General features: G+C 46.5%; 46 protein-coding genes, 4 pseudogenes and 1 CRISPR repeat array (1 of these 51 running past the window's edge). Of the genes and pseudogenes, 31 read left to right on the top strand and 19 right to left on the bottom strand.

Annotation, left to right across the window (positions count from 1 at the left end):
- From QUA57_RS11710 to QUA57_RS11700, 3 genes are all read right to left on the bottom strand, one after another.
- Nucleotides 1–184, bottom strand: partial view of a hypothetical protein gene (locus QUA57_RS11710; RefSeq protein WP_333060967.1) — the 5' end (the start) only. The gene continues 428 nt to the left of window position 1, outside the view; the window shows 184 of its 612 coding nt (coding positions 1–184); its start codon is at nucleotides 182–184; its stop codon lies off the left edge, out of view.
- Between the two features lie 408 nt (nucleotides 185–592).
- Nucleotides 593–904: an RNA-binding protein gene (locus tag QUA57_RS11705; protein ID WP_333040726.1), complete on the bottom strand. Its 312-nt coding sequence runs from the start codon at nucleotides 902–904 to the stop codon at nucleotides 593–595.
- Between the two features lie 147 nt (nucleotides 905–1051).
- A complete protein-coding gene (locus QUA57_RS11700) occupies nucleotides 1052–1240 on the bottom strand; it encodes a hypothetical protein (protein WP_333060966.1) in 189 nt (62 codons plus the stop codon).
- A 1079-nt stretch (nucleotides 1241–2319) separates the two neighbouring features.
- Here QUA57_RS11700 and QUA57_RS11695 point away from each other — a divergent pair.
- Genes QUA57_RS11695 through QUA57_RS11680 form a run of 5 tightly spaced genes read left to right on the top strand, consistent with a single transcriptional unit; the run spans nucleotide 2320 to nucleotide 5521 of the window.
- Entirely contained in the window at nucleotides 2320–3129 is an 810-nt protein-coding gene (locus tag QUA57_RS11695) for an SDR family NAD(P)-dependent oxidoreductase (protein WP_333060965.1), read from the top strand.
- A 36-nt stretch (nucleotides 3130–3165) separates the two neighbouring features.
- On the top strand, nucleotides 3166–3312 hold the full coding sequence (locus QUA57_RS11690) for a hypothetical protein (protein WP_333060963.1): 147 nt from the start codon (nucleotides 3166–3168) through the stop codon (nucleotides 3310–3312).
- Between the two features lie 36 nt (nucleotides 3313–3348).
- On the top strand, nucleotides 3349–4191 hold the full coding sequence (locus QUA57_RS11685; protein ID WP_333060961.1) for an MBL fold metallo-hydrolase: 843 nt from the start codon (nucleotides 3349–3351) through the stop codon (nucleotides 4189–4191).
- A 17-nt stretch (nucleotides 4192–4208) separates the two neighbouring features.
- The gene (locus tag QUA57_RS28680) at nucleotides 4209–4340 is read left to right on the top strand and encodes a hypothetical protein (RefSeq protein ID WP_445304470.1); all 132 of its coding nucleotides are present in this window, start codon (nucleotides 4209–4211) and stop codon (nucleotides 4338–4340) included.
- Nucleotides 4337–5521: an L-dopachrome tautomerase-related protein gene (locus QUA57_RS11680; RefSeq protein ID WP_333060960.1), complete on the top strand. Its 1185-nt coding sequence runs from the start codon at nucleotides 4337–4339 to the stop codon at nucleotides 5519–5521. The genes QUA57_RS28680 and QUA57_RS11680 overlap by 4 nt, the downstream gene beginning before the upstream one ends.
- Before the next feature lie 29 nt (nucleotides 5522–5550).
- Here QUA57_RS11680 and QUA57_RS11675 read toward each other — a convergent pair whose 3' ends face one another.
- Complete coding sequence (locus QUA57_RS11675; RefSeq protein WP_333060958.1) at nucleotides 5551–5682, bottom strand: hypothetical protein; 132 nt, start codon at nucleotides 5680–5682, stop codon at nucleotides 5551–5553.
- 8 nt (nucleotides 5683–5690) lie between these two features.
- Here QUA57_RS11675 and QUA57_RS28675 point away from each other — a divergent pair, with 8 nt between their 5' ends.
- From QUA57_RS28675 to QUA57_RS11665, 3 genes are all read left to right on the top strand, one after another.
- Nucleotides 5691–5918 carry an alpha/beta hydrolase fold domain-containing protein gene (locus QUA57_RS28675; protein ID WP_445304471.1) on the top strand — a complete coding sequence of 76 codons (228 nt, stop codon included), beginning with the start codon at nucleotides 5691–5693 and terminating at the stop codon, nucleotides 5916–5918.
- A complete protein-coding gene (locus QUA57_RS11670) occupies nucleotides 5848–6000 on the top strand; it encodes a hypothetical protein (protein ID WP_333060956.1) in 153 nt (50 codons plus the stop codon). Before QUA57_RS28675 ends, QUA57_RS11670 begins: the two co-directional genes overlap by 71 nt.
- Nucleotides 6001–6084: 84 nt before the next feature.
- Nucleotides 6085–7149 carry an aldo/keto reductase gene (locus QUA57_RS11665; RefSeq protein WP_333060953.1) on the top strand — a complete coding sequence of 355 codons (1065 nt, stop codon included), beginning with the start codon at nucleotides 6085–6087 and terminating at the stop codon, nucleotides 7147–7149.
- A 270-nt stretch (nucleotides 7150–7419) separates the two neighbouring features.
- On the opposite strand, the gene QUA57_RS11660 is transcribed toward QUA57_RS11665, so the two are convergent.
- Nucleotides 7420–9102: a tetratricopeptide repeat protein gene (locus tag QUA57_RS11660; RefSeq protein WP_333060950.1), complete on the bottom strand. Its 1683-nt coding sequence runs from the start codon at nucleotides 9100–9102 to the stop codon at nucleotides 7420–7422.
- A 289-nt stretch (nucleotides 9103–9391) separates the two neighbouring features.
- Here QUA57_RS11660 and QUA57_RS11655 point away from each other — a divergent pair, with 289 nt between their 5' ends.
- The gene (locus QUA57_RS11655) at nucleotides 9392–11119 is read left to right on the top strand and encodes a pseudouridine synthase (RefSeq protein ID WP_333060949.1); all 1728 of its coding nucleotides are present in this window, start codon (nucleotides 9392–9394) and stop codon (nucleotides 11117–11119) included.
- Nucleotides 11120–11587: 468 nt separating this feature from the next.
- Here QUA57_RS11655 and QUA57_RS11650 read toward each other — a convergent pair whose 3' ends face one another.
- Nucleotides 11588–14050, bottom strand: coding sequence for an ATP-dependent helicase (locus QUA57_RS11650; protein WP_333060948.1), 2463 nt, complete (start codon nucleotides 14048–14050; stop codon nucleotides 11588–11590).
- A 464-nt stretch (nucleotides 14051–14514) separates the two neighbouring features.
- Between QUA57_RS11650 and QUA57_RS11645 the strand changes: the two genes are divergently transcribed.
- The gene (locus tag QUA57_RS11645; protein WP_333060947.1) at nucleotides 14515–15522 is read left to right on the top strand and encodes a DUF4349 domain-containing protein; all 1008 of its coding nucleotides are present in this window, start codon (nucleotides 14515–14517) and stop codon (nucleotides 15520–15522) included.
- 106 nt (nucleotides 15523–15628) lie between these two features.
- Here QUA57_RS11645 and QUA57_RS11640 read toward each other — a convergent pair whose 3' ends face one another.
- Entirely contained in the window at nucleotides 15629–16723 is a 1095-nt protein-coding gene (locus QUA57_RS11640; RefSeq protein ID WP_333060946.1) for a RuBisCO accumulation factor 1, read from the bottom strand.
- A gap of 156 nt (nucleotides 16724–16879) precedes the next feature.
- Here QUA57_RS11640 and QUA57_RS11635 point away from each other — a divergent pair, with 156 nt between their 5' ends.
- From QUA57_RS11635 to epsE, 7 genes are all read left to right on the top strand, one after another.
- A complete protein-coding gene (locus QUA57_RS11635; protein ID WP_333060945.1) occupies nucleotides 16880–17824 on the top strand; it encodes a response regulator in 945 nt (314 codons plus the stop codon).
- Nucleotides 17825–18043: 219 nt separating this feature from the next.
- On the top strand, nucleotides 18044–18751 hold the full coding sequence (gene ubiE, locus QUA57_RS11630) for a bifunctional demethylmenaquinone methyltransferase/2-methoxy-6-polyprenyl-1,4-benzoquinol methylase UbiE (protein ID WP_333060944.1): 708 nt from the start codon (nucleotides 18044–18046) through the stop codon (nucleotides 18749–18751).
- Between the two features lie 85 nt (nucleotides 18752–18836).
- The gene (locus QUA57_RS11625) at nucleotides 18837–20069 is read left to right on the top strand and encodes a DUF445 family protein (RefSeq protein ID WP_333060942.1); all 1233 of its coding nucleotides are present in this window, start codon (nucleotides 18837–18839) and stop codon (nucleotides 20067–20069) included.
- A 169-nt stretch (nucleotides 20070–20238) separates the two neighbouring features.
- Nucleotides 20239–20547, top strand: coding sequence for a DUF3493 domain-containing protein (locus QUA57_RS11620; protein ID WP_333057719.1), 309 nt, complete (start codon nucleotides 20239–20241; stop codon nucleotides 20545–20547).
- A gap of 706 nt (nucleotides 20548–21253) precedes the next feature.
- Nucleotides 21254–21829 carry an alpha/beta hydrolase gene (locus QUA57_RS11615; protein WP_333060940.1) on the top strand — a complete coding sequence of 192 codons (576 nt, stop codon included), beginning with the start codon at nucleotides 21254–21256 and terminating at the stop codon, nucleotides 21827–21829.
- Nucleotides 21830–22450: 621 nt separating this feature from the next.
- The gene (locus QUA57_RS11610; RefSeq protein ID WP_333040944.1) at nucleotides 22451–23668 is read left to right on the top strand and encodes a DegT/DnrJ/EryC1/StrS family aminotransferase; all 1218 of its coding nucleotides are present in this window, start codon (nucleotides 22451–22453) and stop codon (nucleotides 23666–23668) included.
- Between the two features lie 388 nt (nucleotides 23669–24056).
- The gene (gene epsE / locus QUA57_RS11605; protein ID WP_333060939.1) at nucleotides 24057–25325 is read left to right on the top strand and encodes an exopolysaccharide biosynthesis GT4 family glycosyltransferase EpsE; all 1269 of its coding nucleotides are present in this window, start codon (nucleotides 24057–24059) and stop codon (nucleotides 25323–25325) included.
- 415 nt (nucleotides 25326–25740) lie between these two features.
- Here epsE and QUA57_RS11600 read toward each other — a convergent pair whose 3' ends face one another.
- Nucleotides 25741–25965 carry a hypothetical protein gene (locus tag QUA57_RS11600; RefSeq protein WP_333060937.1) on the bottom strand — a complete coding sequence of 75 codons (225 nt, stop codon included), beginning with the start codon at nucleotides 25963–25965 and terminating at the stop codon, nucleotides 25741–25743.
- Between the two features lie 235 nt (nucleotides 25966–26200).
- The gene (locus QUA57_RS11595; RefSeq protein WP_333060935.1) at nucleotides 26201–26947 is read right to left on the bottom strand and encodes a low-complexity tail membrane protein; all 747 of its coding nucleotides are present in this window, start codon (nucleotides 26945–26947) and stop codon (nucleotides 26201–26203) included.
- Between the two features lie 302 nt (nucleotides 26948–27249).
- On the opposite strand from QUA57_RS11595, the gene QUA57_RS11590 reads away from it, so the two are divergent.
- Nucleotides 27250–27378 (top strand): hypothetical protein, encoded by a 129-nt coding sequence (locus QUA57_RS11590; protein WP_333060934.1) that lies wholly within the window; start codon nucleotides 27250–27252, stop codon nucleotides 27376–27378.
- Here the strand turns inward: QUA57_RS11590 and infB are convergent.
- The 6 genes from infB to QUA57_RS11560 all read right to left on the bottom strand — a co-directional run bounded on the left by infB (nucleotide 27353) and on the right by QUA57_RS11560 (nucleotide 38285).
- Nucleotides 27353–30547, bottom strand: coding sequence for a translation initiation factor IF-2 (gene infB / locus QUA57_RS11585; protein ID WP_333060932.1), 3195 nt, complete (start codon nucleotides 30545–30547; stop codon nucleotides 27353–27355). The two genes, QUA57_RS11590 and infB, sit on opposite strands and share 26 nt — an antisense overlap.
- A gap of 382 nt (nucleotides 30548–30929) precedes the next feature.
- Nucleotides 30930–31244 (bottom strand): YlxR family protein, encoded by a 315-nt coding sequence (locus tag QUA57_RS11580; RefSeq protein WP_333060930.1) that lies wholly within the window; start codon nucleotides 31242–31244, stop codon nucleotides 30930–30932.
- Between the two features lie 94 nt (nucleotides 31245–31338).
- Nucleotides 31339–32628, bottom strand: a complete 1290-nt coding sequence (nusA, locus tag QUA57_RS11575; RefSeq protein WP_333060929.1) for a transcription termination factor NusA — start codon at nucleotides 32626–32628, stop codon at nucleotides 31339–31341.
- Nucleotides 32629–32891: 263 nt separating this feature from the next.
- Nucleotides 32892–33359 carry a ribosome maturation factor RimP gene (gene rimP / locus QUA57_RS11570; protein ID WP_333040953.1) on the bottom strand — a complete coding sequence of 156 codons (468 nt, stop codon included), beginning with the start codon at nucleotides 33357–33359 and terminating at the stop codon, nucleotides 32892–32894.
- Between the two features lie 712 nt (nucleotides 33360–34071).
- Nucleotides 34072–35463 carry a response regulator gene (locus QUA57_RS11565; protein ID WP_333060927.1) on the bottom strand — a complete coding sequence of 464 codons (1392 nt, stop codon included), beginning with the start codon at nucleotides 35461–35463 and terminating at the stop codon, nucleotides 34072–34074.
- Complete coding sequence (locus QUA57_RS11560) at nucleotides 35460–38285, bottom strand: ATP-binding protein (RefSeq protein ID WP_333060925.1); 2826 nt, start codon at nucleotides 38283–38285, stop codon at nucleotides 35460–35462. Before QUA57_RS11560 ends, QUA57_RS11565 begins: the two co-directional genes overlap by 4 nt.
- An 867-nt stretch (nucleotides 38286–39152) precedes the next feature.
- Here QUA57_RS11560 and QUA57_RS11555 point away from each other — a divergent pair.
- A pseudogene (locus tag QUA57_RS11555) lies at nucleotides 39153–39291 on the top strand (IS5/IS1182 family transposase); the annotation flags it as partial.
- Between the two features lie 16 nt (nucleotides 39292–39307).
- On the opposite strand, the gene QUA57_RS11550 reads toward QUA57_RS11555, so the two are convergent.
- The gene (locus QUA57_RS11550; protein ID WP_333060924.1) at nucleotides 39308–40759 is read right to left on the bottom strand and encodes a hypothetical protein; all 1452 of its coding nucleotides are present in this window, start codon (nucleotides 40757–40759) and stop codon (nucleotides 39308–39310) included.
- Between the two features lie 609 nt (nucleotides 40760–41368).
- Here QUA57_RS11550 and QUA57_RS11545 point away from each other — a divergent pair.
- Both QUA57_RS11545 and QUA57_RS11540 read left to right on the top strand, forming a co-directional pair.
- On the top strand, nucleotides 41369–42868 hold the full coding sequence (locus tag QUA57_RS11545) for a GUN4 domain-containing protein (RefSeq protein WP_333060923.1): 1500 nt from the start codon (nucleotides 41369–41371) through the stop codon (nucleotides 42866–42868).
- A 316-nt stretch (nucleotides 42869–43184) separates the two neighbouring features.
- Entirely contained in the window at nucleotides 43185–43448 is a 264-nt protein-coding gene (locus tag QUA57_RS11540) for a hypothetical protein (protein ID WP_333040959.1), read from the top strand.
- 128 nt (nucleotides 43449–43576) lie between these two features.
- Here QUA57_RS11540 and QUA57_RS11535 read toward each other — a convergent pair whose 3' ends face one another.
- Nucleotides 43577–44104 carry a P-loop NTPase family protein gene (locus QUA57_RS11535; RefSeq protein ID WP_333060921.1) on the bottom strand — a complete coding sequence of 176 codons (528 nt, stop codon included), beginning with the start codon at nucleotides 44102–44104 and terminating at the stop codon, nucleotides 43577–43579.
- 356 nt (nucleotides 44105–44460) lie between these two features.
- On the opposite strand from QUA57_RS11535, the gene QUA57_RS11530 reads away from it, so the two are divergent.
- From QUA57_RS11530 to QUA57_RS11490, 9 genes and pseudogenes are all read left to right on the top strand, one after another.
- Entirely contained in the window at nucleotides 44461–45027 is a 567-nt protein-coding gene (locus QUA57_RS11530) for a nucleoside monophosphate kinase (RefSeq protein WP_333060993.1), read from the top strand.
- 123 nt (nucleotides 45028–45150) lie between these two features.
- Nucleotides 45151–45864, top strand: coding sequence for a ribonuclease PH (gene rph, locus QUA57_RS11525; protein ID WP_333060920.1), 714 nt, complete (start codon nucleotides 45151–45153; stop codon nucleotides 45862–45864).
- Between the two features lie 412 nt (nucleotides 45865–46276).
- Nucleotides 46277–46846, top strand: a pseudogene (gene cas6, locus QUA57_RS11520) (type I-MYXAN CRISPR-associated protein Cas6/Cmx6); the annotation flags it as partial.
- The gene (locus QUA57_RS11515) at nucleotides 46843–47997 is read left to right on the top strand and encodes an HD domain-containing protein (protein ID WP_333251107.1); all 1155 of its coding nucleotides are present in this window, start codon (nucleotides 46843–46845) and stop codon (nucleotides 47995–47997) included. The pseudogene cas6 and the gene QUA57_RS11515, both read left to right, overlap by 4 nt.
- Complete coding sequence (gene cas3, locus QUA57_RS11510; protein WP_333060918.1) at nucleotides 47915–49327, top strand: CRISPR-associated helicase Cas3'; 1413 nt, start codon at nucleotides 47915–47917, stop codon at nucleotides 49325–49327. The genes QUA57_RS11515 and cas3 overlap by 83 nt, the downstream gene beginning before the upstream one ends.
- The gene (gene cas8a1 / locus QUA57_RS11505) at nucleotides 49308–50987 is read left to right on the top strand and encodes a type I-MYXAN CRISPR-associated Cas8a1/Cmx1 (protein WP_333060917.1); all 1680 of its coding nucleotides are present in this window, start codon (nucleotides 49308–49310) and stop codon (nucleotides 50985–50987) included. Before cas3 ends, cas8a1 begins: the two co-directional genes overlap by 20 nt.
- Nucleotides 50988–51108: 121 nt before the next feature.
- The gene (locus tag QUA57_RS11500) at nucleotides 51109–51978 is read left to right on the top strand and encodes a type I-B CRISPR-associated protein Cas7/Cst2/DevR (protein WP_333060916.1); all 870 of its coding nucleotides are present in this window, start codon (nucleotides 51109–51111) and stop codon (nucleotides 51976–51978) included.
- On the top strand, nucleotides 51975–52619 hold the full coding sequence (cas5, locus tag QUA57_RS11495; RefSeq protein WP_333060915.1) for a type I-MYXAN CRISPR-associated protein Cas5/Cmx5/DevS: 645 nt from the start codon (nucleotides 51975–51977) through the stop codon (nucleotides 52617–52619). Before QUA57_RS11500 ends, cas5 begins: the two co-directional genes overlap by 4 nt.
- A 250-nt stretch (nucleotides 52620–52869) precedes the next feature.
- Nucleotides 52870–53404: direct repeats of the CRISPR family, unit length 36 nt; unit sequence CTGAAATAACCTTTGATGCCGTTAGGCGTTGATCAC.
- A 90-nt stretch (nucleotides 53405–53494) separates the two neighbouring features.
- Nucleotides 53495–53812 (top strand): annotated as a pseudogene (locus tag QUA57_RS11490) (ISAzo13-like element transposase-related protein).
- A gap of 210 nt (nucleotides 53813–54022) precedes the next feature.
- Here QUA57_RS11490 and QUA57_RS11485 read toward each other — a convergent pair.
- Nucleotides 54023–54348, bottom strand: a pseudogene (locus tag QUA57_RS11485) (element excision factor XisH family protein).
- A gap of 293 nt (nucleotides 54349–54641) precedes the next feature.
- On the opposite strand from QUA57_RS11485, the gene QUA57_RS11480 reads away from it, so the two are divergent.
- Entirely contained in the window at nucleotides 54642–56342 is a 1701-nt protein-coding gene (locus tag QUA57_RS11480; RefSeq protein ID WP_333040974.1) for an ABC-F family ATP-binding cassette domain-containing protein, read from the top strand.
- A gap of 77 nt (nucleotides 56343–56419) precedes the next feature.
- Here the strand turns inward: QUA57_RS11480 and QUA57_RS11475 are convergent, their stop codons facing one another.
- Nucleotides 56420–57337 (bottom strand): fructosamine kinase family protein, encoded by a 918-nt coding sequence (locus tag QUA57_RS11475; protein ID WP_333060913.1) that lies wholly within the window; start codon nucleotides 57335–57337, stop codon nucleotides 56420–56422.
- Nucleotides 57338–57671: the final 334 nt, after the last annotated feature.

Genomic DNA, 57671 nt, shown 5'->3' with positions numbered 1-57671 from the left:
CGGCAGCCTTAAAATTTTGATAAGCAGTGAACTTCTGAACTCCCTCAGATTTGAGAAAGCGGTCAATCACGGGGTTGCCTGTAGCAGGAGTTTCAGTCAAATTGAGACGCCGCCCATGCAAGCAGGCTTGGCGCTCTTCTTCGAGGATTTTAATGAGTTCCGCCGTGCTGTAGACCTTGGACATCTTTATTGAGGCAAAATCAAGATATTGGCTGATATTCGGCTGGTTTTCTCGACTAATCTTCGGTAAAGATAGTTTGGCTGTTCTGGGCAATATTCAGTTTTGCCGTTATTCTAACTTTTCTTGCTGCTTAATTCTAGTTGGATAGTTTACAGGAGTCGAGCCGCGAAATCCCGACAGCCTCTTAAAAAAGCAGTTAAGAGGGTACTGAATCACGAACGAGACTGGGAACTGCACCGCCGACGTACCTCGCGGGATTTTTCGCCAAAAACAAAGCCCCCTCGAAGGAGGGGGCAAAACTGATTTAGAGGTTTGGGAGTTTTATTTGATGGGTCGACCGAACCACCAGAAAAACAAGCAGCATTCGCACCTGCCGTCAACTACCACAACTCAAATTTTCAGTCTCAAAGTTTAGTAGCGTCCGCGTGAAGAGCGATCTTTGTCGCCCCAGCCGCCGCCACCCGATGAGCGTTTGTTGTCTTCGCGAGGTTTGGCTTTGTTGACTTTCAAGTCGCGGCCCATCCATTCAGCACCGTCTAGAGCTGCGATGGCTGCTGCTTCTTCTGCCTCGCTTGCCATTTCCACAAAAGCAAAACCCCGCATCCTGCCTGTTTCCCGGTCCACTGGCACTTGGACGCGGCTTACAGTACCGTACTCGGCAAATACTTCGTTGAGGTCGTCTGATGTTACCTCATATGAAAGATTACCCACGTAAATCGACATAAAATCTCCAGAATCATTAGGGTGCAGAGACTTAGATTCGGAGAGACGCTTGTAAATAAACACCAACAAACTACGCAACCGAATTTAATTCTTGGAAAACCACTATAACATGAAGCCACCAGAATCAGCAATTGGCTGTCATAATTTTCAATTTTCTGTGCCGTCGGGCAATCGCCAACAGAAAGTATTCGTGATAACTGACATCTTACACTCTTGGCGTCCTCCACTTGGTTTCTTGCTGCGCGATCGACCTGATATCTGAGATTTTTCATCGCTGTTACCAGGTTGATTGGGTCTGATTGAGAACAGTGCCTGAGATTCAGTTATAACTGACATCAGGCACTGTTCTCCCTGGGCAAGCCTCCTGCCCGTTCCACCAGAGATAAATGTTTTTAGCCCAGGATTAATCTTCGGAGTCAATCTCCCATCTCCCATCTCCCGTCTCTTATCGCATCCGATTTAGCGCCAGAGAATGGCGGTTCCCAAATAATTATCAAAAGAGTTATTAGCCATATCTACGCGCATTTTATACATATAGACATCAAATTTCACCCGATATAGAGGGACTTTGCCAGAATGGCCCTCTTGAATTGTTGCTATTCCTCCATAAGGAGGAAAATCAGTTGTAATTTTTATTCAAAATAGATTCACTTTGAGCTTATGAAAAATCTCATTGGCGACTCTCAATACATTGTAAAAATGTAAAAAATGATTGCACTTACCCGGTAAAAAAATTAAGTGTTGATATTAGGGAACAGAATTGCTCACGGCTTCAAAACAAAACTGACTTTCAAAGAAACAAGAGAGGTGATTATCTGGTCTTTATCCTACAAACTATATCTATCTTCTGTATTTGTGAGCTACTTAATTTTGTGCCGTCGCTAGTTTTTCAACGAACTGCTAATCTTTGAGCGGTTCCTCTGCCAAATTTATATTCTAATTATTGGTGAGGTGGTGATAATATTTAACCACCCTTAAATATTATTAATTTTCTCATCTTTTAGAATGGCTAAATTCTATGAATTTTTCTAAAAAAACTAAGAGAAAAAAATTAAACAAAAAACACAAAAAATTAGCGGCTTTAGCTATAACGTTGCATCATTCAGTAATGATGTAATCATTATTTTTAATATAAGGTTTCCCTTTTATTCGTTTTTAAACGCTTTCAGTAGTTTCTCTATTGGCTCTTTCTCTGAGATGATTCTCTGCTGTCATTTTGACACTAATTACATAAAGTTTGTTTTCGATTATCCCGTATTTCAATGCCTAACAGCTTATGTCCTGGGAAAGATGCGATCGCACTCCTACCTCCCTAGCATTGTAAAAGTTGAAAGCCCACAGTTCACAAAGATTGTCTGGTACAGAGAGAAGCAAGCCTAGACAAACGAGCGTGAAGCAGTTACAGAGGATTTTAAATGGTTATAAACAGTTCATTGACCCGGCCCTTGGCTGTCGTGACGGGTGCCTCTAACGGTATCGGTTACGAACTCGCCAAACAGTTCGCTCAAAACGGGTTCGATCTCCTAGTCACCGCCACCGGAGCGAGCATCAATGAAGCGGCTCAAGCCTTTGAGGGGCTCGGTGCCAAAGTCGAGACATTGCAGGCAGACCTCGCTACCTACGACGGTGTTGAGACGCTCTACAACCAGATAAAAGCGACTAATCGGCCAGTGGATGCGATCGCAATTAATGCCGGTGTCGGCGTCGGGGGCGACTTTGCCCGCGAGACAGATTTGAAGGACGAACTAAATCTGATTAACCTCAACGTTGTCTCGTCTGTGCATTTGGCTAAACGGGTAGTTAAGGATATGGTCGATCGCGGCCAGGGACGGATTCTATTCACTTCCTCAATTGCCGCCCTAATGCCGGGGCCATTCGAGGCAGTCTACGCGGCATCTAAAGCATTTATACACTCGTTCTCAGAAGGGCTGCGTAACGAGTTAAAGGACACAGGCGTCACCGTTACCGCGCTGATGCCAGGGCCGACGGATACCAACTTCTTCCATCGGGCGGGAATGGACGACACGAAGGCGGGCGCAGACAAGAAAGACGACGCGGCCGAAGTTGCCAAGCAGGGCTTCGAGGCGCTGATGGCGGGTAAGGACGACATTATCGCCGGTTCACTCAAGACAAAGGTTCTGGCCAGCGCGAGCAAGGTTTTGCCTGATACCATTAATGCCGAAATGCACCGCCAGCTTACTGAACCGGGTTCTGCTAACAAATAATTCGCGCCCGTCTGACTATTCTTATGTGCAGATTTAATGAAAGTAAACATCGCAGATAATGGCAAGATTGCAGCCGATAAAAGTGTGTTTACTTCTCCCAGTAGTGACGATTTAACGAAGTTTTCTCAGGCGTTCATCGATGCCATTATGCAGCATTGGTCTTGGATGGAAACTGAGGAATAAATGGTTCTCGCCTAAGTAATTTAGTACAGCACATTTATGCAAATTCATCATCTCAATTGTGGCTGTATGTGTCCCATTGGAGGGGCGCTTTTCGATGGGTTCAGTCGGGGTTTGACGGCTAACCTTGTCTGCCACTGTCTGCTCGTTGAAACGAATCAGGGACTGGTTCTGATCGATACCGGCTTCGGGCTGCGGGATATCCACTCGCCTTACTCTCGGCTCAGCCCGTTTTTCGTCCACTTTAATAATATCCAGTTCGATCGCAAGTACACGGCAATCCATCAAATTGAACAGCTCGGATTTTCACCAAGCGATGTGCGCCATATTGTGCTAACCCACCTCGATTTCGATCATGCCGGTGGTCTAGAGGATTTCCCTGAAGCCACGGTACACGTCATGCAGGCTGAAATCGATGCCGCACAGGATCGGCACGGTTTCATCACAAAAAGGCGCTATCGTCCGGGGCAGTGGGATGAAGTCAAACGCTGGAAATACTATTCGGCGGGTGGCGAACCTTGGTTCGGTTTTGAAGCAGTCCGCGACCTCGACGGGTTGCCGCCGGAAATTTTGCTAATCCCCTTGGTGGGGCACACGCGCGGTCATGCTGGCATTGCCATTGATACACCCGATGGCTGGCTCATGCACGCAGGCGATGCCTATTTCTACCGACACGAGATGGATGCCGCTAACCGACGCTGCACGCCCGGTCTGCGCGCCTACCAATGGATGATGGAGGTCGATCGCAAGACTCGGTTGCTCAATCAAGACCGACTACACGCATTATCGGTGCAGCATAGTAAAGATGTGCGCGTGTTTTGCAGTCACGATGCTATTGAGTTAAAAGCCTTCGCTGGCGGGTCTAGGAACTCTCAAAACTAGAAATTTCATCATTATTTTTGGTAACAGATTCTGATGGTTCGATCATCGACGATCGGCGTGTCCGAGGCTTTTTTGTCCGCGACACTCGTCCGATCTTCTTCTACAAAATCTCATGCCAATGGCATCAGTATAAAGAAGGTATTCTATGAAGATGCTTAAACTCCTACTATTTCTTGCAGCCGTCGGTTTTCTCGGCTCTGCTGTTTATGCCCAGTCTCAACCCGCCCAGATCGATCGAACAACGCTGCCCACAGAACAAACGGTTGGCGATATTGAACCCGTTGCGGTCTTCAACGGTCCGATGCCTACAGGTGTTACTGTTTCCCAAAGCGGACGCATCTTTGTGAACTTTCCTAAATGGGGCGATCGCGTAGAGTACACTGTTGCTGAAGTCAGGAATGGTCAGACTGTGGCGTATCCTAATCCTGAAATTAATCGCCCGAACCCAAGCGACCCATCAAAGTCCCTGATTTCGGTTCAAAGTGTGGTGGTTGACCCGCGCGATCGCTTGTGGATTTTAGATACTGCCAGCATCAACTTTGCCCCACCACAGCCCGGTGGAGCAAAATTGGTCGGAGTGGATCTGGGGCAAAACCAGGTTTTTAAAACCATTGTCTTTCCCCCAAATGTGGCATTGCCAACAACTTACCTGAACGATGTTCGCTTTGATTTGCGGCGAGGTAAGGCTGGAATGGCATTCATTACCGACTCGTCGGACAAGGGACCAAATGGAATTATTGTGGTTGACTTGGACTCCGGCAGAAGTTGGCGGCGGTTGAACGATCATCCTTCCACGAAAGCTGTCCCCAATTTTCTACCCAGTGTGGAAGGGATGCCCATTATGAATCGTGAACCGGGTCAACCGCCCAGTCCGATCAAAATTGGTTCCGACGGGATTGCAATTAGTGCGGATGGAGAGCGACTATTCTACACTCCACTTGCATCACGACGACTCTACAGCGTGGCTGTCGATGCCTTAGTAAACGAGCCGATGTCCGATCGAGAAGTTGCCGGCACAGTGGTAGACCACGGCGAGAAGGGAGGAGCTTCCGATGGCTTGGAGTCGGATGCTCAAAACCGAATTTATCTGACAAACTACGAGCAGAATGCAATTCAGCGTCGTCTGCCGGACGGCTCGATCGAACGGCTGGTGCATGACCCGCGAGTGCTGTGGCCCGACACGCTTTCCGTCGCCTCGAATGGTTACCTTTATTTCACGGCAAATCAACTCCACCGCCAAGCTAGGTATCACAACGGTCAGGATTTGCGACAGAAACCCTACAGCCTGTTTCGAGTTCGGATTAATGCCCAACCTGTAGGACTGCGGTGAACTACCGCGTTCACAGTCACAAAAGGCAGTCAAGCGTTTGCATTCCGGGCGATCGCGCGATCGTCTCTTCTACGATCGGGGGCGGTCAATGCTAGAAAACTAGCCTCAAACACAAAAAGCGCGATCGTTCGTTGGAAAGACCCGATCGCACGCTTCATCATTATTATTTATTGGAGAAGTTTGTGAATCAGAAAATATCCTCTGGAGCCAATATATCAAAAGTGAGGCTGACGGGAGTAATCCTTACGCTTCACCGTTGCGAGCCGAAAACCTACGTGGTCTGCCCCCTGCGACGGTAATTGCGGCAGACATTGACCCGCTGCGGAGTGAAGGACAATCGGTTACGCGAGGCTGGTTTTGCTGTCAAGGCAACCAATTATACCAACGTAACTCATGAGTTCTTTGGCATGGGAGCCGTGGCGGATAAGGCAAAGCAGGCAGTTAGCGAAGCTGCAGCCGGATTGCGATCGGGATGTTGACAGACGCGCAACTAGCTGTCGCGGTTAGGGTGTCAAGAGTAGGGATTTAGTATACGTCTTAGTAGTTTTTTGAAGGAGACATTTATGGGTATCAGCAGACGCAAGTTGTTAAAAGTAACTTCTGCTTCAGGTTTGGTTGCAGCAGGGCTGGCTGCTTCCGAAGGGTTGTTGAAACCCGTGTTAGCTCAAGATGAACTGACTCAAGTAGAGGTTAAAAATGAAGTAGCCCAAGGTCAAACCCAAAGCGGCGAGATGAGTTACAGGACGCTGGGACGCACAGGAGAGCGAGTGTCTGCAATTGGCTTGGGGGGACACCATATCGGACGCATTCGAGAGGAGCAAGAAAGTATTAAGCTGATCCGCAGTGCGATCGACCGTGGCATCAATTTCATGGACAATTCTTGGGATTATCACAACGGACGCAGCCACCGCTGGATGGGTGCAGCGCTCAAGGATGGCTATCGGCAAAAGGTGTTTCTGATGACCAAAATTGACGGCCGCACCAAGGGCGCTGCGATGATGCAGATTGATGAGTCACTGAAGGCGTTGCAGACCGATCGCATTGACCTGATGCAGCATCACGAAATTATTCGGATGGAAGACCCCGATCGCATTTTTGCTCCCGGCGGGGCTATGGAGGCGGTAGTAGAAGCGCAGAAGGCGGGCAAGATTCGCTACATCGGGTTTACAGGACACAAAGACCCTGTGGTTCACCTGCGAGTGATGGAAATTGCCGCTCAAAACAATTTCCGTTTTGACGCGGTACAGATGCCGCTGAACGTGATGGACGCTCATTTTAGAAGTTTTGAGCAACAAGTTCTGCCGGTGCTGGTGAAGAACCAAATAGGTGTATTGGGGATGAAATCTATGGGCGACCCCTACGTCCTTAGAAGCAATACAGTAAGTCCGATCGAATGTCTCCACTATGCGATGAATCTGCCTACTTCAGTCGTGATTACTGGCATTGATAGTATGCAACTCCTCGATCAAGCGTTTGAGGCAGCTCGCACGTTTAAGCCGATGGATCGAGCACAAGTTACAGCAATGCTTAATCGCACTCGCGAGGCGGCGGCAAAAGGGCAATACGAACTGTATAAAACTACCAACCAATTTGATAGTACCGCCATGAACCCATCGTGGCTAGGGTAAGCGCTTTTTTATTATTCCTAAGCAAATCTAGGATGAGGGGAGAGTTATTTCTTTAGATAACCCACCAAGGCTAGAGGAGAGGTTGTCTCCGGCTCTTTTGCGTTGTGGGATTTAGATTTTTTTATGAACCGCAGAGGGCGCAGAGAACGCAGAGGAAGAGAGCAGACGGAAAGTTTTTAGTTTTAAGTTAAATAGCTCAAACTTTACCCCAACGCGGTATTACGAGGAACAAAGCAATTCCAAAACTCAAAACTCTTCGTCAATTTCCCCTTACCACTTTCCTGACATCGCGCCCTTGAGCCTCAATTCTTCTCGACTGACTAGAGCTTCGTAGTAATCGGGTTTGATTTCAAGGGCGACTCCGTAAGAGCTAATAGCATCTTGAGTTCGCTGCAATTTTTGCAAAACGTCGCCCCGCTGCGCCCAAGCTTCCCAGTTGTCTGGCTTGAGTTGAATCACTTGGTCAAAAGCGACGAGTGCTTGGGAATAATTCTGCATTTCCCCTAGGATCAAACCTCGCTGTACCCAGCCTTGATAGTTATCCGGCCAGACAGTAATTGCTCGATCGTATGATGCTAGAGCTTGTTCGTACTGCTGCAATTTTGACAAAGCGTTGCCGCGTTGCAACCAAGCTTCAAAATTGTCTGGCACGATTTTTAGTACGCGGTTGTAAGCTGCGACGGCTTCTTCGTAACGCTGCAATTTTTCCAGCGCTGCGCCTTGCTGCAGCCCTACTTTTGATGTAATTTCTGCTTCTGAAGTCAGAGAGATTACTTTATCAAAACAGGCGATCGCTTCTTCGTATTGCTGTAATTTTTCCAGAGCTTCGCCTCGCAAGTTCCAAGCTTCTAGAAAATTACCTTCAATTTGTAGGGCATTACTGTAAGCGATAATTGCCTCTTTGTAGCGTTCTAATCCTGCTAGGGCGATGCCTCTACCCAGCCAAGCTTCGGGAAAATTCGGATTAATTTGAACGGCTTGGTCAAAAGCTGCGATCGCCCCTTCAAAATCTCTCGATTCTGACAGTGTTTGACCGCGCCCGATCCATGCTTCGGGATAAAAAGAATTAATTTGAATTGCCCGATCGAAACAAGCAATTGCCGCATCCGCCCACTGGTGTTTGAGGGCCATTCCTTTATAAAACCAAGCTTCGCAGTCGTTGGGCTGCATTTGCAGTACGCGATCGTATGCAGTCACCGCTTCTGCATATTTGTGCAGTTTTGCGGAAGCAATGCCCCGATTGAACCAAGCCAGAGTATTTTGGGGTTGCAGTTGAATGGCGCGATCGTAAGAAGTTACAGCTTCAGCGTAGCGTTCCGCTTTCATCAAAGCCAAACCTCGGTTCAGCCAAGCTTCCCAATTTGTCGGGACGAGTTTCAGCGCGCGCTCGAAAGCGGCCACGGCTTCAGGATAGCGCTCCGCTTGAACCAACACGTTGCCTTGCCGATACCACATGGCGGGCAAATTCGGATGAAGTTGGGTTGCTTTTTTGTAACAGCTTGCGGCTGCATCCCACTGCTGCAATTCCTCTAAAACTCGGCCTCGCTGATACCAAGCTTCGTGCTTTTCTGAATTGATTTGAATTGCGGTGTCGAAAGCCGCGATCGCTTCTGAGTGATTTTGCAAACTTAACAGCCCTGTGCCGCGCAGCATCCAAGCCCAGTATTCTTCGGGATTAATTGCTGTAGCTCGATCGGCGCAGGCTACGGTTTCTGCGTAGGAGTGCAGTTGCTTGTAAGCTTTGCCCAGATTCAGCCACGCCCTGGCCCAGTCCGGCTTAATTTGAACGGCTTTCCCGTAGCAAAGGACTGCCGCTTCGTACCTTCCTGCGGCGTACAATCTATTGCCCCGATCGTAATCTGGAAATGCTGCAAAAATTCTTAAAATCGGCGGCAGCAGCGCTGGCTGGGGGTTTGAGGAGTTTTCTGTAGCCGAAGTCGAGAGGTCTGGCATACGCCTTTCACATAAAAATTTAGTGGGATAACAAGCTTGCGGTCTTATATATTAACTTATGCTTTTCTTAATATCGCTGCTGTTTGGAAACAAATTTAGCATATCAGGCTTGGTGCGACAAATCCTTTTTACTTAATTCGAGTAGGTATAAAATTATGCACCCTTCCCACTTGCGGTACACGGCTGTAACATACGGTCAGTCGATTTTCGATTTTCGATTTTCGATTGACCGAAAGCATCGAGGACACAAGCACCTATGCCCTAATTCAGGTTTAAAACCAAATTCAAGATGCTAGAGTTGGACGCGCTTTTAGATTTCACTGACTGTCATTGGGACTCGATCGACTCGCACCCGAATTATTGGTACGAAGGCCTTTGTCCTCAAAGCGGCGAGCTGCTGAGACTGCCGCGTACTCGAATGTCCGAGGATCTTGCCCGGGGTTTGATGCAGTACCTTGCGGCTGACGATGCCTACGATCGCGAAGGGAAGATGTACGGCATATTGCTGGTGGAGATGCCTTCGGGGGAACAGCGGATACTCAAAGCATTTTCCGGGCTGCTGAACGGTTGCAGCATTGTTGAGGGCTGGGTGCCACCGATTCCGGGACGAGATCGAGTTGCTTTTGAGGAAGCCCGCACGTTAACTCAATTGGAGGCGATGAAACAGGAACTTATTGCATTGAATCAACTCCCGCAGCGACAAGAGTATGAAGCCTTATTTCGGGAGTTTGAAGTGCAATTGCAAGTTTTGAGCGCTCGCCACCGCAATTGCAAGCTGCAGCGAGACGAAAAACGCCAGTTACGGTGTCAAACTCTCGCAGCAGAAGCACTAGAAGTTGCCCTGGAACAACTGAATCAAGAAAGCCGTTTGGAGAAAATGGAACGCAGGCAATTAAAACGGCAGCGGGATGAAACATTGCAGCCGCTAAAACAATTAATTGAAGCTGCAGATGGGCGGATGCGGGCGCTGAAACAGCGGCGAAAAGAACTTTCCCGCGAACTTCAAACGCAGATGCACGCGGCTTACACTCTGATGAATTTTTTAGGGAAATCGCGCTCGCTCTCCTCATTGATGCCAACCAATTCTATTCCCACTGGCACCGGCGACTGTTGCGCGCCAAAATTGCTCCACTACGCGGCAGTACACAATCTGAAACCGCTGGCAATGGCTGAGTTTTGGTGGGGGCCGCCATCGGGCGATAAGATACAGGGAGAATTTTATGGTGCTTGTAGCGATCGGTGTCAGCCGTTGATGGGTTTTTTGCTGTCAGGATTGGCTCAAAATCCGATTGTTTCTAATATGGATGAGGGTTTTACGGGCGGGCTAGAAGCCCACCCCACAAGCAATAATTTTTCTTGTGGAACGGGCATCTTGCCCGTTACGCAAATGCTACCGATTATTTATGAAGACAAATGGTTGATTGCGGTTAATAAACCCTCTGGCTTGTTGTCAGTTCCGGGTCGTTATCTGGAAAATCAAGATAGTGTTTTTAGTCGTTTGCGTAACTTATTACCGGATAGTTTTGATTTGAATGCGGTGCATCGTTTAGATTGGGAAACATCGGGGATTTTGCTATTGGCGCGGGACAAAGAAACCAGCATTCAACTCAGGCAGCAATTTGAAACAAAGCAGGTTCACAAAGTTTATGAAGCGCTGCTTTCGGGTACTGTAAAAATTGATGCGGGGACGATCGATCTCCCACTTTGGGGCGATCCAGAAAATCGCCCTTACCAGCAAGTCAATTGGGAGTGCGGAAAGCCCAGTGTTACTCGCTTTCAGGTAATGGCAACAGAGGGAAATTGCGATCGCGTCGAGTTTTTGCCGCTGACGGGACGCACGCATCAATTGAGGGTTCATGCAGCGGATGTTCGAGGGTTAGGGATACCGATTTTGGGCGATCGGCTTTACGGATGTCGGGCTGCTGCGAAGCGGCTACACTTGCACGCGCGGGAACTTTCTTTTGAGCATCCGCAGTTAGGAGAAAGGCTATACCTAAAGGCAGAAACACCATTTTGATCTAAGGGCGGCAACGAGCGATAGTTGAGCGCTAGGAATTACATATAGAGACAGCAAATATTTATTTTTTAGTAATCAAAGCAACCTGAATTCTGAGTAAATTTACAGGTTAGCAGCCACCTTAAAACAATCAGAAAGCTGGAGAATTGCGTCTTAAATTAAGAAATAGTTTCGGAAAATGTATGAAATTCATATTACCGTCAATAGCGTGCATCAAAAGTGAGATGATCCTCTTATGAATCCTGCACAAGGATGTTTATTTAGTTGTACTAACCAGAGGGTTAGGATAATCGTCCCTGGATATTTCTAGCAATTTAGGTTAAACGAGTCGCAGGTTACTCAAAGCATTATATACCAAGGCTAGGAGAGAAGCTAGAAGTTATCAAAATGGGGGAACTTCAGGTTAAGTTATCACCCATGAATAGAGCCGGGAACGAGCTACTTATTACTGATTACTTCTTATTTATTTTAGCTCGCATTACTCGGAAATCTCTGCTTCAAAACAGGCATTACCGGACAAGGTTTTTGCTCCTGCAAATTCTCCGGTTTGTTCCAAGTAAAAGGCCCTTTTTTCTCCGCCGCCATCCACAGCAAGCTTTTTGCTCGCGTCATCGCCACATACAGCAGTCGAAATTCTTCTGCTGTTTTCAAATAACCTGCTTGTTCCCAGGCTTCGCCTAGATTTGGTAAAGGATATTTTTCGTGCAAACTTGCTCGAATTTGTGCTCTCGCTACCTCTGCTAAAGTGAAATCTCCTAAAAATCGGGTTTGCGGCAAAACTCGCAAATTTCCGGGGATGGTTTGTTCGTGCAGAAACGGCAAAAATACGCAATCCCAATCCAATCCTTTGGCTTTGTGCATGGTAATAATTGTTAGTTGACCTTTGCTGGTATAGCGTTCTTCTATTTTGTCGTCTGCATCCACAGGTTCAAATCTTTCGGAACTGACAATTTCGCTCAGTACATCCAAAATATTCCGCATTGAATTGTTGCCGGCTGTTTGGATTGCTACTCGTTCTGCTAATTTGTCGGCGGTGGCTAATTCTGTTTGGTCGTATTGCAGCGCTAAGGCTAAGAAGGAAATGATTTGGTATGGTGGCAATTCTAAGCTAGCTTGCAGCAAACCGCAGCAAAAATAGCGACATTTGCGAACGGGATCTGACTGCTGCGGGTCTAGGGGGCCTGGGTAAAGAAATTGCTCGGGGCTAGTCGCAAAAGCATTGTAGTCTTGTTTGGGGATCAGTTGCCGATCGCTCAAAATCTTTAAGGCTGCTTTCAGGTAGTCTGGAGAGTGCGGGCGATCGAGGAATTGCAGCAGTGTTAAGATTTCCCAAGGTACTTGAGAATGTCTGTCCCGCTCTCCCACATCCTCAATTTTAATCCCGTATTTCCGCAAATCAAAGCTTAATCCGTGTTTTTGAGGATTTTCCAGCACTTCTTTGATAAACTTACCTTGTTTGTTTTCTCGCACCAAAATAGCCATCGATTTCAGATTTTCTAACGGCAATTTGGCACTATTTTCCCCCTCACTCGCTTCCCCGCCTGAATCGATATCTTTGCCATCCCTGCCAAATTCAAAATCGGTCGGTAAAAATTCCTCTACCAACTCAATTACCCGCTTGCCAATTAACTCAATTGTATGGTAAATATCCCGGGGAGTATGCAATTCTAAGCCGCGACCAATGGGGGCAGGATTTGCATTCTGCTGCGGGTCATGGCTGGGTACTGGCTTAATAGTTTGGTCGCGAAAAGGCTGTTCCGTTCCCGCTAATTTCGAGCTATTTACCCATTGCAACATAAAGTTAGCCGCATCGATAATCACCTGGGTGCTGCGGCCTGCGCCGTCCATTGTCGCTAACTTATTTTCCACTTCGCACCGATCGCAAAATTGGTTAAAATAAATCGGGTCTGCAGGAGTGAAAGTAGAATTAATCGCTTGATTTGGGTCGCCAACTCTGATAAAATTGGGAGGTAAAGTAGGATGATCGGGATCGATCGCCAATGTTTCCAAAAGCCGAGTCTGCAAAGGTGTCGAATCCTGCGCTTCGTCCTCGAAAACAGCAAATACTTGCTTTTGCTCGATCGCCCTCGCCCTCGGATTGTCCAACACCCGCAAAGCGGCTAAAATCATTTCGTCGTAATCGATGAATTCCCGACTCCTCAACAAAGCCTGATATTTTTGATATAAACCCCCAGCTACTGCTAAAATCTCATAACCATCCCCTGTATCAAGAGCATTCATTTCTAACAACTGTTCGGGAAATAAACCAGAAGATTTCGCCTCGTGAATCACAGTTTTAGCTACCTGCGGCAAAATTTCTGTCCGCAAAACCGATTGTCGCCGCAGCCTCTCCGTTTCCTCTCCGTCGAATTGCTGTCCTTCCAACAAAACTTGATATCGGCGGGGATTTTCGGCAATCCAAAGTTCTACACAAGTGCGAATTAATCGGTGACTTTGAGTGGGAGTAACTAAGGTTGAGTTTTCTAAATTTAAACCCGACAAATCCGGATGGCGCATCGCAATATTCAAAGCTAAACCGTGCAAAGTGTGCACCGCAAAACCGCCTTGCGATAAAGACAATTCTGCCAATCTTTCCCGAATTTTAGCTTTAATATTAGCAGCAGCCGATCGCGTAAATGTCACGACAATTAACTGGCGGCGGCTGTGAAGCTGGTTGCGGGCGATCGCAATTGCCGACGCAGCAGCCATTCCCGTAGACTTCCCGGCCCCCGGAACAGCCGAAACAGCAAGGGGACCGCCTTGCCAATCCGCCATGTCCTGCTGCCCCGCACGCAAGCTTTCGCGAATTTTAAGGCAAGCTTGTTCTCGCAAAACTGCGACAAACCCTGATTCGGAAAGCGCTGAGGCTACATCCGGGCGATCGATCTGGGTTGTCGATCGCATAAAATCAGTATCAAATTCATCTGTCATTCGATTTTAGATTTTAGATTTTAGATTTTAGATTTTAGATTAGAAAAATATTTGTCGCGTTCAGCCTTTTCAAACGGTATCAGAAACCGAGTTGCTTTAGTTGCGATCGCGTATCGCCAGAACCCAAACCGTCAATCGATTTTAGATCTTAGATTTTAGATTAAAGAATTGAATAAAGCGACCCCGCTGAGAAATCCGGGGGTTGGCCATTGGGAGTGAGGAGCTTTTTTCTCGCTCCACGGATGAATCCGGGGACTTGTGACCCAATTGTTTTCGGTCATCACACCGATATTTATTGGCTTTCATCTGCGTTCATCTGCGTTTATCTGCGGTTAAAAATCCCAAAGTATTCAACCTCTACCGTTTCCATTTCGGTATCGGCTAAACTAACACTATCTATTGAAGCTTAAATTGAAACCAGCATAAAATTCAATACCCAAGCCTTTTTTAGAGGAGTCACCCAAATGAAAACTCACCTCAAAATCAATTCCCCCCCGCCCAAGCCAAACCCAAACCCAGCCAACAACAGCACAACTCGTTTTGCTGTGGCGGTATTCTTAACTTTATCTTCAACAATTGCTTTGCCTAGCTGCGGAGGAGCTCAAACGTCCAGCAGCGCTCCAGGCGGCGCAGGTTCATCCAGCAGCCCTGAAAACCAAGTTGCGGCATCGGCTCCACAATCAGCACCAGCACCCGAACCAGCAGCCCAAAGGTCAAAAACTCCTGGTGCATCAAAAAAAGCAGCAGAAACTCCAGCAACCCGTCCCCAACTGATTAAAAAAGCCCAACTCAGTGTAGTTGTCAAATCTATTGACGCCAGCACTAAATCTGTTACTAATATTGTCGAAAAACAGCAAGGCGATATCTTGGGTTTCCAAAATCAAAAGCCCCCGGATTCGAGTGTCCGCCAAACGGCGTCTGTGGAGATTCGCGTGCCTCAAGAACGGTTAGAAACTACTTTAGAGGCTTTGGCAAAACTCGGAACTGTAGAGAACCGTTCTCTGACGGCTGAGGATGTTACCAATCAATTAGTTGACAGCGAGGCTAGACTGCGGAACCTCCGCAAATCGGAAGAAATGGTGTTAAAAATTATGGAGCGATCGGGATCTGTCGGCGATGTGCTCAAAGTTTCTCAAGAGTTGAGCAATATTCGGGAGTCGATCGAACGCATCGACGCTCAGTTAAAAAGTTTGCGAAATCAAGTAGCCTATTCGACTATTAGCTTAACTCTAGAAGCAGCAATATCGGCTCAACAAACTCCCGAACCTTCTCTAGGTTTGCGCGTGCAGGAAACTTGGGGGAAAGCGACTCATTCGGTGGGAGAATTGACGCTCGGTTTGTTTGCTTTGGGTATTTGGGTGTTGGCTTACAGTCCTTATTTTCTCTTAATTGCGGCTGCGGTTTACGGCTTTAATCGATTTAAGAAACAGCATTCTGATCCGACAACTCCAGAACCGAAACCGCCTCAGTAGTCAGTAGTCAGTAGTCAGTTGACTGTTGACTGTTGACTGTTGACTGTTGACTGTTGGCTGTTGACTGTTTGCTGATAACAACTAACAACTGACAACTGACAACTGACTAATCATCAATTTGCCATCCATCTTTGGTATAGTCTTCATCCACAATCTTTTTAGGACGCATCACCAGAACAACTCGCCCCAAAATAGGAATATCCGGGGATTGTTCAAACCAGTACAATTCTAAATTGCCCCCGTTATCTGCGAGGAAATAACTCTCAGCATCCCACTGTCTTTGAGCTCGATCGGCAATAATCAAAACTTCTTCAACTTTGCCTTGCAGCGGTACTGGCAATCGATCGCTCATTTCCAAAACAGCCACCGGATCTTCAGCGTTCAAAATTACTTGCCATCCGGGAATCGCCACCCAAGCTCCGGCTCCGGAAAATTTTACCATTCGGAACGGCTCGATTTCCTCCGGCAAAGGCACTGCCAGCAAATCTGTCGTAGAAAGCGGCAATTTGCCCACAACCGGGACAATCCGGGGCAATTGTTCCTCGGTATCGAGCCTGTAGACAGGCAGGCGGGGCGCTTCCCGTCTCGGAACTACGGTAAAATCGACGAGCAACTGCTCGATTTGCGCCCTAGCGGTTTGGCTGCTAGCTAATTTTAAACCGCGAGCAATTAAGCGCGATCGCTCTTGCAAATCGCTTTTCTGTCTCGCCAATTGCCAGCATTGGTAAGCCATAGCATCGCCGGGAGTGTCTGTGAACCCTTGGGGGAGACTCCCGAAGTGCGAAAACTCCTTGATGGCTTTAGCAACTTGGCGAGCATCGTCAACATCCAAATTGTGGGTTAGCATCAAAGCAGCCGCCCCGGCCCGCTCTACTTGAGAGAGAATCCGAAACTCGTATAAGATATCGCTACCTTTGCCCAAAAAGTGCGATCGAACTTCCTCGGAAGCCCCAGCATTTACCATGCTGGTGTAGACTTGGGCTGCGACACTCACTTGATTTTGCTGAATTGGCTCAAAACCTGTTTCTTCAAAAATCCTTTGAGAGTTGTAGCCAGCTTTTAGCAGTGCAGTGCAGGCCTGTCCCCACTCTACCCAAGTGCCTTCTTTTCGGCGGAGCGATCGAATTAACTTTTCGGCATCCACAGCAGTTGTGGAGGATGCAGATGCAGGAGGGGATGAATCTTGCGGTGTATCAGTCATAATTGAATCAAAAACTAGCGCTAAGTTATGTGTGGTTGGATACCGGCAAGGCTCGTGTCGCGGCAGAGCGATAGATTAATAGTAAGTGAGTTATGAGACTATTGTTACAGAATAGTTGCTCGCCTAAATTTACAAAGGGGAGTTTATCGTATTGTTATGGATAATGCCATTTCAGAGCTAGATCAAATTAAACGCCAGCTCATGACCCTACACAGACCGAAAAAGCCCAAAATGCTGGTAGTAGACGACGAACCAGACAATCTGGATTTACTCTACCGCACTTTCCGACGAGATTTTAACGTGCTCAAAGCTGAGAGCGGAATTCGCGCCTTGGAAGTCCTCGGCATCGAAGGCGAGGTCGCCGTCATCATTTCCGACCAGCGGATGCCCGAAATGAAGGGAACGGAGTTTTTGAGCAAAACCGTGCCCCAGTTTCCGAATACGGTCAGAATTATCTTGACTGGCTTTACGGACATTGAAGACTTGGTGGATGCGATTAACTCAGGACAGGTTTACAAGTATATCACCAAGCCTTGGGACCCGAACGAACTGAAAATGGTGGTGCAAAAGGCGGCCGAGACTTATGAAATTCTCAAGCAGCGGACTGAGGAATTGGATCGCGCCCAAAATCAAATACAACTGTTAGCAACAATCATGCAAACGGCTGTGGATTATCCGAGTTTGGAAGCAAGTTTAGATCCAATTGCTACTGCTATAAGTGATAATTTTTTGGCGGACTCTTGCATTTTGCAACTGGTGGAAGAAAATGTTTTAATACCAGTCCAAGGCACTCACACCACTGGTTCAACTGTGGAAAATTGGCTGGCAGATGACCCTCTGGTTCGAGAAGCAATTACCTCTCAAACTATTCAGGGTGCTGTGAATATTGGGATCGACACAGCCTTAGCGAGCCTGCCGCACTATCAGAAATCCGGCATTCAAGCTCACCTGACGATCCCGGTGATTCACAAAGGTCGATCGATCGCCCTGATTTCCATGCAGTGGAAGCAGCCTTGTTCCCTGCGCCCAGACGAGCTCACAACAGTTCACCTCGCCGCTCAAGAAGTTGCTTTGGTATTGACGAGTTTTCAGGGTCATTAGTCATCAGTCATGAGTCATCAGTCATTAGTCCTTAGTCCTTAGTCGCCTCTAAGTCTTGAGTTTAAAATGATAGCAAACCAATGAGTTTTGAGAAAAGCTCAGCGCTCGCTAACAAATAAAAAAGCATTAATGACTGGCGACAGCATGACATGAATGCACGGATTAATTATTTTTTCCGGCTGACTTTACAAATTATCAATCACCAATGACAAATGACCGATGACTAATAACGCCGAACAAATTAAAACTATATTTAATCGAATTGCACCAGTTTACAACCAATTGAACGACTGGTTGAGCTTTGGGCAACACCGGATTTGGAAGCAAATGGCGGTGAAATGGAGCAGTGCGGGCCCCGGAAATACTTGTTTAGATTTGTGCTGCGGTAGCGGGGATCTAGCTTTGTTGCTGGCTAAACAAGCAGGGCCCACCGGTTGCGTATTTGGAGTAGATTTTTCCGCCGAACAATTGGCTGTGGCTGCCAGGCGCGATCGACCTTTTCTCACCCCTATAAGTCCCATTTCCTGGGTAGAAGCTGACGCCCTAGACTTGCCTTTTGCTGACAATTACTTCGACTGCGCCACAATGGGTTACGGCCTGCGTAACGTGACGGACATCCTCCGCAGTCTTCAGGAATTGCACCGCGTGCTCAAACCCGGTGCCAAAGCAGCTATTCTCGACCTCCACCGCCCCAGCAATTCCCTAATGCGGAGCTTTCAGCAGTTTTATTTAGACAGTCTCGTAGTGCCCATTGCTCAGCAATTTGGCATGACTCAAGAATATGCTTACATTAATCCTAGTTTAGAAAAATTCCCGATCGGCCAGGAGCAAGTCGCGATCGCCAACAAAGCCGGATTTGCCGCCGCCACCCACTACCCCATTGCTGGAGCTATGATGGGAGTATTGGTACTGGGCAAAGCAATTTAAAATTAAAAATGCTTGCAGTCTAGCTCGGCTATCTAACTATAGGGTGCACCGATCCCTGTGCACCTTACTCTATTTTTAATCATTTATGAATCCGTCTGAAATTTGGCTGTTGTTGGCCCCACCTGTAGTGGGAGGAATTATTGGCTATTTCACTAACGATATAGCTATCAAAATGCTGTTCCGCCCCTATCGAGCTATTTACATCAAAGGGCGGCAGTTGCCTTTCACTCCCGGTTTGATCCCCCGCAACCAAGAGCGTTTAGCAAAGCGAATTTCCGACACAATTATGGGTTCCCTGCTGACGCCGGAGGAACTGCAAAACTTGGCGCGCCGCCTCCTGCAAACCGAGCGGATGCAGTCGATAATTCTCTGGCTGTTGCAGTTGGCGCTGGATCAGGTAAAAGCTGACGCCGAGCAAAAAACCGCTAAAATTCTCGCAAACATTCTGCGAGATTTGCTGGGTGAATCTATGCCGCGAATTCTCAAAGTTTTGGCGCGCCGGGAAGATTTTTTAGAAGCTCAGCTTAATCAAATTTTCGATCAAGTTTTGCTGGAGATTCAGCTAACGGAAGCTCAGGCGGCTCAGCTTGCTGAGTGGTTGTTGCAGGTAGTAATACCACCGGAAGTGCTGCGGCAGGCTTTAATTGACTTTTTGACGGATCGCAATATTTCGATCATCGATGAAGGCTTTCGAGAAAAAACCAGCGGCACTTATTGGGTAGTAGCAAATTTGTTTGGTTTGCGGAATACTTTAACTCGGCTGCGGACTTTTTGTCTTGATGACAGAGAAGCGACAAATCAGCGCTTAGCAGAGTTAACTATTTCTTTGGGAATTCGCGGGCGAATTCAGGAATGGCTGCAAAATTTGTCGATGCAAAATTTACCGGTTTCGACTGTGAGACAGTTGCGAAAAACTATGCGCGACAGCGTTCGCAGCTACGTTCAACAGCGCGGTACAGACGTACTTGAGGGGTTGAGCAAATCTATTGATTGGGAAAATATTTCGCGGTTGCTTCTCAATCGATTGCAAACTTCAGCGGTGATGAGCGCTTCCCTCGGAATTGTCAGCCAAGAACTGGCTTTGGTTTTAGAGCGCTATTTAGAACGGGATTTAGAAAATATTGTAGCTCAGGCTATCCCGATTTTGAATATTGACCAGGTGATTGTCGATCGAGTAAAAGGTACTTCTCCTGAAGAGTTGGAGTTAGCTATTCAGGGAATTGTCCAAAGCGAGTTGCAGGGAATTGTAAATTTAGGAGGGATTTTGGGTGTTTTTGTCGGCTGTTTGCAGACAGTTGTGGTTTGGATTCAACGGTGATTTATTTCGGCAGTTGTGAGATATTTGTTGTAGTCTAATATTCGCTCTCTCTGGCGCACCCCGTACCAAAAACCTGGTTTTTCGGCAGTAGTTGCCACCTAAGCCAGAAGGTTTTTGGTAGAAACCGGGTTTTTGTGGCCCAATCCTAATTTACCTATTTCCTAAATCTATGCCAGCCCCCAATTCGGACGATCGCACAAACATCCCCAAAAACCCGCGCAACCTCAGCCGCCAACAATACGAGCGTTTAACCGCAGAAATGGCCACTCCCTACCGGCCTCTGCGACAGTTTGTTTACGTAGCTTGTGGCGCTTCGGGCTTTATCGGCGGCTTGGTTTTCCTCGCTAAAATTGCCTCTGGCCGGGAAATTGGTTCTGCTTTGCCTAATTTTGCCCTCCAAGTCGGAGTTGTGGCCCTGATGGTGTTCCTGTTTCGCTGGGAGCAGCGCGCCGAGGGCCGATCCCCGAAGTCGAAGTAACAAAACTTTACAAATGGAGACAAAAATCTATCTGAGGCAAGGAAAAGTTAGAAATATAAAGAAATTATTATGAAATCCTGGTTTGCCAGCGATCCCTGTAATTATAATAATGTGGCTTCAATTGGGGTCAGCAAATTTAAAGGCCCTAATCATAAACCGCTTGTAATTCGTTCAATTGGGGTCAGCTTTCATAAAGACCCTAAATATATTAAATAAATTTAAGCCCAGCGCCAGCCTTCACTGATAGAATAGCTGGCGTTCGGCATTTTGCTAGGATCGGGAGCTTGGGAGAGAGAATCATATCAATTTCGGTTGCACCGTCGGTGATTCTTGACTGTTGACTGTTGACTGTTGAGTATTGACTGTTGACGGTTGAATCGTGGTCGCAAAAGTGAATGGTTGAGTGTTATCAGTAGGGTGTGTACCGCGTACAGAGAGGCCGGTACAAGTGCCCTGAACCGAGTTTTTTGCCTAGCATCCGATATAGGTAATACCAGTTCCCAAAAATCATCCAACTGTAGACTTGTGATCGAAACCACGATCGTCATCAGTCATTGGCAAATCTAAAATCTAAAATCTAAAATCTAAAATGGTATAAGTGCTGGGGCGATCAAATAATTTGGCATTTCCCGAAGAGCTTAGTCTGTGTAGTAACTAATGAGATGTGTCAAAGTCGAAGTAGAAAAAGATGTTGGGAGATTTTACTATGGGTCGATCATTTTTCAAAGGGCGGTGGACGTTATTTTTAGCAGCAGGCGCGGGAATTGTCTTTTACAGCAATGCTGCGGCGGCTGCCGAAAAGGTAGTGCTCAAATACAGTGCGATCCGAATGACTTTACCCGTCAGCGAATTAGAAATTTTTGCAGAAACTGGGCAAATGTCCCCCGCCTTAGAAATGCTGCTGGGAAGGGCAAAAAAAGACCCGGAAGCGGTTCGCAACAGTCTGACGAGACCGGTGAAAGTCAGTCAAAGCTTTTTGGATCGGACGCTTAACAGCAAGGTTGGGGAAATAATTCTCGATGAAGTGGGTCAGGTAATTCGCACTCCTTCTGGGAATGCAAATCGAGAAGCTTTGCGCGAGGCCTTGGTGCTGTCGGCAACTAATGATAACGAGATTACGCTGCTGGAAGCGATGAAGAATTATCCGACTCCAGAAGTTAACGTTGAGGGCGATCGTTTAGTTGAAGCTTACGGCAAACTTGTAGCTTTGTCAGAACAATTGGGCGGCGTTTCAGAACGGCTGCAAGACATTTTAAACAAGATTCGCCTGCCTAGACTATAGCAGATGGTGTCAAGGAGGGTGGATTCGTGCGAGCGATCGCAGAATATTGTTGAACCTGCATCAATTACAGGGAAGTTACCTTTTTTTTGTGCAAAATTTGCCTAATTTTGACACGAGTTAAAAACAAAATCTAACTTCAGGCAAGCTTCAAACCAGACGGAAATCAGTCATTCCTAATGCTAAAATCTAAAATCTAAAATCTAAAATCTGAAATTAGATAACTTCGCTGTAAAATCTATATCGCGATAGATGTTCGACAGTTGACAAAAAGTTTATCCAGAAGTAGTCTTATTTTTTTTGAATAAAGTATTTAAAACACAAAATGCACGCAAGAGCTTGTGTATCGCTCCTAAAATGAAATCCGATCGGGTGGACATGGGAGATTATCTATATTAATATAGAGAAACGCTGTCAGAATCAGGCGCTTGCGGAAAAACGGCTGGTCATTAGTAAGCTCGTGCTATAACAAATGCCATTGCGCAAGGCATCCCCAAAACTCTTGACTAAAAAAAGGTGAGAGAGTGGATTAATTAACAGCACCTCCAATCCCAATAAAATCTTACTTTTTAGGGGTCTACACTTTCACTCGCTCGACTCTATTTACTGGGTAACACTAGAAAAATGAACAACAATCCTATTCGTTCAAAAGACCGTTTTTTGGTTTTCGGCGCTCCGGCGATCGAAGATGCTGAAATTCAAGAAGTGGTGTCAACCATGAAAACAGGTTGGTTAGGTACAGGCCCTAAAGTCATGAGTTTTGAAAATGACTTCAAAGCTTACAAGGGTTCCCAGTACGCGATTTCAGTCAATTCCTGTACGGCGGCACTGCACTTGAGCATCCTCGCTGCTTCGTTAGAACCGGGGGATGAAGTCATTACTACTCCGATGACTTTTTGCGCTACAGTTAATGCGATCATCCACGCGGGGGCAACACCGGTACTGGCGGATGTAGATCCGGTGACAATGAATATTGACCCGGCTCAAGTAGAAGCTAAAATAACTCCAAAAACAAAAGCAATTTTGCCGGTTCATTTTGCAGGCCGTCCCTGTGACATGGATGCGCTTTGCGAGATTGCTCGCCGTCACAACTTGAAGTTAATTGAAGACTGCGCTCACGCGATCGAAACAGAGTACAAGGGGCGGAAAGCAGGCACATTTGGCGACTTCGGATGCTTCAGCTTTTATGTTACCAAAAACATTACGACGGGCGAAGGAGGAATGATTCTGGCCGGCCGTCAAGAAGACGCCGACCGGCTCAAAATTTTAGCGCTGCACGGTATGAGCAAAGATGCTTGGAAGCGCTTCGGAGACTCGGGTTACAAGCACTACCAAGTTGTGGAGGTCGGTTTTAAATACAATATGATGGATCTGCAAGCTGCGATCGGCATTCATCAAATGAAACGAGTTGCTCCTTATTGGCAGCGGCGGGAGCAGATTTGGCAGCGCTACAACGAAGCATTTGCGGATCTGCCGATTACTTTGCCCGCCAGCCCCGAACCGGATACAATTCATGCTTATCACCTCTACACCATTCTGGTAGATGAAGCCAAAGCAGGAATCAGCCGCGACGAGTTTCTCAACGCTATAAATGCTGAAAATATCGGTGTCGGCGTACATTACATGAGTATGCCGGAACATCCTATCTATCAACAAATGTTTGGATGGCAGCCGGAAGACTATCCGAATGCTAGCTACATCGGACTGCATACAATTAGCTTGCCGATTTCGGCCAAACTAACAGATGCAGATGTGGAAGATGTAATTGCTGCTGTTAAAAAATGTTTGGCGATCGGCAAAGATCGGACTCAATTAGAATTGACAGCCGGCCAAGCCACCTAGACTATTAGCTAGACAACAATGTGAAACCTCTCCGGCTAGTCACCATCTATTGAAGAACTGCTCACATTCAGTAACCTAAAATTCTACACCCTCTCAATGTAGTGGGGTTGGAGTCTTTTGTTCCTACATCTAGACTTTTGGGTATCCCCAAAACTATATTTGTAGCTATTAAAAGTTCTGAGACATGAACTCTCTGGGGTGCCGAATGTGAGTCCAAATCCTGTGAACCTAGATTTTGTAAAGCTAGTTATTGAAATCACCTACTACCTCTCCCCAAAAAATGGCAGGGCGTGGGTTTGGCCAGCTAAAAATCATCTTTGCTCAGGAACAAATAACCGATGGTTTAGCATATTTCAATTTGTCAAGTTGCTAAGGAAAATAATCAATAATGAATAAACAGATTGGCTACTTTATCCCTGAATTTCCCGGACAAACTCATACTTGGATATGGCGAGAATATCAAGCAATGCTCGATCTTGGTATGGAACCTCACATGATATCAACCCGCCGTCCGCCCACTCAAGTTGTACATACTTGGGCTGAGAAAGCGCAAAGTATGACTGATTATTTGATACCATTTGAGATCAAAGATTTTGTGAATGTTCCCATAGAGCTCATCAAAGCTGGCCCGATTGCCTGGTGGCGCTGTCTCAGTGTAATTGCTAATACTAAAAATATATCCTTTTCTCAAAGACTTTACTATTTGGTATTGGTTGTTATGGGAGCTAAGCTAGCTTGGCTTGCCCGAACCCAGGGCTGGTCTCACGTCCACGTTCATTCCTGTAGCAATGCTGCTAATATTGCCCTATTTGCCTCCATACTTTCGGACATAACTTATAGTCTGGCTCTTCTCGGTCAGTTAGAAGATTTTGGGCCCAATCAAGAACAAAAATGGAAATATTCTGCTTTTGCTTCTGTAATGTCTGAACAACTCCTCAACTCGGTTAAAAATGACCTGGCAGGCTTCTTGCCAAAGGATGTGAGGGTGTCACCAGTCGGTGTAAATCTCGATGAAATTAAGCGTGAAACTCCCTATACTCCTTGGCAGGAAGGCAGTCAATGCCTAATTTACACTTGTGGCCGTCTCAATATAGCCAAAGGACAAAAGTACCTGATTGAGTCAATTAAGTTGCTTCGACAACAAGGGTTTGATGTCCGCTTGCAGATTGCTGGGGAAGATGCAAAATCGGGTAATGGCTACCGTAAAGAACTCGAAAAATTCATTCAAGAGCAATCAATGTCTGATTATGTTGAGCTGCTTGGTTCTGTCTCAGAAGAACGAAATCGCCAAGGTTATCAAGAGGCTGATATTTTTGTTTTACCCAGCTTGAAAGAGGGAATTTCTGTAGCTGTTATGGAAGCAATGGCTATGCAAACTCCTGTAGTAGTGACGCAGGTGGGTGGAATGGCGGAACTGATAGATAACGGTGTTGACGGTATGCTAGTCCCGCCGGAAAATCCCGAAAAAATGGCAGAGGCCATAGCAAAATTGCTAAAGGATAAAGAATTAACATTGAGCCTGATTCAAAAATCACGACAGAAGATTGCTGCTAAATTCCACCATCGGCGTAGTGCTCAGATATTACTTCAATCCTTGGAGGAACTCACTTCACGGGGTGAAAAGCAGGTTGAAAGCATTGCTGCGTCAAGGTTTTGAGTAAATGGTCAAGCGAAAATATCTTTGCGGGCATGAGTCAATAAAAGAGAGTGGCTATCCTAGAGAATCAAGTTCAAGCCTATCTTGGACGATCTTATGAGTCAATAAGCCTGTCTAGAATCCGCTATCTTTTTTGAGGTTCAGGGGATTCAATGCTTTTACTATCAAGGTAAGATAGGCGTTGTCGCCCCCTCAAGGAACTCAGCTCATTTTTTTAAGATGGAACACGGTGATTTTTTTGAGTAGGTATCGATAACGTCCTAGCTCCTGAATAGAAGGAGCTAGGATATCTATGATTCATTCTAAAACGCCCTTTGTTTTGAAAAATCGTGAAATTAACGCCGTGTTTCAAGTTGGTTTTAAACATGGGGCGATGGGAAGGTACTATCGGTTACAGCATTTGGCTTGGCTGCTCTCAATAAGCCAAAGTTTCTAAAGTTTCCCGCAGATAGGAACGAACCTGCTGATCGATGGTGGCATTTTGCTGCTGACGATCAAAATTGAGTTCTAGCTGCCAGCGTTGAAATCCTGAACTTGCGCCGATCGCTGATTTGAGACTGCCCCAGATTTCAGAATCTTCGCACAGCTCAATCGGCTCGGCGGCTTGAGGTTCTTGCGCGAGCGGTAGATAATTCGCCATATTGTTATACCTCTGTTTTAATCCCCTGTAAGGATTGAAAGCTGACCTTGACACTCTCTATTATAGATTCTTCTCTCCAGATAGCCAATATAAAATATCCACAACCTGCGATTAAAAATTAAATATTAAGACTATTAATAATATCTATCCGAAGAGGGGCCTTACCTATTTTTTTCACAGCATACATCTGTACAAATTAAAGTAGCTTAAACTACAATTGTCCCCCTCATAATTTTTAATTTAACTTTTTTTCGCTCGACTGTTCGGGTAGAGATTTAAAGCCGTTGCTCTCAGCAGGTTTTGGGTTGACAAGACTGCCGACTGACGAATTCCCTATAGCGGATGCTGACCCAATTGACTCTACGGGTGCAGCCACAGTGGCAGTTGTCTCGGCTGCCAAAGCCGGCAAAAGTTGATCGACTTGCCAAGGCGCGATCGTAAAATCCTGCCGAATTTTTTCTAAAACATGAGGCTTTGTCGCGGCAAATTCTGATTCCGGCGTCAGCAAAACCGCCATGACACTAGCAGACACCTGGAAAAACAAATTGCTAGATAAAAAAGCAGAAGCTGCCAACAACAATCCAGCCCACCGCCAGGAAGGAGGAAAGGGAGCCACCGAAGCCGCCAGGGGGGCCCATCGGTAAAGCTGCCACAAAATTACTGCCAGCAAAACAGCGACAAAAAGAGCGAGTCCTTGATTTAACTTAGTTTTAAACCGAGTCAGAATCCGCTGCTGCACAGAAGTTAAATTCTGCGGTTTTACCGCCACCACTAAAATACTAAAAATGTAAAAAGGGCGGAACCACTGCATCCACAGCACAGGAACAATACCTGCTACAGCCACTAAAAATATTTCTAACCAGACAGGGAGCAGGGGAGAACCCACTGCGAGTCCCAGCAAGCACAGTCCCAGGAAAATCGGCAGTGTAGCCACCCCAGAAAGGTGAATCCACAAAAAAGGATCTGACCAAAAAGAACGCACTTTCAATAATTATGAGTTATGAGTTTTTAATTTTGAGTTTTGATAGTGTAGGACGCACTCTTAACCAATAAACCCGGTGCGAAGACTACATATCTAGCGCTAACACCAAGCATTTTGGGAGGAAACTCGATTGCTGTGCGTAAGTTTTATTGGAGTTTTAAATTTTGAATTTTTAGCAACAGCCAAGACGATGAGGACGTTGTTAATTGCGGACATCTTTGCTTTTATTACTTCTTCCTTCTCTCCTCGATAACTAAAACCTTCTTCCTTCTGCTATAAGTTAAAAACAAAAGTTGCGAGTGATGAGTTTGGGAGTATTGAGTGAAGAGAAGAGTTGCGAGCGATCGGCAATTTGGTTGCGATCGCTCAAAACTTCTCTTCCCCCTCAACACTTACAACTCAAAACTATTGAGAGAGAGTCCGGCGCTTAGTAACCATCCGGTAGGCTTCAATCATATCGCCATCCGCCCAGTCGCTAAACCCGCTCAAGGAAATGCCGCATTCAAAGCCAGCATTGACTTCTTTGGCATCTTCCTTCATCCGTTTTAGGGAGTCGAGGACACCTTCGTAAACGACATTGTTGCCCCGGCGCACCCGCACCTTACAGTTACGGATGACTTTGCCAGAGAGTACCATACATCCAGCCACAGCCCCGCGACCGATCGCGAAGACAGCGCGCACTTCGACTTGACCCAAAGGTTCTTCCACCAGTTCGGGTTCCAGCAGGCCTTCCATCGCCCCTTGAATATCATCCAAGAGGTTGTAGATGATGCTGTATTCCCGCACGTCTACCCCCGCTTGGTCAGCCGCGAGGCGAGCGTCGGTGGCGAGAGTAGTATTGAACCCGATAATTACAGCATTACTGGCTGCAGCGAGGTCAATATCCGTTTCTGTAATTTCCCCAGGAGCAGATAGCAGCAGTCGGAGTTGAACTTCTTTTTGAGGAAGTTGAGTCAGAGCGCCGACAATTGCTTCGAGGGAGCCTTGGACATCTGCCTTCAAGATCAAGTTGAGTTCCTTGAGAACGCCTTCCTTAGCTTGTTGAGAGAAGCCGCTGAGGCTGATCCGGCCACCTTGCAGCAGGCGGGAATCTCGTTGGGAGGTAGCTCTTCCAGAGGCGATCGCCGCAGCTTCTTTTTCGTTTGCGAAGACATCAAACTCGTCTCCGGCGCGAGGAACTTCCCGCAGCCCCAGCACTTCCACCGCGAAGGATGGAGTTGCTTGCTCTACGCGTTCGCCCCGGTCATCGATCATGGCGCGCACCTTGCCCAAAGCCGAGCCTGCGACCACAATATCGCCCACTCGCAGAGTGCCGTTTTGCACCAGCAAAGTTGCCACCGGTCCCCTTGCCTTGTCGAGGTGAGCTTCAATCACAGTACCCTTAGCTGGTCGGTGCGGGTTGGCGTTGAGGTCTTCCATTTCCGCCACTGTCAGAATCATTTCCAACAGCGTATCCAGGTTTTCGCCTCGGATCGCGCTGACTGGAACCATCGTGATATCGCCGCCCCAGTCATCTGCGACCAAGCCGTACTCAGTAAGCTCTTGCTTCACCCGTTCCGGCTGAGCACCCTCCTTGTCAACTTTATTGATAGCCACAACAATTGGCACTTTCGCCGCTTTCGCGTGGCTTATCGCTTCAATTGTCTGGGGTCGCACGCCGTCGTCCGCCGCCACCACCAAGATGGCGATGTCCGTAACCCGTGTTCCCCGAGCCCGCATCGCTGTAAAGGCTTCGTGACCGGGCGTATCCAAAAATACCACCTGCTGGCTCTTGCCTTCGTGTACCACATCCACGTGGTAAGCACCAATGTGCTGGGTAATGCCCCCAGCTTCTCCCTGAGCCACCTTGGTTTTGCGGATCGAGTCGAGCAAGGTAGTTTTGCCGTGATCCACGTGGCCCATAATCGTTACCACTGGCGGACGGCGTTCGAGGTATTCCAAATCTGCTTCGTCCAGCATCTCAATCACTTTGATAGCTGGCGCTACTTTTTCTGGGGTTTCCACCTCTACGCCCATTTCTTCGGCTACCATCCTCACCGCTGGAATGTCCAGGGTTTCGGTAATATTGACCGCAATTCCTTTAGAGAACAGCCGCTTAATAATTTCGGTTTCGGGAACAGCCAGAGTAAGTGCTAGTTCTTGAACGGTCATCGGCCTGCTCAGCAGGAGCTTTTCTGGACGTTCTACCTTAGCTTCGGCTGTTTTGCCCCGGTTGCCGCGTCCCCCGCTGGAACCTGAAGAAGAACTTTTATCGTGAGAAGGGCCCGGTCTCTTATTTTTTCCGCTGCTTCCGGGTGCGCCCGGAGTTGGTGTTGACTTGGGTGCTGCTTGTCCCTTCGCTTTAGCTGGGCGGGCTAGGGACAGGCTGACCGTGACTGGTGCTGGCAGATCCAAGCCGTTTTCTAAGTCCTCGTCATCCTCGTCTATGGGTTTGAGACGAGAACGTTTTGCCTTAACTGCCTTGGCAGCTTTGGCAGCATCTGAGTTTTCGTCATCATCTTCTTCCCAAATGACCGATGTCTTTTTGGCTGGACGAGGGAGGGAGGGCCTTTCGAGGAGAGGAATCTCCAGCAACGGCGTATTATCTTCTTCATTGTCATCAGTGTCATCCCCTATGGCTCCGGTGTCACCGCCGCGGCTACGCAGCCCGGTAGCTGACGTTGCGGGGGCAAGGCTCCGGCGCGGGCCACCGGGCTGGGGTCGAGCGGCAAGTGGAGTTTTGACTGGGCCACCAGCGCCTTCCCGGCGCGGTCTTTGCGCGTCGCGAGATTCGGTAGGAGCTCCCGGTGCAGGTCTGCTGGGACGGCTCGGTTTGGCCGGCGCTTCCAGAGTTTCTGACTGTTCTGATTGCTCTTGCTCGGTTTTTGCAAGTTTGAGTACCGGCTTGTTCCCCAGATTTTGTGGGGTACGGCTAGCCGACTCTGATGCCCCTCTGACTGGCGGCGACGTGAGTTTGGCCGACGGCGCAGGGGGGGCGATCGGCGGTTGCTTGGTGCGTTCGGGAGCCTTTTCCGAAGGCGGTTGAGGTGCCGCAGGTGCCTGAGCCTGGGCGGTTGTTTCCGGGGCGATCGCACCTACATTTTCCGAGACTGTTGCCGAGACTGTTTCCGACACTATTTCTGACGGAGCCGCCGAGACTGCGACATTTGGCTTCGACAGTACAGGTCGATTGATATTCGGTTTAGCTGGAGGCTGGAGTTGTTGAGCTGCAGGCGACTTGGGAGGAGTTGCCACGGTTGCCGCCGGCTGATTTTTGTTCTCCTCGTTGCCTGCAGGCTGGGAGTTTGCACCAGCCGGTCGTACTTTTGGACTGCGTATTTCTAAAATTTGCTGCTTTTTTTGTTGGTCGTTAGGGTGAGGGCCAGATTCTCTAGATGGCGCTGCTGCTCTTTCGGGTGGAGCTGGCTTGCCGGGGGAAGAGTGGCTACTGGCTACGTATTTTTCCGCCGTTTTGCGAATGCGCTCTGCTTCGGATTCTGTAATTGTGCTGCTGTGGCTCTTGACTGAAATATTGAGCCGCTCGCATACTGCCAAGATGTCTTTATTATCCAAATTTAGTTCCCGTGATAATTCGTAAATTCTTACTTTGCCGTTGTTCATCCACTCTGCCCTCTTTTGTGCCAACCAGTTTTTACATTGTGATTTTTTGTTCTAATGACGACATCATTCGCTGTGATTGATTCAGTGTCAGGAATCGGGGTTTTGGTACTCGCTCAGCAATTTTATCTAAAAGATGCAACTCGCTGAAGTCTGCGGTTGAAGAATTCTCAAGTCTGTTTGGGAACTTGGAACTCCGAAGTCTGAGTTTTGGCAAAACCCACTCTCTCAAGCTTCAAAGTTTGCCTTTCCACCTTGAGGATACCTCTGCTAGTACCCTACCCTTATCTAATCTGACACAAATCTTTCCAGACTGGTGGGCAGATCGGATTGGGGTTTTATAGCTGGCGCTACCAGTAATTACTGGTAGGGCTGCCAAGAGGGTTTATACAGTCGATGCCGAACTATTGTCGGTTTTTCGTCCGGGTGAGCCAGAGTAAGATGTACAGTCAGATGTGGCTAAACGCTGCCAAAGTGTTTGGTACAGTTCGTCAGACACAGCCGCTTTGAGCGATCGCCCAAGTCGATTTTTTTTCTGAGCTGCTTTGAGGCATTCTGCTTCCCGACAAAGGTAAGCAGAACGGCCCATGCCACGATCTAATTGTACCTGATGAGAAGGATAGAGCCTGACTACTCGCCAAAAAGCTTCCTTAGGAGCTATTTTTCGACAACTTGCACAGCACCGGTAGTTCGGTTTCATTTCTTGTGAGAGTGGAAGTAGGGGGAGAGGGGGGAGTAGGGGACAAGTCCTCCTGGTCTCCCCAAGAGAGAAAATCTTGTAAATGTCACAGTTTTTAGACTGCGGCTTCGGTTTCCTCAGTGGTGGCTGCCTCCTCTTCCTCAAATTCTGCGGTTTCCTCGTCGCCGTCGTAGTCGCCTGCTTCGTCTGCGTCGTAGTCGCCTGCTAGTTCTTCGAGCCTAGTTGCTTCTGCTGCCAATTTGCTGTCTTCGGCGGCGCGATCATACTTAGCAATATCTTTGATATCGATTTTCCAACCTGTCAGGCGAGCTGCGAGGCGGACATTCTGACCTTCTTTGCCAATGGCAAGACTCAGTTGGTCTTCAGCGACCAAAATGTGAGCTCTCCTGCCTTCGGGAGCAACCAAACGCACTTCATCTACTCTAGCGGGACTCAGAGCGTTAGCAATATAAGTTGCTGGGTCTGGAGACCAGCGGATCACGTCGATTTTTTCCCCGCGCAATTCGTTGACTACTACCTGAATCCGCGATCCCCGCGCTCCGATGCAGGCTCCTACAGGGTCTACGTCGCGATCGAGAGTATCAACTGCTATTTTAGTCCGGGGGCCGACGTGCCGGGAGGGCGGATTTGCCTCCCTGGCTACGGCGACAATCCTCACCACCCCGTCTTCTATTTCTGGTACTTCGTTAGCAAACAGGTAAACCACCAAACCTGCGTCGGCTCTAGAAACAAGTAACTGCGGCCCACGAGTTGAGCCTTCGCCTACTTTTTTGAGATAAACCTTGAATGTAGCGTTTGCCCGGTAATTGTCGTTGGGCAACTGTTCGCGCTTCGGGAGTTCGGCATCTACTTCTGGCTGACCGAAACTGCTGGTAACTGCTAAAATTACCGACTGCCTCTCAAACCTGAGCACTCTTGCTTGAAGAACAGTTTCTTCTAAATCTTTAAACTCTTCTTGAATCATTTTGCGCTGTTGGTCGCGCAGTTTTTGAGCGAGAACTTGTTTGGTCTGGATGGCGGCCATGCGACCAAATTCTTTTTGATTTGGTGTTACGTCTACGAGTACGATGCTCCCAGGCTGAGCTTCCGTGGCTACTTCTTGCACTTCCGTAAGTGAGATTTCGTGATCGGGATTGATGACTTCTTCGACAATAGTTTTGTTGGCTAAAACGCGGAAACCTTCTTGTTCTGCGTCGAGTTCTACATCAAAGTTGTCGAAGTATTCTTCGCTGAAGTGGTCGAGTTTTTGGGTACGGCGGTAGCGTTCGTATCCTTTGAGCAGGGCTTCTCGCAAGGCTGCTTGGACGGCGTGTTTTGGTAAATTGCGTTCTTTGCTAATACCTTCGACCATTTCTTTTAGTCCGGGCAGGGGAACCATTGACATATAAAACTCTCCTTTTTTGCTGTGGTAATAAGTAACTGGTAATCGGTAATTGGTACTTGGAAATTTTCAAGAAAAAGTGATGACAGAGGAGTGATGAGTTACTGGATAGGATTAGGGAAGCTAGGTGCAGTAACAATTTATTTGTTGTTCCTCTTCAACCCGCTGCTACAGATGTGATTGTTAAAAATCAACTCGCAGCCAAGCGTTTTCAGCTTGCTGCGAGGCAATCGCAAAACTCAAAACTCAAAACTCAAAATTTCCCTTTACATCTCCTTTCCTTCGTCTAGTTCAACTTTGACAATCTGAGGGCGGGGAATTTTAACCTGTCGCCCTTTTTGATTGAGATAAACCGCTGTTTCATCCCGGCCCAGGAGTAGTCCTTTCCACTCTTTGATTCGCGAGTCGGGTTCGGTGGTTTTGGCTGTCACGGGGAAACCTTTAAAGGTAATAAATTCTCGATCGCTGCTGAGCAATCGGGATATTCCGGGACTGGAAATCTCTAGCACGTAGGCATCGGGTATGATGTCGGCTGCCTCTAACTCAGCATCGAGGGCTGTGCTCATGCGCTCGCAGTCGGCTAAACCAGTGTCTTGTTGGAGGTTGCGGATGTCTACCCGCAAGACGGGAGGATTTTGGTTGGTGTGAAACACTGCTCCCACTACTTCCAATCCCAGTGTTTCCGCAACGGGGGTAGCTAAGTCAATGATTTGTGGGATTAGGGGATGAGTCATATCGAATACTTAAGTTAAAACTCCTAAACTCGGACACGGGCAAGGAAAAATTTGGTGTTGAGATTGCTTGGCTTTGAGGTGGTTTGATTAGGTGGCTGCGACTTTCGTCTTCAACTTTGGGACTTACCCAACATCCCAGCAGGGGATCTCAAGCGGGGGGGTACCCCTACTAAATCAGTCCTCAACTTGCAAGTCAGACGCCCCGAGCTCTTTTCCTGCGACTAATGCAACAAAAAAAGTGGGCTTGACCCACTCCTAGGTAAAACAATTTCTTCCAAGAAGTTTGAGGACTTCTTCTGATCGAAGGCAGGCCTCAGTTCTCAGTTTAGCTCGATCGCCCGTCCGGTGACAAACCGAATCGGCATCGGCGGACTGTCCGAGGGCACAAGAGGAGAGCTGACAGGGGAAATAAGGACGACTCGATCACCGTTTTGGAGTGGGGTGGGGCGAGGGCAAATTCCTGGTTGATACCGAAGTCGGTGCGATCGTCCCTAAAACTGTTGGCGATGGTCACTCAGGCGTTCTAGGACTTGCGATAGGGGAGTTTCTTGGGGAAATTCTCATTTTAGTTCGGACAAGCCCTCTGCTTCTTGATAGGTGGCGAAGAGTTTGACAGTGAGGGTGATTGGTAGATTCGACATGGGCGATCCCATGATTAACGGTATATTGACAAAACAGCAAAACTAAGATTTACCCTAAAAAAGTCCCCTTACTAATGCTGGATTGGAAGCTCAATTACAAACTCTACCCCCCATTCGGGCGAGGAAATGCAAGTCAGCTTACCACCATGTTTTCGTTCTACGATTTCACGGCTAATAGACAAACCTAAACCTGTCCCTTTACCTACAGATTTAGTAGTAAACATCGGCGTGAATAAATGCTGCATTACTTCCTGATTTATGCCAACCCCATTATCAGCAATCCGAATCACCACTCTGTCATCCTGAAGCATGTCAGTGCAGATCCGAAGCTGTGGAGTCTCATTGCTCTGTTTGTTTTCCCCGCACAGCGGACAACTAATCGTAGACTCTTCTAAAGCATCAATTCCATTCGCCAATATATTCATAAACACCTGATTTAGTTGCCCCGGATAACACTCTACTAGCGGCAATTTCCCATACTCTTTAATCACTGCAATTCCTGGGAAACTTCCTTTAGGTTTCAGTCGATGCCCTAAAATTAATAAGGTACTATCTAGCCCATCGTGAATATTCACTGGCGTTAGTGCCGATGTATCCAAGCGAGAAAAATTACGCAGTGACATAGAAAGATTGTAAAGTCGCTCTGTTCCGACCGCCATTGAATCAAGAATTTTTGGCAAATCTTCAACAATAAAATCTAACTCACTCTCCTGGGACTTATCCTCAAATTCTGATGTCGAAGTAACATTGTGCTGGCACAGCCGAGTCATTCCGATCAAATCGGCAATATATTCCTTGGCAATAGGGATATTATTGGAGATAAAACTAACTGGATTGTTAATTTCATGAGCTACGCCAGCTACAAGTTGACCAAGGCAAGCCATCTTTTCACTTTGAACGATTTGCACTTGAGCTTTTTTTAGATTATCCAAAGCTTGAGAAAGTTCAGCGGTTCGTTCTTCCACCCGTTTTTCTAACTCCTGCGCGAGCTGATGCAACGCTGCTTCTGCTGCGAGCCTGTCTTCAATTTCCCGTTTGAGAAGCAGATTTTGGGCGGCGAGAGTTTTAGTCAAAGAACGCAGTGTTAAATGGAGATTGACGCGAGCTAAAACCTCCTTTTGTTCAAAGGGCTTAGTAATGTAATCGACAGCCCCTAGATTAAAGCCTTTGACCTTATCTCCTATGTCAGACAGAGCCGTCATAAAAATTACCGAAATTTCGTTCGTCAACGGACTTGCCTTCAGGCGATGGCAGGTTTCAAACCCGTCAATTCCTGGCATCATCACATCTAAAAGAATCAAATCAGGCTGAGTATATTCAGCCTGTTCGATGGCACTTTCACCATCAGTTGCTACCAATATCTCCCATCCCGAACCCGCTAAAGCTTCAGAAAGCACGTCCAGATTGCTAGGATTATCATCGACGATCAAGATGCTACTTGTTTCCATATTTGCTGCCTTCATTCTTTTTCTATTCTGTGGGATGTAATAAACTCTTTTATTTTTTTGACTTGATAGCCTTGGGCTAAATGGCGCAGCTCAACAGCAAAGGACACAAATTTCTGATCCAATTTCTCTAGGTGTTCACTGCGCTTCACAATTCCTTTCACGTTGCCTCTCATCGCCAGTTCAAGTAGGAGTTCAATTTCTCCGGGCGGGGGCGCTACTACAGAGGTCGATTCAGAAAGTGATTGAGTATCTGATGAAAAAGGAATAGTGCTGATTTTTTCATTCTTTTGTTCCTCATATATCCATTCAAGTTTTAAATACTTTTGCAACATCTCAAATAGCTCTTCTGCCTGCACAGGCTTACCGAGAAAATCCTTGGCTCCCCCCTCCAAGCTTTTATGTTGGTCGGTAGCAAATACACTGGCAGATGAAGCAAGGATTGCCACGTCTTTATAGTGTGACAAATTTCGGATACGGCGCATCATCTCAAAGCCATCTAAGACTGGCATCACTAAGTCAGTGATAATCAAATCGAACTTAAACTCTTCTACTTTTTCTAAACCTTCTTGACCGTTTTTAGCTTCGGTTACTTCAAACCCGAGGGGTTCCAGGAGATTGACAATAACTGAGAGATTTTCCCATTTGTCATCCACAACCAAAACTTTCTGCTTTCTACCTTGGTAGCCAACCAGCTTTCTTTGCTTGGCAATCGTCGCTGTATTTGCCCAGTCTGCCGCTTCCGGTAAATTCAAATCTACCCAAAAAACACTGCCGACTCCTGACTGACTTTTTACTTGAATGGTACTACCCATCATTTCGACAATTTTCTGGCTAATTGTTAAACCGAGTCCGGTTCCTTCCGCCTGACGCTTGCTGTCTCCTACTTGTTCAAAAGGCAAAAATATTTTTTTTAATTGTTCTGGTGTCATACCAACGCCAGTATCTTCAATTTGAAACCGAATTTTGTGAATTGGTGAGATTTGCTTTTCCTCATAGCTTTGTACCTTTTCACCTGTGTCCTTTTCCAGATGTTCTATCTTAAAAGTCACTCGTCCCGAGTCTGTAAACTTAATTGCATTGCTCAGTAAGTTAATTAGTACCTGTCGCAAGCGTTTCTCGTCAGCGTAGATGCCAGCAGGAATTTCCGAACTGGGTTGATAAACAAAAGCAATTCCTTTTTGTTCGGCTCGGATGCGACAGATTTCCGCGACTCCCTGCAAAAAGGAAGGAAAATGGAAATCTTTCGCGTACAGTTCCAATTTCTGAGCTTCAATTTTAGCGAGGTCTAAGATGTCATTGATCAGGGTTAACAGGTGGGAACCACACTGGTGAATAATACTGATGCCTTGGATATCTTTCGGAGCCATCGTTGTTGAGCGTTCTAGGATTTGAGCGTATCCTAAAATTCCATTTAGTGGGGTTCTCAATTCGTGACTCATATTCGCTAAAAATTCACTTTTAGCTTGGTTGGCAGTATCAGCGATTTGTTTGGCTTCCGTGAGTTCGGCGGTGCGTTCTTCTACTCGGATTTCTAGCTCGGAATTGGTCTTGGCTAGCGCCTCAAAGGATTCGCGCAACTGTTGTGCCATAAGGTTGAAAGACTGACCCAGAACTTCTAGTTCTTCTACGCCTTTTACCTGCACATTTTTCTCTAAGTCGCCACTGGCGATCGCTCTAGAAGCTGCGATCAAACGGAGAATCGGGCTGGTAATCCAGCGTGCGGTTAAGATTCCCAAAACGGTAGCTAGCGCCAAGGCTCCGAAACACAACAAAATCGTAGTCTGGGTATTGGCGTTAATTTGATCCATGAAATCGCTTTCAGGAACTACGACGACGATCAGCCAGTCCAATCCTCGGCTATCCTGAAAGGGCATAACTTGGAGGAATTGTCGCTGGCCGGCGATCGTAAAATCCAATTGCTGAGAGCTATTAATTTTAGTGAGGTCGCCAAAGCGTTCTTTTAAATGCGCTGTTGTCAGCCGAATTAAATCATCTGTGCTATCTAAAGCATTCAGGCGATCTAGTTTGCCATTGTTGATAATAAATGCTTCTTTGAGAGTGGAACTCCCTACTAGGAGTCCAGAACGTTCCATAATGAATGTCTGTCCCGATCGACCGATTTTTATCCTTTGCAGAAAGTCGCTGAGGAAAGAGATCAAAAAATTAGCAACGAATACTCCGCGCAGTTCGCCACTTTCGTCATAAACTGGATGTCCGGCAGGGAGGGAGAGCGTTTTCTGACCTGTAAGCGGAAAAATTTCGCTCCATGTGGGCTGGCCTAAGCGTACACTGTCTTTATACCATGAACGGCGGAGTATATTGTAGTTGCGGGAGACTTGTAAGAGCTTTCTTTGATTGTTTTTGCTATCAGATTCATAAATATGAAGTTCATTCCGATGCTCTTTGTCTGCTATTTTAAAAAATATTTTGCCATTCTCTTGGCGTTCAATCGCCATGAACTCTCCCGTTTTAGTAGCAAAACCCATCTGGGGCAGAGAAGGAAAAGCTTGAAGTTGCTCCCACAAATAGCGCTCCATACTCTCCAATTTGTCGGGATTTAAGTATCCTAGGCGAAGGGCATTGGCATTCAATTGATTGACGCGAGGGGCTGTATCTAGGTAAGTGTTGAGCTGCTGCTGGATGCGGGCCGTAATTTCACTCCGCAACTGGCTGGCAACTTCGTTGACTGCTTTTTGCCCGTTGCGTAAGGATAGCCAGCCTGTCAGCCCGACGGCGGCAAATATTTGTAGAACGAATGGGAATACTAAAATTAGGCGCAGGGACACCTTTTTTTTAGAACGGTTTGATAGGAAAGTGGTTGCAGAGGTCTGTGACATTGATTGGTGTTACTTCTGGGGTAACGAATTGGCGGAAAAATCTCAGTGAGTTGAGTGAAATGAGGCTGAGAAAATATATTGAAAAGCAATCTATAATAGTTAGTTAAAAGTTTGAAACAGTAACTTTAAACAAGCATGGCTACTTACGTGTTTTCTCTGAGACGGGTATAATAAGAGCTGACTAAAGATACTGACGCGCCTTATTTTTTCATAGCATTTGTCAAATTTTTTAGCTTTTAGGAAACCAGTTAGCAATCATATCTAATAGATTACTTGGTTTAGAGCTATTTGTAGTGGTTTTTAACTTTACTTTACAGATTGACTCTAAAAAGTAGAATATCCTCAAACTTACATATAAAGTGATATAATATACGTCTAAAAAAATTGACCTTTCTCGCTAAAAACATGACACGCTAGGCCGCTGAGAACCGTAACGGCTGTCTAACTCACTACTGCGCTGAAGATTTGATGCACAGCTCTGCAGATGACTCTCGTAGAGAATGTCGATCGCACATGAAACTTTACAATTCCAGCAACTTTCATTTGCAGGAGTTACAGCAGGGTAATTGCTAATTGCTGATTGGGGAAGAAAAAAATAAGTAGAGCGCGGGAGCAGAGGGGATTATGACACAGAAGAGAGTTAGGGCTATTCTTTTAATTTTGGGAAACTATCTAAGCTTAATAGTGAATTTGGTATTAGAGGTAAACACATGGCTGGCAAGGATTTAAAGCTTTTTCAAATCCTAGAGGCTAGGCTTTGTCATCAGTTAATGTAAAGGAAGGTAAAGGAGAGATACAGCCGACTAGAAGGATTCTATGGGCATGACAAGCTGCCGTTATGCCCTACGGGATTAACAGTGGGAAAGGATCAAAGATTTGTTGCGCGGATGTGAAGGTTATGTGGGTGGGACAGTCTGCCTACAATCGGTTGTTCGTGGAAGCGGTGTTGTACCGCTACCCAGCGGGCACCGCGCGGGGAGACTTGCCCGAACGGTTTGGGGACTTCGGAGTGATGACACGGCCTAACGCGGGGCTATCCGTTGCAGTTCTTTGGCTTGTTCTAAAATTTTCTCGAAGTCTTCTTCGCTCAACCGCTGAATGTAGTTGATTTTGAACTCTTCTAGGAAGTCGCACAGCAGCAGTTGTATTTCTTGCCAGGTTTGCTGCTTTTGCAGTTCGGTTCCTAAAGCTTGCCCGAAATGTTGGACTAGCTGGCTTGAGAGTTTGATGCTTATGGGGTCTTCGCTGGCGATTTTGAAGGCTTCGTAGGCATCTTGGGGGCCGAGGGTGACTAATTTGGAGAGTTCTGCAACTAATTGCTCTGCTAGCTGTCCGGGCAGATTTCCCAGGCCGGGTACTTGCTTCCATCCTTGATAGACGGGGGATTGTTTGAGGAATGTTTCAATATTGTACCGGAGGAGGGCTTCTAGGTCTGGCTGGAGTTGGGGGAGCACTTTGTAGACGGTTATTTGCACTAGATGGGTGGCGATCGCTTCTATTTCATTGATATTGTTGATGTCTAGATAGCGCTGTTTTTGAGATTGAAATAGTTGACGAGCGAGTTCGCCTGTGGTGATTGATTGTTGCATCTGGTTGATGAGTTGAATTACTACTACTTCGGTCAATTCTTGAGCGAAGTTGGCGACGAAACCTCGGCTGATTTGGGTGCGTATCGGTTGGAGATCTGGCATTTTGGCTTGGTGGATGCGAATTGTGACGGGTAATACTCGCAACAGGCGCCAGAATGGGAGGAGCAGAAAGATGTCGTACCATCGCCAAAGCATAGCTGATCGCCAAGTGACGGTGCGGTGGCGGCGGCTGATCAAGTAGGTACGGGCTAGAAATTCGATCGCGAATATGGCAATAAATGGCAGGTCGATTAGCCAGAAATTATCGGTGAATTCGCCGTTTTCTCCAATCTCGCGGAAATAGTTGGTGGCGATTAATGGCTTGATTTTGGAGTCAAACCACTTGATTTCTTTTGGCCAGCCTTGTTTGTTTAAATAGTCTTGGCTCCAGAATCTTTGGAATGATTGTTTAGCGGAGTCTTGGGGATTCGGGACGCGATCGCGCATCCGGTCTTTTATTTTTTCTAGGGTGCCACTTTTTGATGCTACTCGAAAGGGATCTTCGTCGATCATTTTAGCGCTCAGATTGTTTATTTCCTGCAATTTGGCTGCTACTTGGGGAGAAGGCAACCCTGTTTGCACTACTTGAATTTTTAATTCTTCTAAGGTTTCCAGATATTGCTGGGTGTCTCGGTGGGGTTTAATACCTTTAAATGGGTCGTATACTTGAGTGAGAACTGGCAGTTGCCGGAAGTAGAAATCTCGTCCGGGCACGTAAGTTATGTCAAATATTACTAGGCTTAAATTTCCCAGGGCGACCAGTGCCATGAACCGCTCGAACCAAGGTACTTTTGGTAATTTTTTTCGGGTGTTTGGAGTTGGAGAGGGCTGTAGTTTTGGTGTCACTGGCGATTCCTAATTAAATAGACCGATCGAAATAGATGTAACTGGTAATAGCTGAAAAAAAGAAACAGGAAAAACTGGCTAATTGTCTGGTCGCGCTCGGATTGCGATCGCGGAAGCTAGTCTTTATTTTAACGTGCGTTTGTTGGGGAGTTTTGGATTGTTGATTCCGCCTGGTTAGGTAATAAATTATGCTGCTAAAATATTAAAGTCGATCGAACTTGACGGAAGCTGTGGCTCCCGTTAGTGTGCTTCTCTCTGGCAATAAAATTATATCTCAGGCGGAATCCTCAGTTTTTTTGGCGTTGCAGAGCTCACGCGGCTGGTAATAAATTACTATTTCTGTTTGATCTGGAGGCTCTTTGACCGCTAAATCAAATGTATTGCACGGATCGGAGTCTAAGGTTAGATATGGACTTCGAGTTTGAGGTCAAACCCTCAAGAGAGTTATACTTGCTCAGGGGCAGTCTGGTGAGAGCGCCCCCTCTGATGGCGAGGGTGGCTGCCGCCTCCGTAAGGTTCGAGGTCTCGCCTCTACAAAAACCAGCTCGCGATCGGACTCTTGAATAATATAAAACCCTGAGTATAATTTTGTTCGCATTTTTTTAATATATGACATACTGCCTTAATCTCGATTGCCCAAGAGACAAGCGTCAGAACCCACCAGGCACAAAGTATTGTCTTAATTGTGGTTCCAAGCTGCTGCTAAAAGACCTTTATGGAGCAACTGAACCGCTGCGCGATGGGGGATTTGGCAGGACTTTCCGAGCTGTTAATCATGGAAAATTTGAAGAATTGTGCGTAATCAAACAGTTGTCACCTCCTCAAGAATTTCAGCGGAAGCCGGGTCATTTTAAAAAATATGTTCGACTGTTTGAGCAAGAGGCAAGGCGGTTATACGAACTGAAGCACCCGCAAATCCCTCAGTTAATTTCTTATTTTGAGGAAGATGGGCGATTGTATTTAGTCCAAGAGTTTATTGATGGCAATAATTTAAAGGATGAGTTAGATAAGTACGGTGCTTATAGCGAAATTAAAACTTGCGAACTGCTGTTAGATTTGCTGCCTTTATTGAAGTTTGTTCACGACAGAAATGTAATTCACCGCGATATTAAGCCTGAGAATGTGATCCGCAGATCTCGCGATCGTAAGTTAGTGCTGATAGATTTTGGGGTTTCCAAACAAGTAGTAGCTGCTGCTCCGACCAAAACAGGAACGAAGTTGGGAACTCCCGGCTACGCGGCTCTAGAACAGCGTCACGGTAGGGCGGTTCCTGCTAGCGACCTTTATAGCTTGGGGGTGACTTGCATTCGCTTGCTGACTTCTGTTATGCCTTATCTGGATATCTACGGGGACATTCACGATGACCTTTACGATCCGCTTGAAGGCCGATGGCTTTGGAGGGAGGCTTTGCCAAAAGGAACACAAATTAGCGACGATTTAGGTCAGGTTTTGGATAAGTTGATTCAGGAATATGTTAAAGATCGCTACAAATCGGCTGTGGAAGTTTTGGATGCTTTAAAACCTCCTGTTGTTGTTGTCCCCGTCATGGAAAAGTCGCAGCCGACAACGGTCATTAGTCCTTCGGTTCCGACTCAACCAGTGACTGATACTCCGCTAGTTTCTGTGAATTTAGAGTCGGAAAAAGGTATTGATTATTCTCACTTGGCAAGGCTGCTAGCTGCTAAAAATTGGCGTGGTGCTGATGAGGAAACTTCTGTGAAAATGCTGGAGGTGATGCAGCAAAATTCACGGGGTTATTTGAGTGAGGAAGATATTAGGAAGTTTCCAGCTAAGGAGTTGCAGACTATCGATCAACTTTGGGTGCGGCACAGTCACCGCAGATTCGGTTTTTCTGTGCAAAAGGGTTTGTGGCTCAAGTTGGGGGGAAAGCCTGGTGTTTATGATGCTACAGTTTGGGAGAAGTTTGGCGATCGCGTGGGCTGGCGGGTTAACAGCCAGTGGGTATACTATTCGGAGCTGAATTTTACTTCTAAAGCAAAGCCTGGACATTTGCCGGGGGGGACTGTTTTTGGGTGGGAAGGCGGGGTTTTGTGCGGTGTTTTGGGTTTGGGTGGCATCTGGTTTCTGCTGTCGCGGCGGGATTTGTAGAAGGAAGGTAGAAGGTAGAAGGCAAAATTTATTAGTCAGACTGCACCCCAAGCGAAGTCGAAGTGTTAGTCATGAAATATAGCCTTTCTCAGTAACATGAGGTGCACGCTTGATATAGGGCATCGGGCATCGGGCATCGGGCATAGGGAATACCTCACTTTATTGAGAACTGCTATAGTTTTGAGTTGGGAATTAAAGTGTTAACAAGTTTTGAGTTTAATCATATGTTGTGTAGAAAATAGCTCTAAAAAAAGCGACAAATAAGATATAATCACAAACCTTTTTTTTTGTGCTATGTTCTTAGAGAAGGGCAAGTTTGCAAAGTCAAAAGCCAGTCCTCGGCGGTGTCCAACCATGGGGAGTGGCTTTTGCTCCAATTTACCAAGGAGATTTATTTAGTATGTTGCAAGAAAAACGTCTCAAGCCGTGGACTATAGTTCGCTCGCTTCCAAATGTGGAAAAGGTGGTTGTGGGTGAGTTTCGCAGTTGGTCTGATGCAGACGGTCACTTGAAAATTCTCAAGCGGATGGTGCCGGCGGATCGATTGAGTGTTGTGTTCGATCCGGTAGTTCAAGCGTAACGTCGCTGGTAAATTGATCAGCGTGCGATCGCTCTTTGAGCTAAGCGATCGCCTCTTTTTTTAGATACTATTTTTTGACATAAAAAATGCGACCGCTAAACAGGCGATCGCAACTTGAATCATTGTCCTTAACTGCGGCGAATTTCAGTAATTTGGTCGGCAACATCCAAAATTCTTTGCGGCATGGATGGCCCGGTAAAAATCATATCCAAATGATGCGGCTTGCTGTCAATCAATGCCACCACTTCGGCTTCGGGAATCAAGCCCAAATTAACAGCTAAACTCAATTCATCGAGAATAACTAAGGAATAACGACCTTCGCGCACCGCATTTTGAACATATTGCCACAATTGTTCGATCGATCGCGTCTCCAGCTCATCTAAATCGGCATTCTCAATGCAGCGTGACAAATCGCAGCGCACCCAATCTAAATTTTGCCCCAGCCGCACCGGATGCTGATGCCCTTGATTAATTCCCCCTTTGAGGAACTGCACCGCTAGCACGGGAGCTCCCTGTCCTGCAATTCTGAGGGCTTGAGCCATGACACTGGTAAAAAAGCAGCGGTGCGGACCTGTAAAGACTTGCACCAGCCCTTGAACTGTGTAGGGCAAGCTGTGGTTTAAATTTAGTTTAGGGGTTTGTAACTGAGCAACCATAGGGCAATATTTAATCAGCAACTAAGTCTTGAGTGCAGCTCCGACCTTGGCGTGGCTGAAGCCTGCTTGACAATATATAGTGTACGGGGCCGAGTGCACATCGGATCGAACACTAGATATACAAGTTGTCAAAAGCTCGCGGCAGTGGCATTCGCAGTCGTTTGTGCGATTTTTGAACTCAATTAGCACTTACACAGAAACGGGGTTTTTTAGGAAAATACGGTGTGGAGCTTGACATTTATACAGTTATAGGGTGAAAAACCAAGGTGATGAGAGTCTCGCTGCGTCCAGGGCTTTTCAGAAAAGGTACACACATCGCGTAAAATTTGAATGTCGCGGCACTAGGAGCAGGGACTGTGAGAGTGGTGATTCTGGGAGGGCCAGGAGCGGGAAAGGGAACTCAGGCTGAACTACTGTGCAGCAATTTGAGCCTTCCTTTGCTCGCTGTGGGGGACATTCTACGGGAGGCGATCGCAGAAGACACAGATTTAGGCAAGCTGGCGGCGTCTTATGTCGAAAGAGGGGAATTAGTTCCCGACGCAACTATGATTGAATTCTTTCGCCGCCGGCTGCTGCTGTGGGATGTCTTTAATGGCTGGGTGTTGGAGGGATATCCGCGAACGGCTTTTCAAGCTGAGGAATTGGATTTTTTATTAGAGGATTTGGCGCAGGAGCTAGATTGGGCGATTTTATTGAAAGTGCCGATCGAGGTTTTGCTGAGTAGGTCGATCGAGCGCGATCGATCGGATGACCATCCTGAAATTTTACAGCGTCGCCTCGATTTGTTCCATGAACGCACTTTTCCTCTTTTAGAGTATTACGAATACCGCAACAAACTGTTAACTATTGATGGCGATCAATCCCCACACCAAGTCCAGCAGGATATTCTCAAATTAATCGAGGCTAAGGACCAATCGGCCTAAGATTTTAGATTTTAGATTTTAGATTGAATGACTGCATATTTACAGAATCAAAAAAAACCGGAAGATTAATACCAAATTTTAAAGTTTGAATGCCCAATTACCTATTACCAATCACCTAATATTATGTCTTTCCAGCGTCCAGATGGCAGACAACCAAATCAAATTCGTCCAATTAGTTTCGATCGACAGTTTACCAAATTTGCTAGCGGTTCCGTACTGGCGAAAAGTGGCGATACTCAGGTACTTTGCAGCGTTACAATTAAGCCGGGAGTGCCTAGATTTTTGGAGAATACCGGACAAGGTTGGCTGACAGCGGAATACCGAATGTTGCCGGGATCGACACCGCAGCGGCAAGAGCGGGAATTTATGAAATTATCGGGACGGACTCAAGAGATTCAGCGGTTGATTGGGCGCAGTTTGCGATCGTGCTTGGATATGCAATTATTGGGAGAACGCACAATACTTGTGGATGCGGATGTTTTGCAAGCGGACGCGGGGACTCGCACGACTTCAATTACTGGCGGGTTTGTGGCTGTGGCTGATGCTTTGAACAAGTTGGTGCAAAAAGGTGATTTAGTGCGATCGCCCTTGATTCGCCAAGTGGCGGCTGTGTCTGTGGGGCTTTTGGAAGGCGAACCGTTTTTAGATTTGAATTATGTTGAAGATGTGGCGGCGGAAATTGATTGTAATGTGGTAATGAATGGAGATTTGAATATCATCGAAATTCAGGGAACTGCGGAAGAAGGAAGTTTCAGTCGGAGTCAGTTAAATCAAATTTTGGATTTGGCAGAAACCGGGATTCAGGAATTGTTGGAGGCTCAGCGGCAAGCTCTTTAGACCGATTGATTTTAACCCCAATTGTTGGAGATGTCTGTTTGAATTTACGGTTGGGTGGGGACGGGTTTTCCGGTCTTGATGGCAACCGGAAATATTTTTGGTGAAAGCCACCCCTACAGATTTATTTACATTACACTTGACAAAAGTGGCGGTAAGTGCTATGCCTAGAAAAATAGACGGGGCGTTGATCACTCTGCCCTCCGAGTAGTAAAATCTACGCGATTAATGCAGGGACGCGAACAGCCATTGCTTTCAACTCCCCAAAACCTTTGATGCCGTCAGGCGATTAACTAAATTATTTCCGAGCAGGCTAGTGAATACTACCTGTCTCAAAAATCAAATGTCTGCACTCTGAGTAACAAGTTCGACAGACATTTCTTTCAGAGTAAATGGCTGAGAACTCCCAGCAGATCACGGTTACGGGCTGTTTGCAGCAATTTGTGAAGTAGTGCCGATGTTGCGGGTCGATCGCACAATTCGGCTGCTGACGGTGGCGGGATATCCAGACAGACAGGGGAAAATTACTCTCAAGCGCGAGATCGGGCGATCGTCGCGAATGCGGATCAGGGTGGCAGCAGAAAACGCGCACCATTTCTTTAAACTCGGTGGCCGGCAATTGTCTGTGGGCATCCACCAAGTCGTGCTGGGAGTGCCGACAATATTGCCCTTAAAGCCTGCTGCTGACTTGTTTGCTCGGATTGTGGTGATTTCTGGCTACGAACAGCAGGATTATTTTTTAGCGGCGGTGAATCGGCAACTGAAAATGCTGGGAGTGCGATCGGGCAATGCTGAAATTCCCCTCAATCAATACGGCGAAATCGCCAGAAAAACTATCAAAGTTAAGGGCGATACAAAAGTAGGTTATTCGGTGAAAATATCCGGGCTTACTGATGAAGATTCTTTGTTGGTGGAGCATAACGGTATTGGCGGCAAAGGACACATGGGAGGTGGTTTTTTTGTGCCTCACTGGGAGGCTAAATGAAAGTGAATTTTCCCCGACTTTTTGCTAAGTCTTTGCCCAAGGATTTTTCAAGGCTGCCTAAAGAAATTCAGTCAGCTCACTTTTTGCCCGGACATACTGCTGCGGTGTACTGTTCTGCTGAAATCATTCTCAACCGATTGCTGCCGATTATGTTGCGTCAATTAGGTTTGGGCGATGAATGGGCGAAATTGCTGTTGAAAACAACTTTGATGGGATGCTACATTCACGATTGGGGGAAAGCCAACCAGCACTTTTTGGGATTGATGGCAACCGAGTCAGTGCATTATCAAAAGCATCCTGACTGGCTACAAACGATTAAATCAGAATTGCCAACTAACGAAAGAAATCAAGTCCAACAAATAATCCGTCACGAAATTTTGAGCGGCATTTTGGTGCTGCAAGTTCCCGAATTTAGGCAGTGGCTGGAAAGTTGCGAAGATGTCGATTTGTTGGTGGCTGTTTGGGGGGCGATCGGACACCATCTCAAAGTCGCTCCAACAAAGGAATTTGTCAAAACTAAGGGCTGCGGCAATGCCCCGCTTTATGTATTTTGCCAGCACAAAATTCCTTCTAAACCAGATTCAAAACCCGTCCGAGATGATTTTAGGGCGCTGCTCAAAATTGGGACTGGCAGCCAGTTAAAATTGCCGCCAAAACTACCCAATGTCAAAAAATCAAATTGGACGCAGGAGGAACTAAAATATGCTGTTGAGGCAGTAACAGACGAATGCGAAGCAATGGCAAAAACTGTGGGGCGAAATAGCGATCGCCAGCGGTTCATTGCCGCAGTGAAAGCGACTGTCATTGCAGCGGATATCGCAGGTTCTGCGGTGCCGGAACTCGCAAATCAGCGACAAGGGTTGAGGCAAGTTTTGGAGCAAGTATTGAGCCGGGAAGATTTACAGCAGGTTATCGATTCCCGGCTCAATAAAAAGCAGCCGCGGGGTTTTCAAAAGTCTGTTGCTGCGACAAAAAGTAGAATTACTTTAGTTAAAGCTGGTTGCGGAACTGGTAAAACAATTGCTGCTTATTTGTGGGGATTAAATTGGGCCATTAATAGAAAGCTGTTTGTGCTTTATCCTACTACGGGGACGGCCTACGGGGACGGCTACTCAGGGCTTTTTGGATTACGGCACTTTGACTGCGGCTGAAACAGCTTTAATGCACTCTCGCTCGAACATCGATTTAGAGGTGTACCAAGCTTTGATTAATGAAAATGACGACCACGTTGAAAATGAGTCGAGACTGCAAAGTTTCAAAGCTTGGATTGCCAAACTCATCGTTGGCACGGTAGATTCAGTTTTGGGATTGATGCAGAACAACCGCAAGCCGATTTATGCGTGGATTGCGATCGCCCAAGGTGCTTTTGTGTTTGATGAAGTTCACGCTTACGATGACAAATTGTTTAGCGCTTTGCTGAGATTTATTCAGACATTTAAAGGCGCGCCGATTTTGCTGATGAGCGCTAGTTTCACTCAGGAACAATTGGCAAAAATCTACGCTACGGTGGCGGAGTTGGGCGAAGAGATGACCGAGATTGAAGGCCCGAAAGATTTGGAGGATTTGCCGCGCTATCAATTTCAAGTAGTTGAAAGTTCCACCGATGTCATGGTGGATGTCGCGGCTGCTTTAGCAGCAAATCAAAAGGTTTTGTGGGTCAACAATTCTGTAAAAAGTTGCGTTGACACTTACAATTTTGCTGTGAATGAGTTAGTTAAGTACCCGAATTTAGATTTTTTGCCTTTAGTTTACCACGCTCGATATCGGTACAAAGATCGAATCGATCGCCATTCTCAAGTCATGTCAGCTTTTTCGCAGCAAACTAAAGGCGTGCTGGCTGTCACCAATCAAATCTGCGAAATGTCCCTCGATTGGAGTGCCGATTTGCTGATAACGCCATTTGCAATTTTTGCGGCGCTGATTCAGCGGCTGGGGCGGCTTAACAGGCAAGTTGAGTTTGATGCTACTGGCAATTTGGTACTAGCATCGGGACGAATTTGCCAAGCTATATTTTATCCGACTAACACTCCTTATCCTTATACGGGAGAACAGGTAAAAGCTGGTCAAGAATTCGTTCGAGAACTTGCGGAATTGGGGGAAATTTCGCAGACTGATTTAATGAAGGCGGCTCTCAAAATCACCGGCAAACCGATCGCCGAATATGACTCTGCATGGCTTGACGGCTTGTGGTGTACCAGTCGCGAATCTTTGCGAGAGCCTGGGAATACCATTAATGTGATTTTAGCAGAAGATAGGCAAAATATAGAGAAAATTGCAGAGGAAAAAAGGGCAAAAAAAGGCATCAGTAAAAATAAGGCTTTGGCTGAGGAAGCACTAAAATGGGCGGTTCCGGTGCGGCTTCCCAGTTTTATTTCTAAACTCACAGATTGGAAAAGATTTCAAAAATTTTATCCGATCGCCCCAACAGATGCCGTGATTTACAGTGAGGTAACGGGAGCTTGTGAACAGTACAAATGTTGAAATTGATCTTAACTTGCACAGCCCGCATTATACGGATATGCACGCGGCGGGTTTGGCTGGTTTGTGGATGACTTTAAAGCAATTTAATCGGGAGGGAATTAGTTATGATAAACTGAAATGGGAGCTGGGCGAATATGAAGTCGCGCTGAATATTCAAGGCAGTCATTTAGAGGCGCTCGAATGGTTGATTCAACAGTCGTTTTTGCTGAATGACGGATTGATAGGATTCCGGGGAATCGATTCGGAAAATCTCTGGTCGGAGTCCAGAGTGGCGCTGCATCAAGGATTGTTGAATACTTTTTTGCAGCAAGGGATACTTTCTAAAAGCGACGGCATAAAATCTCAATCTTTTGAGATTGATGAGGGCGAGTTGCCGCTAGTAGTAAGTTACAAGTCGCTAACTGAATACAGCCATCAAAAGTTTGCTAAAAATTTGTGCGATCGCGCGGGTTTCCTGCTAGAGAAACCCTTGGCAGTAGCGGGCTGGCTGAATCCAGGCGCTACAGTCAAACACACTGCTTTCACAGGCAAAACGAGCATCGAACAAAACGCTTTAGATGCTTTAGTGTTGCTTTACGCGCCCGTAGTTTGCTGTTATTTCAAAATTCGATCGTTCGCAAAAGGAGAAAAAGCATCTGCGGCTTTGATAATTCCTGAAATCTTGAATCTCAAACAGTTTGCTGAAACTAGAATGAGTTACGCCAAACGCCATCAAGCGTACAATAATTTTCATGCTTCCGGGATTGGAGATGCAGCGCTGCGTTTTTTAGTGACTTACGAATCCGCAGTAGAGATTGCGAAAACTTACAAAGTTAGCCGCTGCCGCGCTGTGATTTTTGGGAAAACGCCGTGGAATCAAAAGCAAAAATCTCCGACGGACAAGTATTCCGTAACTGCGGATGCAAAAATCTGTGCCGCTTATCAGAAAGCGCAAAATGCTTTCAAGGATAAGTATGTAGTTTACGGAGATTCGGGCAGTGCCATTGTCCCCAGCTTGGCTAAAGGTTTAATCGCTGATGCTTTGATTAAACACCTTCCTTGGTACGGAGAATTGGCGGAGAAAATAACTAGCAAAGAATTGTTCGATCGACTGTGTTATGAAAGTAAAGGATTTCGAGATATGGTAGAATATGCGGAGTGGAAAGAAGCATCCCACGGGCGGTTTGTTGAGGCTTGTCACGATGCTTTGAGAGGAATTTACGCTGGTTCTTTTAAGCAAGGAAATGCTGAAGCCAAGCGCCAAAATGCTAGCGAAGAACACGGCAAAAATTTAGGTGAAAAGCGGATATCCGATGAGCGGGAAAAAGTGCGAGCGAAAATGATTCGCTGCAAAAACTTTTCAGCATTCTGTTATTTCATCACGGAATTTTGGTCGAAAGCAGGCTTTTCGCGAGTGCAGCAAGAATATCAAGCAGAATTGTGGAATTTAGTATTAGATGATTGGGAAATGGCAAGAAATTTAGTCTTGCTTTCCCTCGTCAGTTACAAAGGCAGGAAATCTGCTGAATCGCCGCCTGAATTGCCAAGCAGCAATCGGGTGGAGGTTGAAGATTCTGATGTTGATTTAGATGAGGATGATGGGGATGAGGAAGAGGATGACGATGATGATGATGATGGTGAAAGCGTGCCTTTGCCATCATCCCTTCGCAATTTACGTTAGGCAGAACTTACGCACACACTATATCTGTAACTGAGGAAATACCATGACTTATCATTTGTTTGGCAACATTTTGACCAATTACGGCATCGCTGCTAACAACCGGGGTTAAAACCAAGGTAACGTGACAACTTTGCAGCGCTTAGCATGGAAAAATTCGCTGCGGACTACTGTATCTGCGGAGGCGATTCGGTGGGCAATTCGCTATCAGTGGCAGTTTTTAGGAGAAGATGTCAACCGCAAATGGGATGATGATAAAAATGAAAATTATCGCGTTCAAGAAGGTGTTTTCGATCCTGAAATCTACATTGATGATGATGTTTTGGGTTACATGGATGCGAAAGCGGCAACGGAAGATATCAATAATGATGGGGTTCCAGAGTCGAGCGACACCAAACCAACTGCTAAAGGCGGCAAGGCTAAAGCTAAACTGAAAAAAGGGGAAAGCATTGCTCGCAGGGGGGTGCTAGAAGTGACTCGCGCGATTTCTTTGACTGCGGATACTGGCGATTTGTTTTTTGGCTCGACTAGCGGCAAAAAAGACCGGAAATCTATTCATCAAACGGAGGCTCACGCTACTCGCTATCAGTACGGTTTTGCGATGACTCCGCACCGTTTGAAGGTTGCGAATCGGGTGATTTCTGTTTTGGATGCTTTGGCTTCTCTCGGAGGTGTTGCGGGAAATCACGCTCGGTTTCTTTACGATTTTTCTCCTGAAAGTATTGTGCTCAGGTGGACTCACGATTTTGCTCCCCGGATTCTTTACTGCTTTGAGGAAAATCGCAAAGGGGAGATTTCAATATCGGATTTGGTGCGCCGCATTGAGGCTGGAGATATTGACCCGAATGAGGTGTGGATTGGCGGTGCAATTTCTGTCGAGCCGGAGGTGGAAGAATTGGAGCAATTGGGTGTGAAAGTTTTTCGGGGAATTAAGCCGGCGGTGAGGGATTTGCAGTCTGTGATATTGTCGGATATCGATCGGGAGGCTGCATGATCGGGTTGCGAATTGAAGTGCCAATTGCTTGTTGGCGGCAGTCTTATGCGCGGGAATATGCGGAAAGTTATCCGGTGCCTCCGCCGGCCACGGTGTACGGAATGCTGCTGTCAATGGTGGGGGAAATTAACCGCTATTCTCACTGTGGCTGTAAGATTGCGATCGCCCTTTTGTCTGCTCCCAAAAGTTCGACTTTGCTGCGGACTGTTCGGCGGGTGAAAGTTGCTAAGGAGGAGTTTGCCGCAGGCAATGCGCGGCCGGATTTTCAGGTGTTTCTGACTGGTATTGATTTGGGAATTTGGGTGGATTTTGGCGGGGATGTTGGCAATCCCAAGCTGTTAGAAAGATTGCGGGAGGCAATTTGGCGCCCGGAGTCGGTGAGTAGATTTGGTGGGGTTTCGCTGGGGGAAAGTCGGGATTTAATTAATTCTGTTTTGCTGTGGCCGGATGAGTTTGAAGCTGATATTTGTCAGTGGTTGATTTTAGATCGAAATGGGTATTTGGCTTTGCCTTGCTGGGTGGATCATGCGGGTTCTAAAAAGACTAGGTGGCAGCGCTATGTTTTGGCTGATGCTGGGGATTTTTTGCTGGCGGATGTGTTGGCTGGGGTTGATTGCTGGAGTTCGATCGGGCCTGAGTAATTGCAAGGATCTCTGAGTGTAACGGGTTTTTGGGTGCGCGTAATGTCTGGCTTGTTTGTGGGGATTGGTTTTGAGGTTGTTGTGTTTGATGTTTGGGTGCTTGCACGGTTTGAATGCTTTGATTGGTGAGGGTTTGAAATGTGCGATCGAACTGCTTTGATGTTGGAAGGAGGTTTTAAGGATTTAGTCGGGCAAGGTGCTTGCAAAAATGGTTTGGAGGGTTTATTCTTTAAGGGGTTGGGCGATGGGTCTGAAATAACCTTTGATGCCGTTAGGCGTTGATCACATGGGATTCCCGCTGAATTGGGCGGAGTCGGTGCTGAAATAACCTTTGATGCCGTTAGGCGTTGATCACTTTCTCCTCTTCTATATCTTTGACTCCCAATTATTCTGAAATAACCTTTGATGCCGTTAGGCGTTGATCACCGATCGCTGATTTGGAAAACCCACGCCAACGCTACCCTGAAATAACCTTTGATGCCGTTAGGCGTTGATCACAAGTATTTTCGAGTCCACCCCGTTATGCGTTCGCCTGAAATAACCTTTGATGCCGTTAGGCGTTGATCACGCAATATTTTCGTCAAAATATCGAAGAAAATTTTTGGCCTGAAATAACCTTTGATGCCGTTAGGCGTTGATCACGTAAAGGGAATTGTGGTTTCTCTCCCCTTGTTTTCTGAAATAACCTTTGATGCCGTTAGGCGTTGATCACGGTTTCATGGTCACGTTGCGTGTACTGAATATGGTGTCTGAAATAACCTTTGATGCCGTTAGGCGTTGATCACATCAACCGCGCTTGTCAAGACAATTCTATCTTGGCAAAATGTGATGGTGGAGGTAGTAATAATTCTAAGCATTATATTTTTAAATAAGATTTGCATAAATTAGTTAACGAGATAGGAATTGAGATCAAAATTGCTCCTTACCCTCCTTATACATCTAAATATACTCCCAGAGAACATCGACTTTTTCCTCATATTACCAGGGCCTGTCAAGGAGAAATTTTTACAAATTTATAATTAGTGAAAGTTTTCGTGGAAAAAACTCAAACTAAAACCGGACTATCTGTAGCTGTAAATATCCTTAATAAAGTTTATAAAACTGGTCGAAAGGTGGCTAATAATTTAAAAAATACTATGCAACTTGTTTTTGACGAATTTTTGCCCAAATGGAATTATCGAGCTATACCCTAACCTGAGTAATTCATTAAATTATTTATTTTTAATTTCTTAACAAGTTTGCGATAATTATTTAAGCTATCCCTTGTACTATGTCCTCTATTTTTGGGTAAAAAAAACCAAACTTAGACGATTATTCTCTAGCAATATATGACTAAACATTTATCATTCAAAAAGCTCTGTAAAAGCATTTACTAGAAGTGCCAGATACAGTTGTCTTTCTGATTACGTCCGTTTTAAGATGTCATAGTAAAAAGTATATTGACCCAAAGCTTGCTCTAAATCTGCAATTCTAGACTCTCTGATAAAACTTTTAACTTCAACGGCTATCTTGCGATCGTTGTTCTCAGCAGCTAATAGCTGTTCGGCACCAAGATCGATAGGTTTCTCTTCGCCCAAGCCAAGGGATACGGATCTTGGGTAGTTGTCAAGCCAGCCTTAATGAGAGCCTGTTTGACAACTTGATGATAAATGTCTCTTGCTTGCACGATCGCTCTCTTTTGCGATCGAGGTTGACACTGACTATTATAATGTGCAGAAGTCTCAACCATTATTCGAGAAATTCAATCTGAAACAACACGATCGCCCGTTAGCGAAGCCCTCGAAGAGGATCGCCCCACCCAAATAGTCCTGAACCCACATCCAGGCCAGAAACCGGGTTTCTTCCTATATCTCTAGCCCAGAATCTGCGATTTTTCATAGAAACCCCGTTTCTTCGCGTAACTCCTACCAAATCAAAATCTGGCAATACGCTAAATATAATTAAAATTTGTTAAGATTAACTCGACCTCAGCGCCGGCATCCCATCCGCCGCTAAACCTGCCCTTCCCCAGTCCCCACAACAATGCTGCGACTCGAACACATCAGTAAAATTTACCCCACAGGCGTCGTACTCAAAGATGTCACCTGGGAAGTCAAACCGGGCGATCGCATCGGCTTAGTCGGCGTTAACGGTGCCGGTAAATCCACCCAACTCAAAATCATCGCCGGCGAAATCGAACCCACCGCCGGCGAAGTTATTCGCCCCGCCAGCTTGCACATCGCCTACCTCTCCCAAGAATTTGAAGTAGATCCGACTCGCACCGTCAAAGAAGAATTTTGGCGTGCGTTCAGCGAAGCCAACGAAGTCCATGAATCCCTAATGCAAGTCCATCGAGACTTGGAAAACTCCTCCCCAGAAAATCTCGACGAACTGATCCACAAAATGGATCGGCTGCAACGGCAATTTGAAGGCTTAAACGGCTACGGTTTAGAAGCCCAAATCGAAAAAATTCTGCCCGAAATCGGATTTGAACCCGAAGATGGCGATCGATTAGTCAGCGCCTTCAGCGGCGGCTGGCAAATGCGGATGAGTTTGGGCAAAATTCTCCTCCAAAAACCCGACATCCTGCTGCTAGACGAACCTACCAACCACCTCGACTTAGAAACGATCGAATGGCTGGAAGTTTACCTCAAAGGGCTGACAACCCCAATGGTAATCGTATCCCATGACCGAGAATTTCTCGATCGGCTCTGCACTCAAATCGTCGAAACTGAACGCGGTGTTTCCAGCACTTACCTTGGCAACTACTCCTCCTACCTGCTGCAAAAAGCAGAAGCCAGAGAAGCCCAACTCAGCGCCTACGAAAGCCAGCAAAAAGAACTGGAGAAACAGCAAGCATTCGTAGAAAAATTCCGCGCCAGCGCCACTCGCAGCACCCAAGCCAAAAGCCGCGAGAAACAGTTAGACAAAATCGAACGCATCGAAGCCCCCACCGGCGGATTAAAAACTTTGCATTTCCGCTTTCCCCCCGCACCCCGCAGCGGCCGCGAAGTAGCAATAATTGAAGATTTGGTGCATACCTACGGCGAAAAAATCCTATTCTTGGGAGCAGACTTGTTAATTGAAAGGGGCGATCGTATAGCCTTTCTAGGCCCCAACGGCGCGGGCAAATCCACCCTGCTGCGACTGATTATGGGTTTAGAAAAGCCTTCTGAAGGTACAGTGAAATTGGGAGGCCACAACGTCATCCCCGGTTACTTTGAACAGAATCAGGCAGAAGCCTTAGATTTGAATAAAACCGTGATGGAAACCATTCACGACGAAGTACCGGACTGGAAAAATGAAGAAGTTCGGACTTTGTTGGGGCGGTTCTTGTTTACCGGCGAAACAGTATTCAAACAAGTCGGCGCTTTGAGCGGCGGAGAAAAAGCCCGTCTGGCTTTAGCAAAAATGCTGTTGACTCCCGTGAATTTGCTAATTTTGGACGAACCGACCAATCACCTCGACATTCCGGCGAAAGAGATGATGGAAGAAGCGATTCAGAATTATGACGGTACGGTAATTATCGTTTCGCACGATCGCTATTTCATCTCCCAAGTTGCTAACAAAATAGTCGAGATTCGGGACGGAGAGTTTCGCCCTTATTTGGGAGATTACCACTACTATCTCGATAAAATAGCTGAAGAAAAAGAGCTAGCCAAGTTAGCAAAAATTGAAGCAGAAAAAGCCGCTAAAAAAGCCGAAAAAGAGGCAAAGAAAAAAGCTGCCGCTAAGCAAAAATAAACTTGCATCCCTCGCAGATAAACCTTAAATCCGCGTTTATCTGCGTGTAGCTGCAGTTAAAAAAAAAAGATTATTAACTAACCCAAAATTCGATTAATCATTTGATTCGCCTGGGAGTCGTAACTCCCACCAAACAAATTAAAATGATTTAAAATGTGATACAGATTATAAAGAGTTTTGCGTTCTTCATACCCTGAATCCAAAGGCCAAACCTGATTATATCCCCGGTAAAACTGCGCCGGAAATCCACCAAATAGCTCAGTCATCGCAAGATCAACTTCTCTATCTCCAAAATATGCCGCCGGGTCAAAAATCACCGGTTCCCCCGCAGATGTAACCCCCGCATTTCCCCCCCACAAGTCCCCGTGAACTAGCGAGGGTGGAGGTTCATAACCCGCTAACAATTCAGGAATCATCTCTAATAAACGTTCCCCTTGTGGAAAATGACCGCCCCGACGCCTAGCCAATTTTAACTGATAACCAATCCGATGTTCTGCCCAAAATTCTGCCCAGTTTGCCGTCCAATTATTAATTTGTATAGTTGATCCGATCGTATTATTAATATCCCACCCAAAAACTCCCCTCCACAAGCCCGAATTAGGCTCTTCTCCCCCCCTTGTCAAGGGGGGGTTGGGGGGGGTGTATTTGTGCATTTCGGCGAGTTTTCGCCCCATTTCTTCCCAAGCTCGATCGCCACCGCGACTTCCCAAATCCAGCCATTCCAGCACAATATAAGCTGAATTTCCCTCAGTTCCCCAGCAAATCGGCTCAGGTACTCGAATCGTCTGGGTTTCCCCCATTTGCTGCAAACCCCGCGCTTCAGCTTCAAACATCGCGACTTGGGAAGCTTGATTGATTTTCGCGAAGTAAGCGCGGCAACTGCTGCTGATATAATAGCCTTGATTTATGCAGCCCCCGCTGACAGAACGCCGATGGTCGAGAGAAAATGTTTCTCCGGTTGTTTCACAGATATGCGCGGCAATTTGGTCCCACATAGCATCAAATCGTTTTGAGGGCGATCGAAATTAGTTTAACAGGTATGGCAACTTAATCAGCAAAAACAACAAAGCCCCTATCTGAAGCTCAGAAAGAGGCTGTGTAATGTCAAATATAATCCGAGGCATTGATCTATTTTTGAGCGGCAGTGAAGGGCCAAATATCTTAGGCACATGGGCGTTTAACAAGCGAGGTGGGGATGGTATCCGAGTGGTGTCAGTGCGTGTGGCGACACAAGCAAAAAAAAATAAGGGAGAAAAACGCTGAAGACTGCAGAGAATTAAGTCATCATCCTTACCATGTAGAAAGAGAGGTCAAGCCCTCGGTCTATTA

This window comes from Microcoleus sp. Pol7_B2 (genome assembly GCF_036701035.1).
Lineage (GTDB): Bacteria > Cyanobacteriota > Cyanobacteriia > Cyanobacteriales > Microcoleaceae > Microcoleus.
This window is presented reverse-complemented; position numbering and strand designations above follow the sequence as displayed.

Coding starts and splice junctions, on each gene's coding strand:
- QUA57_RS11705 (WP_333040726.1), bottom strand. CDS start 904: ATGTCGATTTACGTGGGTAATCTTTCATATGAGGTAACATCAGACGAC.
- QUA57_RS11700 (WP_333060966.1), bottom strand. CDS start 1,240: ATGTCAGTTATAACTGAATCTCAGGCACTGTTCTCAATCAGACCCAAT.
- QUA57_RS11695 (WP_333060965.1), top strand. CDS start 2,320: ATGGTTATAAACAGTTCATTGACCCGGCCCTTGGCTGTCGTGACGGGT.
- QUA57_RS11690 (WP_333060963.1), top strand. CDS start 3,166: ATGAAAGTAAACATCGCAGATAATGGCAAGATTGCAGCCGATAAAAGT.
- QUA57_RS11685 (WP_333060961.1), top strand. CDS start 3,349: ATGCAAATTCATCATCTCAATTGTGGCTGTATGTGTCCCATTGGAGGG.
- QUA57_RS11680 (WP_333060960.1), top strand. CDS start 4,337: ATGAAGATGCTTAAACTCCTACTATTTCTTGCAGCCGTCGGTTTTCTC.
- QUA57_RS11675 (WP_333060958.1), bottom strand. CDS start 5,682: ATGATGAAGCGTGCGATCGGGTCTTTCCAACGAACGATCGCGCTTTTT.
- QUA57_RS11665 (WP_333060953.1), top strand. CDS start 6,085: ATGGGTATCAGCAGACGCAAGTTGTTAAAAGTAACTTCTGCTTCAGGT.
- QUA57_RS11660 (WP_333060950.1), bottom strand. CDS start 9,102: ATGCCAGACCTCTCGACTTCGGCTACAGAAAACTCCTCAAACCCCCAG.
- QUA57_RS11655 (WP_333060949.1), top strand. CDS start 9,392: ATGCTAGAGTTGGACGCGCTTTTAGATTTCACTGACTGTCATTGGGAC.
- QUA57_RS11650 (WP_333060948.1), bottom strand. CDS start 14,050: ATGACAGATGAATTTGATACTGATTTTATGCGATCGACAACCCAGATC.
- QUA57_RS11645 (WP_333060947.1), top strand. CDS start 14,515: ATGAAAACTCACCTCAAAATCAATTCCCCCCCGCCCAAGCCAAACCCA.
- QUA57_RS11640 (WP_333060946.1), bottom strand. CDS start 16,723: ATGACTGATACACCGCAAGATTCATCCCCTCCTGCATCTGCATCCTCC.
- QUA57_RS11635 (WP_333060945.1), top strand. CDS start 16,880: ATGGATAATGCCATTTCAGAGCTAGATCAAATTAAACGCCAGCTCATG.
- ubiE (WP_333060944.1), top strand. CDS start 18,044: ATGACTAATAACGCCGAACAAATTAAAACTATATTTAATCGAATTGCA.
- QUA57_RS11625 (WP_333060942.1), top strand. CDS start 18,837: ATGAATCCGTCTGAAATTTGGCTGTTGTTGGCCCCACCTGTAGTGGGA.
- QUA57_RS11620 (WP_333057719.1), top strand. CDS start 20,239: ATGCCAGCCCCCAATTCGGACGATCGCACAAACATCCCCAAAAACCCG.
- QUA57_RS11615 (WP_333060940.1), top strand. CDS start 21,254: ATGGGTCGATCATTTTTCAAAGGGCGGTGGACGTTATTTTTAGCAGCA.
- QUA57_RS11610 (WP_333040944.1), top strand. CDS start 22,451: ATGAACAACAATCCTATTCGTTCAAAAGACCGTTTTTTGGTTTTCGGC.
- epsE (WP_333060939.1), top strand. CDS start 24,057: ATGAATAAACAGATTGGCTACTTTATCCCTGAATTTCCCGGACAAACT.
- QUA57_RS11600 (WP_333060937.1), bottom strand. CDS start 25,965: ATGGCGAATTATCTACCGCTCGCGCAAGAACCTCAAGCCGCCGAGCCG.
- QUA57_RS11590 (WP_333060934.1), top strand. CDS start 27,250: ATGAGTTTGGGAGTATTGAGTGAAGAGAAGAGTTGCGAGCGATCGGCA.
- infB (WP_333060932.1), bottom strand. CDS start 30,547: ATGAACAACGGCAAAGTAAGAATTTACGAATTATCACGGGAACTAAAT.
- QUA57_RS11580 (WP_333060930.1), bottom strand. CDS start 31,244: ATGAAACCGAACTACCGGTGCTGTGCAAGTTGTCGAAAAATAGCTCCT.
- nusA (WP_333060929.1), bottom strand. CDS start 32,628: ATGTCAATGGTTCCCCTGCCCGGACTAAAAGAAATGGTCGAAGGTATT.
- rimP (WP_333040953.1), bottom strand. CDS start 33,359: ATGACTCATCCCCTAATCCCACAAATCATTGACTTAGCTACCCCCGTT.
- QUA57_RS11565 (WP_333060927.1), bottom strand. CDS start 35,463: ATGAAGGCAGCAAATATGGAAACAAGTAGCATCTTGATCGTCGATGAT.
- QUA57_RS11560 (WP_333060925.1), bottom strand. CDS start 38,285: ATGTCACAGACCTCTGCAACCACTTTCCTATCAAACCGTTCTAAAAAA.
- QUA57_RS11545 (WP_333060923.1), top strand. CDS start 41,369: ATGACATACTGCCTTAATCTCGATTGCCCAAGAGACAAGCGTCAGAAC.
- QUA57_RS11535 (WP_333060921.1), bottom strand. CDS start 44,104: ATGGTTGCTCAGTTACAAACCCCTAAACTAAATTTAAACCACAGCTTG.
- rph (WP_333060920.1), top strand. CDS start 45,151: ATGTCTTTCCAGCGTCCAGATGGCAGACAACCAAATCAAATTCGTCCA.
- QUA57_RS11515 (WP_333251107.1), top strand. CDS start 46,843: ATGAAAGTGAATTTTCCCCGACTTTTTGCTAAGTCTTTGCCCAAGGAT.
- cas5 (WP_333060915.1), top strand. CDS start 51,975: ATGATCGGGTTGCGAATTGAAGTGCCAATTGCTTGTTGGCGGCAGTCT.
- QUA57_RS11480 (WP_333040974.1), top strand. CDS start 54,642: ATGCTGCGACTCGAACACATCAGTAAAATTTACCCCACAGGCGTCGTA.
- QUA57_RS11475 (WP_333060913.1), bottom strand. CDS start 57,337: ATGTGGGACCAAATTGCCGCGCATATCTGTGAAACAACCGGAGAAACA.